The organism is Pseudomonas sp. CAM1A (assembly GCF_047501685.1).
Taxonomy (GTDB): Bacteria; Pseudomonadota; Gammaproteobacteria; order Pseudomonadales; family Pseudomonadaceae; genus Aquipseudomonas.
Genome location: NZ_JBFNXP010000009.1, coordinates 1 through 57,671 on the forward strand (window position 1 = coordinate 1; position 57,671 = coordinate 57,671).

Sequence of the window (57,671 nt, forward strand, 5' to 3'; positions counted from 1 at the left end):
TTTGCGCTGTTTGCGCTGGTCAACAACTACGGCCCGACCGAGACCACCGTGGTGGCGACGTCGGGGCAACTGCAACCGGGCGGCGCGCTGCATATCGGCAAGCCGACCGCCAACACTCGCGTCTATGTACTGGATGAGCAATGCCAGCCGGTGCCGGTGGGCGTGACGGGCGAGCTGTACATCGGTGGCGGGCAGGTTGCTCGGGGCTACCTCAACCGCCCTGAGCTGACTGCCGAACGCTTCCTCGACGATCCGTTCAACGGCGGGCGGATGTACCGCACGGGCGACCTTGTGCGCTGGAACACCGACGGCACGCTGGACTACCAGGGCCGCAACGACGACCAGGTGAAGATCCGTGGCGTGCGGGTCGAGCTGGGCGAGATCGAAGCGGCGCTGAAGGCCCAGCCGGGTATCGCCGATGCCGTGGTGCTGGTGCGTGACGAGCGTCTGCTGGCGTGGTTCACCGAAACCGCCGTGGTCGATCTCGACGCCTTGCGCCAAGGGCTGCAAGCCAGCCTTCCAGGGCACTTGATACCGCAAGCGCTCACGCGTCTGGACGAGCTGCCGCTGACCCGTCACGGCAAGCTGGACCGCAAGGCCTTGCCGGAACCAGCCATGCTTACCGGCCAGGCCTACGTCTTGCCGCAAGGCCCGGTGGAAACCACCATCGCCGCGATCTGGGCTGAAGTGCTGGGCGTTGCTCAGGTTGGGCGCCACGACAACTTCTTCGAACTGGGCGGTCACTCGCTGCTGGCCGTGAGCCTGACCGCGCGCCTGCGCCAGGCCGGCCTGCAGACCGACGTGCGCACCCTGTTCGGCCAGCCGACGGTGGCGGCGCTGGCGGCGACCCTGGGCCATGGCCGCCAGGTCGAGGTTCCGGCCAACCGGATCCCGGCCGGCTGCACCCAGATCACCCCGGACATGCTGTCGCTGGTGGAGCTGGAGCCTGCCGCCATCGAGCGCATTGTCGCCACGGTGCCGGGCGGTGCGGCCAACGTGCAGGACATCTACCCGCTGGCGCCGTTGCAGGAGGGCATTCTCTACCACCACCTCAGCTCGCCGGAGCGCGACCCCTATGTGCTGGCCTCGCGCATGGCCTTTGCCAGCCACGAACGCCTGCAGGCCTTCATCGACGCTTTGGGCAAGGTCATCGCCCGTCACGACGTGTTGCGCACCGCTGTGCTGTGGGACGGCCTGCCGCAAGCGTTGCAGGTGGTCTGGCGCCATGCCGAGCTGGCGGTGTTCGAGGTGGCCGACGAGGCTGCGGTGCCGCATACCCTGGCCCTGGAGCAGGCGCCGCTGGTGCGCCTGTACCACTGGCCGGACGCGCAGGGCGCCGGGCGGGTGGCCGCGTTGCAGTTCCACCATATCGTCCTCGACCATACCGCGCTGGATGTGCTCGGCCGGGAACTGGTTGGCTACCTGCACGGCGCGCCGGTACCTGCCGAACAGGGCGTGCCGTACCGCAACTACGTGGCCCAGGCGCGCCTGGGTGTCAGCCAGGCCGAGCACGAGGCGTTCTTCCGCGAGCAGTTGGGCGATATCGACGAGCCGACCCTGCCGTTCGGCCTGGCCGATGTGCAGGTCGACGGCCTCGGCATCGAAGAGGCCCAGCTGTGGCTGGACGAAACCCTGGCCAGTGGTCTGCGCCAGCAGGCCCGGCAACTGGGTATCAGCGTCGCCAGCCTGTTCCACCTGGCCTATGCCCGCCTGCTGGCCGCCGCCAGTGGCCGCGACAGCGTGGTGTTCGGCACCGTGCTGCTCGGTCGCCTGGAAGGCGGCGAGGGAGCGGACCAGGCGCTGGGGATGTTCATCAATACCTTGCCGCTGCGTCTGGACTTGGCAGGTCTCGACCTGCGCGATGCGGTGCACCAGACCCAGCAGCGCCTGAGCGCCTTGCTCGCCCATGAGCATGCCTCGCTGGCCCTGGCCCAGCGTTGCAGTGGGGTGCCGGCCCCGGCGCCGCTGTTCAGCGCCATGCTCAACTACCGCCACGGCGGCCAGGCAGACGGCGACCGGGGCCTGGCCCTGCAGGGCATCGAGACCCTGGACAGCATCGAGCGCAGCAACTATCCGCTGAGCCTGAGTGTGGACGACATCGGCGAAGGCTTCCGCCTGGTCGCCCTGGCTCCGGCGGCGGTTGGCGCTGCGCGTATCTGCACGCAGATGCAGCGGGTGCTGGAAGCCATGGCTGAAGCCTTGACCCAGCAGCCGCGGCAAGGGCTGCTGCAACTGCCGGTGCTTTCGGTCGAGGAACGCCACCAGCTGGTGTACGACTTCAACTGCACGGCGCAGCCCCACGATCTGGAGCAGACCCTGCACGGGCTGATCGAGGCCCAGGCACTGTGTACCCCGGGCGCCGTGGCGGTGAGGGCCGAGGAAGGCGAGCTGACCTATCGTCAACTCGACGAGCAGGCCAACCGTCTGGCCCATCACCTGATCACGCTGGGCGTGGAGCCCGACGACCGGGTGGCGATCTGCGTCGAGCGCGGATTGTCGATGGTGGTCGGCCTGCTGGCGATCCTCAAGGCTGGTGGCGCCTATGTGCCGCTCGATCCGGACTATCCAGCCGAACGGCTGCGCCACATGCTGGTCGACAGCCAGCCACGGGCGCTGCTGGTGCAACAAAGTACCTGGGCGCTGGTTGGCGAGGCGGCGGTGCCGCTGGTCAACCTCGACCAGGCGGATTGGAGCCGTCAGCCAAGTCACAACCCGCAAGTACCGGGCCTGAGCGCCGCCAACCTGGCCTATGTGATCTACACCTCCGGTTCCACCGGCCTGCCCAAGGGGGTGATGGTCGAGCACCGCAACGTGGTCAATCTGGTGCACTGGAGCGCCGGGCTGTTCCCAAGCGAGGGCGCGGTGCTGCACAAGACCCCGGTGAGCTTCGACGCCTCGGTGTGGGAGCTGTTCTGGCCGCTGTGCAGCGGGCTGCGCCTGGTGTTGGCGCGTCCGGATGGCCAGCGTGACCCGCAGTACCTGGCCGAGCTGATCGAGCGGCAGCAAGTCGGCGTGGTGCAGTTCGTACCGGCGCTGCTGCAGCAGTTCCTCGAGCACGGCGCCAGCGCAGCCTGCGCCAGCCTCACCGATATCGTCTGCGGTGGCGGCGAACTGACCGAGGCCCTGGTACGTCAGGTGCGCGAGCGCCTGCCACGGGTAAGGCTGCATAACGTCTACGGCCCGACCGAAACTACGGTCGATTGCAGCGTCTGCACCTTGCACCCGCAGGATCCATTGACGCCTGGCGCGCTGCCGATTGGCCGGCCGATCGACAACACCCGTTTGTACGTGCTCGATGCCCACGACCAGCCCGTGCCGCTGGGCGTCGCTGGCCAACTACACATCGGTGGCGCCGGGGTAACCCGTGGCTACCTGGGGTTGCCGGAGCAGCAGGCCGAGCGCTTTATCGCCAGCCCGTTTGTCGAGGGTGAACGCCTGTATCGCAGTGGCGACCTGGTGCGCCAGCGCCCTGACGGCAGCCTCGAGTTCCTTGGCCGTACCGACCACCAGATCAAGCTGCGTGGCCTGCGTATCGAGCCGGGCGAGATCGAGGCTTGCCTCACCCGGGTTGCCGGGGTACGCGAAGCCGTGGTGCTGGTGCACGACGCCCAGCCGGCCGGCCCGCGCCTGGTGGCCTACGTCACCGGCGACGTGCCTCCCTCCGAGGCCCTGCGCGAGGCGTTGCTGGGGCAACTGCCCGAGTACATGGTGCCGGCGCTGTTCATGGCGCTTGACGCCTTGCCGCTGACCCCCAATGGCAAGCTCGACCGCAAGGCGCTGCCGCAGCCGGACCTGCCGGCGCGCCAATACGAGGCGCCCGAAGGCGACACCGAACAGCTGCTGGCGCGCATCTGGGGCGAGCTGCTGGGCGTGGAGCAGGTAGGGCGCCACGACAACTTCTTCGAACTGGGCGGCCACTCGCTGCTGGCCGTGACCCTCACCTCGCGCCTGCGCGAGGCGGGCCTGGAGGCCGACGTGCGCAGCCTGTTCGAACATCCGACGCTGGCAGGCTATGCCGCCATCACAGACAGAATGGAGATCGTCCTGTGAGCATCAACGAACTACTGGCGACCCTGGCCGCCAATAATGTCCAGCTGGCCCTCAAGGATGGCCAACTGGTGGTCCAGGGCAATCGCCAGGCCCTGAGCGACGCCGCGCTGGTGGCCCGACTGCGCGAGCACAAGCCAGCGTTGCTGGGGATGCTCGAGCGTGGCGAGTACGTGGCGGTGCGCCACGGTAGCGTCGAGGTACCGGAAAGCCGCATCCCGGTCGACTGCGCGCGGATCACCCCGGCCATGCTCAGCCTGGTCGAGCTCGACCAGGCCAGCATCGACCAGCTGGTTGAAGGCGTGCCCGGCGGCGCGGCCAACGTGCAGGACATCTACCCGCTGGTACCGTTGCAGCAAGGCATGCTGTTCCACCATGCCAGCGCCGGCGACCACGATCCCTACATGATGCAGGCGCGCTTTGTGTTCGCCAGCAGCGCCCGGGTCGAGGCCTTTGCCCAGGCCCTGCAAGGGGTGATCGATCGCCACGACATCCTGCGCACCTCGGTGCACTGGAAAACGCTCGAAACGCCAGTGCAGATGGTCTGGCGCAAGGCCCGGCTGCGGGTTACCCAGCTTGCCGAGGGCCAGTTGCCAGACACCGGTTTCGACCTGACCCAGGCACCGTTGATACGCCTGCAATGCCAGGCGGCGCAGGCGGATGGGCGGGTGCACGCGACCTTGCAGTTCCACCATGTGGCCATGGACCACAGCGCCCTCGAGGTGGTGCGTCACGAGATGCTCGCCTTCCTGCTCGGCGAGAGCGGCCAACTGGGCCGTCCGGTGCCGTTCCGCAACCATGTGGCCCAGGCCCTGCTGGGCGTCAGCCAGGCCGAGCACGAGGCATTTTTCCGCGACATGCTTGGCGGCGTGGACGCGCCGACCCTGGCCTATGGCCTGGCCGACGTGCAGGGCGATGGCGCGGCGTTGAGCGAACACGTGCTGGAACTCGACCCGACGCTGTGCCGGGAACTGCGCGCCCAGGCGCGCAGCCAGGGGGTGAGCGTCGCCAGCCTGTTCCACCTGGCCTGGGCACGCGTGCTGGGTGGCCTCACAGGACATGACCAGGTAGTGTTCGGCACCGTGATGATGGGCCGTCTGCAAGGCGCCGAAGGCACCGACCGGGCGCTGGGCATCTTCATCAATACCTTGCCGCTGCGGGTGGATCTGGACGCCGACTGCCTGAGCACCGCGATCAAGGCCACCCACCAGCGACTGAGCACGCTGATGCGCCACGAGCACGCGCCCCTGGCCCTGGCCCAGCGTTGCAGCGGCGTGGCGGCGCCGACGCCGCTGTTCAACGCCTTGCTCAACTACCGCCACAGCGCGGTCTCCGGGTCTGAAGCGGTGCTGCGCGCCGGCTGGGCCGGGATCGAAATCCTGCATGCGGCCGAGGCCACCAACTACCCACTGGTGGTCAGCGTCGATGACCTGGGCAGCGGCTTTGCCCTGACCCTGCAGACTGTGGCGCCAGTGGACGGAGGTCTGGTCTGCCAGCTGTTCCAGGGTGTCCTTTCAGAGTTGGCCCAGGCGCTGGAGAGCGCTCCAGACACGGCTGTGCAACAGTTGTTTACGCTGCCTGCGCAGGAGCGCGAGCGCGTGGTGCGTCAGTTCAACGCCACGGCGCGGGACTACCCGCGTGACCTGGCCGTGCACCGTTTGTTCGAGGCCCGGGTCGCGAGCTCACCGGATGCGCTGGCGGCGGTCCACGGCCAGCATCAATGGACCTTCGCTCAGCTTGAGGCCCAGGCCAATCGCCTGGCTTGCTACCTGTTCGAACAGGGCGTGGGAGCCGGTGATCGCGTGGCCTTGCTGCTGCCTCGTTCGGTCGATCTGCTGGCGGCCCAGCTGGCCGTAAGCAAATGCGCGGCGATATACGTGCCGCTGGACGGCAATGCCCCGGTTGAGCGCCAGGCATTCATGGTGGCCGACAGTCAGGCGCGGATGGTGCTGACCCACAGCGACCAGCCTCACGTGGACGGCGCACACCGGGTCGAACTCGACCGGCTCGACCTGAGCGACTATGCCGAGGAGCCGCTGGGCCTGCCGGTGGATGCCGGCAGTGCGGCGTACATCATGTACACCTCCGGTTCCACCGGCACGCCAAAGGGCGTGCAGGTGCCGCACCGCGCCATCGTGCGGTTGGTGATCAACAACGGCTTTGCCGACTTCAATAGCCAGGACCGCGTGGCCTTCGCCTCCAACCCGGCGTTCGACGCCAGCACCCTGGAAGTCTGGGCGCCGCTGCTCAACGGTGGCGCGGTGGTGGTGATCGAGCAGAATCAGGTGCTGTCGCGTCAGGGCCTGCGTGAAGTGCTGCTGGAGCAAGGCGTCACGGTGCTGTGGCTGACCGCCGGGCTGTTCCACCAGTTCGCTGACGACCTGCTGCCGGCGTTCCGTGGCCTGCGTTACCTGATGGTCGGTGGCGATGTGCTGGACCCGGCGGTGATCGCCCGGGTACTGCGCGATGGCGCGCCGCAACACCTGCTCAATGGCTACGGCCCGACCGAAGCCACCACCTTCAGCACCACCCACGAAATTACCGAAGTGGGCGAGGGCAGCATCCCGATTGGCAAACCGATCGGCAACAGCCGCTGCTACGTGCTCGATGCCCGCCAGCAACTGCTGCCGGTGGGGGTGGTGGGCGAGTTGTATATCGCCGGTGACGGGGTGGCCCTGGGGTATCTGGGGCAGCCGGAACTGACCGCTGAGCGCTTCCTGCCGGATCCGTTCAACGGCGGCACCATGTACCGCAGTGGTGACCTGGTGAGCTGGCAGGCCGACGGCACCCTGCGTTACCTGGGGCGCGCCGACCAGCAGATCAAGCTGCGTGGCTTCCGTATCGAACTGGGCGAGATCGAAGCGCGTCTGGGCGAGTGCCCGGGCGTTCGCGATGCCGCCGTGATCGTGCGTGAGGACACGCCGGGCGACAAGCGTCTGGTGGCCTATTTCACGGGCCATCAGGCGATCGCCGAAATGCACCGGCAGCTGCAAGGCCAGTTGCCGGACTACATGTTGCCCTCGGCCTATGTGCAAATGGATGCGCTACCGTTGACCGCCAACGGCAAACTCGACCGTCGCGCCTTGCCGCAGCCTGGCAGCGAGGCCGTGGTCAGCCGCGCCTTCGAGGCGCCACGGGGTGAGATAGAAAACGCGCTGGCGGCGATCTGGGCTGAGCTGCTCAAGGTCGAGCGGGTCGGCCGCCACGACCACTTCTTTGAGCTGGGCGGCCATTCGCTGCTGGCCATGCGGCTGGTGTCCCAGGTGCGCCTGCGCCTGGGGGTGGAGCTGAACCTGACGGACCTGTTCGCCAATGCCGAGCTGGTTGCGTTGGCGCAGGTGCTGGCCAATGCCAGTCATACTGAGCTGCCGGCGATTGTCGCGGTTGACCGCGAGCAGCCCCTGCCGTTGTCGTTCGCCCAGCAGCGCCTGTGGTTCCTGGCCCAGCTGGAGGGCGGCAACCAGGCCTACAACGTGCCGCTGGCCCTGGGCCTGCGCGGGGCACTCGAGGGCGACGCGCTGGAGCGCGCCCTGCTGTGCATCGTTGCCCGTCATGAAGGCTTGCGCAGCCGCTTCGTGCCCACAGGCGACGGCGCCGAGGTGCACGTCACCGCCACGCCGCAACCGGGCTGGCTGCGGCGCCTGAGCCTGGCGCCCGATGACCTGGCCGCGCACCTGCAGGCCGAAGCCGCCGCGCCGTTCGACCTGGTCGAGGGACCCTTGCTGCGCGCCAGCCTGCTGCGCCTGGAGGATCAGCACCATGTGCTGCTGCTGACCCTGCACCATATCGTCGCCGACGGCTGGTCCCTGGGCGTGCTGACCCGTGAGCTGGGCGCGCTGTACCCGGCCATGTGCCAGGGCCTGGAAGACCCGTTGCCGGCCCTGGCCATCCAGTACGGCGACTATGCCGTGTGGCAGCGGCGCTGGCTTGCCGGTGAGCAGCTGCAACGCCAGGCCGATCACTGGCGCCAGGCCCTGGATGGCGCGCCGGCCCTGTTGAGCCTGCCAAGTGATCGGCCACGGCCGCCACGCCAGGACTTCAGCGGCGCCAGCCTGGCGCTGCAGCTGGATCCGCGCCTCGGTGCCGGCCTGCGTGCCTTGGCCCAGCGGCATCAGGCGACCCTGTACATGGTGTTGCTCAGTGCCTGGGCCGCGACCCTGGCGCGTCTGTCCGGGCAGGCCGAGGTGGTGGTGGGCTGCCCGGTGGCCGGGCGCGGCCATGCCGAGCTTGAGCCGCTGGTGGGATTGTTCGTCAACACCCTGGCGCTGCGCATCGACACTGCGGGCGCACCGAGCAGCGAACGCCTGCTGGCCCAGGTGAAGGCACGCCTGCTCGACGCCCAGGCGCACCAGGACCTGCCGTTCGAGCAGGTGGTGGAGATCGTCCGCCCGGCGCGCAGCCTGGGCCATACGCCGCTGTTCCAGACCACCCTCAACTGGCTGGCCACCGAGGGCGCCGCGGCGAGCCTGGCAGGTTTGCGCCTGGAGGGCGTGGCCCAGGCCAGCCAGGTGGCCAAGTTCGACCTGTCGCTGAGCATGGGCGAGCAAGGCGAGGCGCTGGTCGGCAGCCTCGAGTACGCCACGGCGCTGTTCGATGAAAGCACTGTGCGCCGTTTCGCCGGTTACTTCGAAACCCTGCTGCAGGCCATGGTCGCCGACGACCAGGCGCCGCTGGCCGAGGTCGAACTGGTAGACGCCGTCGAGCGCCGTCGCCTGCTGCATACCTTCAACAGCAGTGCCCGGACGTTCCCGGTCGACCAGACCCTGCCGACCCTGATCGAGGCCCAGGCGGCCCGTGCCCCGCAGGCGCTGGCTGCGGTGGCCGGCGCTGCGCGCCTGAGCTACGGCGAGCTGAACCAGCGCGCCAACGCCCTGGCCCATCACCTGATCGAACGGGGCGTGAGGCCCGACGACCGGGTCGCGGTGGTCGCCCGACGTGGCCTGGATACCCTGGTGGCGCTGTTGGCAGTGCTCAAGGCCGGTGGCGCCTATGTGCCGGTGGACCCGGCGCATCCGGACGAGCGCCTGCGCTACCTGCTCGAGGACAGCGCCCCCGTGGTGGTCCTGGCCCAGCAGGTGTTGCTGGCGCGTCTGGATGGGCTGACCGTGCCCGTGCTGGCGCTGGACCGGCCGGACTGGCCGGCGCGCACGGACAACCCTGAGCTGACCGGGCTGCTGGCCAGCCACCTGGCCTACGTGATCTACACCTCCGGCTCCACCGGGCAACCCAAGGGCGTGATGGTCGAGCACCGTACCCTGGCCAACCTGGTGCAGTGGCATTGCAAGGCCTTCGAGCTGGGCGCCGGCGAGCACACCGCCAGCGTCGCCGGCTTCGGCTTCGACGCCATGGCCTGGGAGGTCTGGCCGGCCCTGTGCGCCGGCGCGGTGCTGCATCTGCCGCCGGCCGAGCTGGGTAATGAACAGCTCGACGAGCTGCTGGCCTGGTGGCTGGAGCAACCGCTGAAGGTGGCCTTCCTGCCGACCCCGGTCGCCGAATATGCCTTCACCCAGGGGTTGCGCCATCCGACCCTGCGCACCCTGTTGATCGGCGGCGACCGCTTGCGCCAGTTCACCGCTGACCCGGGCTGCGTGGTGGTCAACAACTATGGCCCCACCGAGGCGACGGTGGTCGCCACCTCCGGCCTGGTGCTGCCGGGCGGGGCGCTGGACATCGGCCGGCCAATCGCCAATGCCCGGGTCTATCTGCTGGACGAGGCGCGGCAACTGGTGCCGTGCGGCGTGACCGGCGAGCTCTACGTGGGCGGTGCCGGGGTGGCGCGTGGCTACCTGAACCGTGCGCAACTGACGGCCGAGCGCTTCCTCGACGATCCGTTCAGCGAAGCGCCCGGCGCACGCATGTACCGCACGGGCGACCTGGCTCGCTGGAACGCCGACGGTACCCTGGACTACCTGGGGCGCAACGACGACCAGGTGAAGGTGCGTGGCCTGCGCATCGAGCTGGGTGAAATCGAGGCACAACTGCTGGCCTTGCCTGGCGTCGCCGAAGTGCTGGTACTGGCCCGCGAGGACCAGCCCGGCCAACCGCGCCTGGTGGCCTACTACATCGCCGCCGGCGAGGCGCAGCCGGTCGGTGCCCTGCGCGCCGCCCTGCAACAGCGCCTGCCGGCCTACATGGTGCCCGCCGCCGTGGTGCGCCTGGATGCCTGGCCATTGACCGCCAACGGCAAGGTCGACCGTCGGGCGCTGCCGTTGCCCGAGCGCGAGGCGTCGGCCAGCCAGGCCCACGAGGCCGCCGAAGGCGCCCTGGAAACGGCCCTGGCCGAGCTGTGGTGCGAGCTGCTGCAGTTGCAACGGGTAGGGCGCCAGGACCGCTTCTTCGAACTGGGCGGCCACTCGCTGCTGGCCATGCGCATGGTCGGCCAGGTGCGGGCGCGCCTCGGCCGCGAGCTGTCGCTGGGCGAGCTGTTCGCTGATGACCGCCTGCTGGCGGTGGCGGCGACCCTGGCCGAGCGCGGCGGCGAGGTGCTGCCGGCCATCGAGCCGACGCCCCGTGGCCAGTCCCTGCCACTGTCGTTCGCCCAGCAGCGCCTGTGGTTCCTGGCGCAGATGGACGATGCCAGTGCTGCCTACCATATTCCTCTGGGCCTGGCCATGCGCGGCCCGCTGGACCGTGCGGCGCTGGAGCGGGCACTGGCGCGCATCATCGAGCGTCACGAAAGCCTGCGCAGCCACTTCACCCAGGAAGGCGCCGAGGCGCGGGTGCGGGTGAGCCCAGGGCGCGGCGGCTTTGCCCTGGCCTGGCACGACCTGCGCGGCGCCGCGCAGCAACTGCCCGAACTGATGCAGGCCGAAGCGCTGCTGCCCTTTGACCTGGCGCACCAGTTGCCGGTGCGTGGTCGCCTGCTGTGCCTGGCGGCGGAGCATCATGTGCTGCTGCTGACCTTGCACCATATTGTCGCCGACGGCTGGTCGATGGGCGTGTTCACCCAGGAGCTGGCGGCGCTGTACCAGGCCTTCAGCGAAGGGCGCGACGATCCGCTGCCGGCGCTGGCGATCCAGTACGGCGACTACGCCCTGTGGCAGCGCCGCTGGCTGGCCGGCGACGCGCTGCAGCGCCAGGGCGAATACTGGCAACAGGCCCTGGCCGGTGCGCCGGTGCTGCTGACCTTGCCCACCGACCGGCCGCGGCCGGTGCGTCAGGATTACCACGGTGACCGGGTCGAGATACAGTTGGACCGGCGCCTGAGCGAAGACCTCAGGGCGCTGTGCCTGCGGCACGGGGTCACCCCGTTCATGCTGTTCGGCGCCGCCTGGGCGGTGCTGCTGGCGCGCCTGTCCGGTCAGGCCGAGGTGGTCATCGGCACCCCGGTGGCCAACCGTCGGCAGGCCGAGGTCGAAGGGCTGATCGGCTTGTTCGTCAACTCCCTGGCGCTGCGCATCGATACCGCCGGCACGCCCGATGTCGGCGCGCTGCTGGCCCGGGTCAAGGCCTGCTTCAGCCAGGCCCAGGACCATCAGGACCTGCCCTTCGAACAGGTGGTGGAGCTGCTGCACCCGCCGCGCAGCCTGGCCCATACCCCGCTGTACCAGGTGTCGCTGGCCTGGAACGGCGTGCCGGGCGAGGCCTTGCGTCTGAGTGGGCTGCAACTGCAGGCGCTGGGCAGCGCGCAGGTGTTCGCCAAGTTCGACCTCACCCTGAGCCTGGGCGAGACCGCCGACGGCTACGGCGGCGCCCTGGAGTTCGCCACGGCGTTGTTCGACCGGGCGACCATCGAGCGCCATGTCGGCTACCTGGAACAACTGCTGTGGGCGATGGCCGGCAGCGACCAGGCGCTGTTGGCGAAGGTCGAGCTGCTGGGCGCTGCCGAGCGTCGCCAGGAGCTGGTGACCTGCAATGCGAGTGAACTGGTCGGCGGTCTGCAGCAACCGCTGCAGGCGTTGTTCGAGGCGCAGGTGGCGCGTACGCCGCAGGCCATCGCAGTACAGGCCGAAGATGGCCAGCTCAGCTACCTGCAACTGAACGAGGCGGCCAACCGCCTGGCCCATCAACTGATCGCCCAGGGCGTGGTCGCCGACAGCCGTGTCGCGGTGTGCCTGGCCCGTGGGCCGCAACTGCTGGTCGGGCTGCTGGCGGTGCTCAAGGCCGGTGGTGCCTATGTGCCGCTGGATCCGGGTTACCCCGACGAGCGCCTGGCCTACATGCTCGCCGACAGCGCACCGGTGGCGCTGCTGGTGGACGCCGGCAGCCGCGGGCGCTTCGCCGGCAGCGCGGTGCCGCGCCTGGACCTCGACCAACCGACCTGGGCCGGCCTGTCGCCAGGCAATCCGCAGGTCCCGGGCCTGGGCGCCCGTCACCTGGCCTACGTCATCTACACCTCCGGCTCCACCGGCACGCCGAAAGGGGTGATGGTCGAGCACCGCAGCCTGTGCAACCTGGTGCACTGGAGTTCGCGGCTGATCGCCCCGACCGTCGAGGGCGCGCTGCTGCACAAGACCCCGGTGAGCTTCGACGCCTCGGTGTGGGAGTTGTTCTGGCCGCTGTGCGCCGGGCTGCGCCTGGTGCTGGCGCGCCCGGACGGCCAGCGCGACCCGGCCTACCTGGCGGCGCTGATCCAGCGCCAGCGGGTCAGCGTGGTGCAGTTCGTGCCGGCGTTGCTGCAGCAATTCCTTGCCCTGGAGGCGAGCGCGGCCTGCGACAGCCTCACCGATATCGTCTGTGGCGGCGGCGAGCTGACCACGGCATTGCTGCAACAGGTGCGCGAGCGCCTGCCGCAGGTGCGGCTGCACAACGTCTATGGTCCGACCGAGGCCACCGTCGATTGCAGTGTCTGGACCCTGGAACCCGGGCAACCACTGCCTGAAAGCGCGCCACCGATCGGCCGGCCGATCGCCAACACCCGGTTGTACGTGCTCGACCGCAACGGCCTGCCGGTGCCCCGTGGCGTGGTGGGCGAGTTGCACATCGGCGGCGTCGGCGTGGCCCGTGGCTACCTCGGCTTGCCGCAACTGGACGCCGAGCGCTTCGGTGACAGCCCGTTCGTGGTCGGCGAGCGCCTGTACCGCAGCGGCGACCTGGTGCGCCGTCGGGCCGACGGCGAGCTGGAATTCCTCGGCCGTGACGACTTCCAGGTCAAACTGCATGGCCTGCGTATCGAACTGGGCGAGATCGAGGCCTGCCTGGCCAGTCATCCGGCCCTACGCGAAGTGGTGGTGCTGCTGCGTGGCGAGCGCCTGGTCGCCTGGTTCACCGCCCACGACGAGGCGCCAGGGATCGAGGCGCTGCGCCGACACATCCTGGCGCAGTTGCCGGACTACATGGTGCCGTCGGCCTATGTGGCGCTGCCGGACATGCCACTGACCGCCAACGGCAAGCTCGACCGCCAGGCGCTGCCCGAGCCCGGCGCCGAGTCCGTGCTCAGCCGTGCCTACGAGGCGCCGCAAGGGGAGGCCGAAACCCATCTGGCGGCACTCTGGGCCGAGTTGCTGAACGTGCCGAGGGTAGGGCGCCAGGACCACTTCTTCGAACTGGGTGGCCACTCGCTGCTGGCGGTGACCTTGATCGCCCGTCTGCGTGCCGAGGGGCTGGAGGCGGATATCCGCGTGCTGTTCGCCGAACCGACCCTGGCCGCCCTGGCCGCGACCCTCGGTCAGCATGGCGGGCCCCAGGTACCGGCCAACCGCATCGGCGCCGACTGCCGGCGCATCACTGCGGACCTGCTGCCGTTGGTGGCGCTGGAGCAAGCGGCCATCGACCGGATCGTCGCCCAGGTGCCGGGCGGCGCCGCCAACGTGCAGGACATCTACCCGCTGGGGCCGTTGCAGGCGGGGATCCTCTATCACCACCTGGCCAGCGAGGGAGACGATCCGTACCTGTTGCAGGCGCGATTCGCCGTGGCCGACCGCACGCGGCTGGAGGCGTTGCAACGGGCCTTGGACCAGGTCATCGCCCGGCACGACATCCTGCGCTCCTCGCTGTACTGGGACGGCCTGGCCGAGCCGGTGCAGGTAGTGTGGCGCCAGGCAGCGCTGCCGGTGCAGGAGGTGGCGCCGCAGGCACCGCTGACCCTGCGCCTGGACCTGACCCGCGCACCGCTGCTGCGCCTGCTGTACAGCCAGGACCCGGCCAGCGGGCGCATTACCGCGACCTTGCTGTTCCACCACTTGGTCATGGACCATGTAGCCCAGGATGTACTGCGCGCCGAACTGCAGGCCTGCCTGCTCGGCGAGCAGTGCCAGTTGCCCGCGCCGGTGCCTTACCGCAACTACATTGCCCAGGTGCTGCAGGGCGCGGGCGAGGCCGAGCACGAGGCGTTCTTCCGCGAACAGCTGGGCGACATCGACGAGCCGACCTTGCCCTATGGCCCGCATCCGCTGGCTCATCAGAACGCCGAGGCCGAAGCCCGGCTCTGGCTGGACGATGGGCTGGCACGGCGCCTGCGCGAGCAGGCGCGTTTGCTGGGCGTCGGTGCCGCCAGCCTGATGCACCTGGCCTGGGGCCTGGTGCTCGGGCAGTTGTCGGGGCGCGACAGCGTGGTGTTCGGCACCGTGCTGCTCGGTCGCCTGCAGGGCGGCGAAGGCGTGGAACGCGCCCTGGGCGTGTTCATCAACACCTTGCCGCTACGCCTTGAGGTCGGCCGCCTGCCAGTGCGCGAGGCGCTGCTCGACACCCACCGCCGGCTCACCGGGCTGCTGGTGCACGAGCATGCGCAATTGGCCCTGGCCCAGCGCTGCAGCGCGCTGCCGCCCGGCGCGCCGCTGTTCAGCGCCTTGCTCAACTACCGCCACAGCGCCACGGCCCTGGCCGCTGACAGTGCGGCCGGGCGCGCCTGGGAGGGCATCGAGCTGTTGCATGCGCAGGAGCGCAGCAACTACCCGCTGGCCCTGAGCATCGACGACCTGGGCGAAGGTTTTGCCCTGACCGCGCAGTGTGCGCCGGGCCTGGATGCGTTACGCCTGTGCGGCTATCTGCGCCAGGCCCTGGAAAACCTGGTCGAGGCCCTGGCGCAGGATCCCGAGCGAGGCCTGGAGCGGCTGGATATCGTGCCGGCCGAGGAACGCCAGCGGCTGCTGGTGGGTTACAACGCCACGCAGCGCGACTACCCGCGCCAGCTGCCTGTGCAGCGTCTGTTCGAGCAGCAGGTGGCAAGCCATCCGCTGGCGCTGGCGGCGCGCCATGATGAACGCCAGCTCACCTACGGCGAGCTCAACGAGCAGGCCAACCGCCTGGCGCACTGGCTGATCGGCGAGGGCGTGGCGGCAGGCGACCCGGTGGCGATCCTGCTGCCGCGTTCGTTGCCCTTGCTGGTGGCGCAGCTGGCGGTGCTCAAGTGCGCGGCCATTTATGTGCCGCTGGACATCAACGCCCCGGCCGAGCGCCAGGCGTTCATGGTCCAGGATTGCCAGGCTGTGGCGCTGCTGACCCTCGGCAGCCTGGCCGCGGAGTGTGAGGTGCGGCGTATCGACCTGGATTGCCTGGCCCTGGACGACCAGCCGGCGTACAACCCGAACCTCGCGCAGGACGCCGACGCGGTGGCCTACGTGATGTACACCTCGGGCTCCACCGGCACGCCGAAGGGGGTGCGGGTAACCCATCGCGGCATCACCCGGTTGGTGCTGAACAACGGCTATGCCGACTTCGACGCCAGTGACCGTTTTGCCTTCGTCTCCAACCCGGCGTTCGACGCCGCCACCCTGGATGTCTGGGGTGGGCTGCTCATCGGCGGCCAGGTGCTGGTGATCGATCACCAGACCCTGGTCGAGCCGGCGCGGTTCGCCAGCGCGTTGCGTCAGGGCGGTGCCAGCGTGATGTTCGTCACCACGGCGCTGTTCAACCAGTACGTGCAACTGATCCCCGAGGCCCTGGCCGGGCTGCGCATCCTGCTGTGTGGTGGCGAGCGCGGCGAGCCAGCCAGCTTCCGGGCGTTGCTGGCGCGGGCGCCGAACCTGCGCCTGGTGCACTGCTACGGGCCCACCGAGACCACCACCTTCGCCACCGCCTGCACCGTGCGGGCCGTGGCCGACGGCGCCGAGCATGTGCCGATCGGCGGCCCGATCGGCAACACCACGGCCTATATCCTCGACGGGCACGGGCGCCTGCTGCCCGAAGGCGTGACCGGTGAGCTGTACATCGGCGGCGACGGCGTCGCCCTCGGCTACCTGAATCGCCCGCAACTGACGGCCGAGCGTTTCCTGGACGACCCGTTCGGCACCGGGCCCGGCGCCAGGCTGTACCGCACCGGCGACCTGGCCCGTTGGCGCGAGGATGGCCAGCTGGAGTGCCTGGGGCGCAGCGACGACCAGGTGAAGATCCGTGGTTTCCGCATTGAGCTGGGCGAGATCGAGCAGCACCTGGTCCAGTGCCCGGGTGTGGATGAAGCCGTGGTCATGGCCTTGCGCCTGGAGCACGGGCCGCTGCGCCTGGTGGCCTGGTACACCCGCATCGACGCGGCCCTCGACGGCGTGGCGCTGCGCGGCTTCCTGCGCGAACGGCTGCCGGAGTACATGCTGCCGGCGGCGTTCGTTGTGCTCGAGGCGTTGCCGTTGACCAACAATGGCAAGGTCGACCGCCGGGCGCTGCCGCTGCCGGGCGCGCAGGACCTGGCCGTGGCGGTGTTCGAGGCTGCGGCTACGCCGGTGGAGCAGGCGTTGGCCGCGCTGTGGGCGCAGGTGCTGGAGGTCGAGCGGGTGGGGCGGCATGACAGCTTCTTCGAACTGGGCGGGCATTCGCTGTCGGCGATCCGCCTGGTGGACGAGATGCGCCAGGCCGGCCTGTACACGACCCTGGCGGAGCTATTCCAGCACCCGACCATCGCCACTTTGGCTCCACGCCTGGGCGAGGGGGCGTACGAGGACGAGGACGAAGGCCTGGTCACGGTGCGCGCCACAGGCAGCCAGCCTGCACTGTTCCTGATCCACGAGTTCAGTGGCCTGGACCTGTACTTCCCGGTCCTGGGGCGGCATATCGAAGGGGATTTCCCCATCTACGGCCTGGCCGGCGTCGCCTTGGGGGAGGCGCAACTGAACACCATGGAGTGCCTGGCCGCGCGCCTGGTGCGGCAGATTCGCGCCGTGCAGCCACACGGGCCGTATCGGCTGGCGGGCTGGTCGTTCGGCGGCGTGCTGGCCTACGAGGTGGCCGCGCAGTTGCTGGGCGCGGACGAGCCGGTGGCCTTTGTCGGCCTGATCGACACCTACGTGCCACGCCTGAGCGACCAGGGCAAGGCGCGCTGGCAAGGGCCGCACCTGTTGCAAGGGCAGCTGTTGCTGCATTGCCGGGTGCACTGGCAGGCGCAGGGCGAGGCGGGGGCCGCGCAACTGGCCGAGATCGAAGCATTGCAGCCCGGGGCGCTGGCGTTCGACGCGCTGCTCGCCCACTGCCGTGAGCGGCAACTGCTGGTGCCCAGCCTGGTCCAGGCCAGCGACGAGCAATTGCGCCACTTCTTCGAGCGTCACCTGGCCCATGGGCATGCCCTGGCCCACTACCGTCTGGCACCGTTGCCGGTGCCGCTGCACCTGTTCGTGGCCGAGCAGCGTAGCACCGGTATCGTCACCGACAGCCCGACCCTGGGCTGGGCCGAGGCCTTGCTGGGACAGGCGCTGCGGTGCCTGAGCGTGCCGGGTGATCACCAGAGCATGGTGCAGGACCCGCAGGCGGCGGTGCTGGGCCAGGCCATGGCGCAGGCATTGCAGGTCGCGCCCGGCCTTGTGCCGACGCACCAGCCGCTGCTGGCCATCCAGAGCGGCACGCCGTCCCATGTCCCGGTGTTCTGCGTGCCGGGGGCCGGCGACAGCGTGACCAGCTTCATCGGCCTGGCCGAGGCGCTGGGGCCGAACTGGCCGGTGCATGGCCTGCAGGCCCGGGGCTTGGCCGCAGGCGAGGTGCCGCACAGCGCGGTGGAGGCGGCTGCCGACTGCCATGTCCAGGCCATCGAGGCGTTGTACCCCGAAGGCCCGCTGAATCTGCTCGGGCATTCGTTCGGTGGCTGGGTGGCTCATGCCATGGCGGCACGCTTGCAGGCCAAGGGGCGCGAAGTGCGCTCCCTGACCCTGATCGACAGCGAGGCGCCGGGCGCAGGGGGCAGTTGCGGCAAGCCGTACACCTTTACCCAGGCCTTGCAGCGGCTGATCGAGTCGTTGCAACTGTCCACCGGCAAGTCGTTGGGCATCGAGCCTGTGGCCTTCGCCGCAGCCGACGACCAGGAGCAACTGTGCCAGCTGCATGCGGCCATGGTACGGGTCGGCCTGATGCCGTCGCGTTCTTCGGCGCAGGCGCTCGAGGGCGTGGCGCGGACCTTCGCCACGGCCCTGCGCACGGTGTATCGCCCCGAGGGTGGATTCAACGGCCTGGCGCGCCTGGTGCTGGTCGCGGATCCGAGCCTGGACGCCGCCGGCAACCAGCGCGAGCAGCAGGCCATGGAGGAAGGCTGGCGCGAATGGCTGCCGCAGTTGGAGGTGTGGCAGGGGCCGGGCAACCACTTCAGCATCCTCAAGGTGCCGGATGTGTTCAGCCTGGCGGCGTGGTGGCATGACGGGCAGGCCCTGTATCACAGCAGGGTGAAGCAGTAACACCGTCGTGAGAGCGGGCTTGCAACGCGATGGCGTCTCCTTTGAGTGGCGCCATCGCGGGGCAAACCCGCTCCCACGGGACCTCATCAGCTTCAGGAAGAACGGGTTTTATGGAAAAGTCGAAGTTTCGCAAGATCGCCCTCGGCGTCGCCGTGGCCCTGGTCGCCGGCATCGTGCTCTACGCGGTACAGGCCCCAGCCAAGCCGCCGCAGTACATCACCGCCACGGTCGAGCGTGGCGATATCGAAAATGCGGTGCTGGCCACCGGCACCCTGGAAGGCATCCGCCAGGTGGACGTCGGCGCCCAGGTTTCAGGGCAGCTCAAGTCGCTCAAGGTCAAGCTTGGCGACAAGGTCGCCGAAGGCCAGTGGCTGGCCGAAATCGACCCGTTGGTGCCGCGCAACTCGTTGCGTCAGGCCGAGGTCGATGCCGAGAAGCTGCAGGCCGAGCGCCGCTCGGTGCAGGCCAAGCTCAAGCAGGCCAAGCGGGTCTACGAGCGCTACGACGTGCTCCAGGCCGACGAGTCGATCTCGCGCCAGGACTTCGAGAACGCAGAGTCCGAGTTCGAGGTGCAGCAGGCCAACCTGCGCTCGCTGGACGCGCAGATCAAGAGCGCCCAGGTGCAGATCGACACGGCGCGGGTCAACCTCGGTTACACCCGCATCGTCGCGCCGATCAACGGCCATGTGGTGGGTATCGTCACCCAGGAAGGGCAGACGGTGATCTCCAACCAGCTGGCGCCGGTGATCCTCAAGCTGGCCGACCTCGACACCATGACCATCAAGGCCCAGGTGTCCGAGGCCGACGTGATTCATATCAGCCCCGGCCAGCAGGTGTACTTCACCATCCTCGGTGACGACAAACGTTACTACGCCAAGCTGCGCGGCACCGAGCCCGCGCCGCAGAACTACCTGGAAAGCAGCGACAAGAGCGGCGCCGCCGCCAAGCAGGCCAGCGCGGTGTTCTACAACGCGCTGTTCGAGGTGCCCAACCCCGAGCACCGGCTGCGCATCTCGATGACCGCCCAGGTGCGTATCGTCCTCGACACCGCCCTGGGCGTGCTCACCGTGCCGGTGGCGGCGCTGGGGCCGCGCGACGCCGACGGCAGCTTCGCGGTACGGGTGCTCGACGGCAAGGGCTTCGCCCAGGTGCGCAAGGTCCAGGCGGGGATCAACAACAACGTCAAGGTGCAGGTCAAGGACGGCCTGGCCGAAGGCGACCGCGTGGTGATCGGCGAACCGGTGTCGGGCGAGGCGGGGGCGTGAGCATGAACATGAACGTGGAACTGTCGCCGGCGCGGGCGGTGTCGGCGCTCGAGGACCAGCCGCTGCTGCGCCTGCAAGGGGTCAGCCGCAGCTTCATGGCCGGCGACCGTGAGTTCCTGGCGCTCAAAGACATCGACCTGGAAATCCATGCCGGCGAGCTGGTGGCGATCATCGGCGCCTCGGGCTCTGGCAAGTCGACGCTGATGAACATCCTGGGTTGCCTGGACCATGCCAGTGCCGGCAGCTACCAGGTCAGCGGCCAGGAAACCCGCGATCTCGACGACGATGCCCTGGCCGCGCTGCGGCGGGACCACTTTGGTTTCATCTTCCAGCGTTACCACCTGTTGCCGCACCTGGACGCCCTGCGCAACGTGGAGATCCCGGCGGTTTATGCCGGCGTGCCCCAGGCCGGGCGCCATGCCCGCGCCCGCGAGCTGCTCTGCCGACTGGGGCTGGGCAGCCACCTGGCGCACCGCCCGAGCCAGCTGTCCGGGGGCCAGCAACAGCGGGTGAGTATCTGCCGGGCGCTGATGAACGGCGGCGAGGTGATTCTCGCCGACGAGCCCACCGGGGCCCTCGACACCGCCAGCGGCAAGGAGGTGATGAACATCCTGCTGGAACTGCACGGCGCCGGGCACACGGTGATCCTGGTGACCCACGACCCCAAGGTCGCCGCCCATGCCGAGCGGATCATCGAGGTCAGCGACGGGCAGATCGTCAGTGACCGGCGCACCCGCGCCGAGCCTCTCGCGCCGTCCCCCGACGCCGCACCGGCCCGCGAGCAGGCGCCACGGCGGCTGGTGGCCAGCCTCGGGCTGTTTCGCGAGGCCTTCAAGATGGCCTGGATCGCCCTGGTCTCGCACCGCATGCGCACCCTGCTGACCATGCTCGGGATCATCATCGGCATCACCTCGGTGGTGTCGATCTCGGCCATCGGCGAGGGCGCCAAGGGCTATGTGCTCAAGGACATCCAGGCGATCGGCAGCAACACCATCGACATCTACTCCGGCAGCAGTTTCGGCGACAGCCGGGCCAAGGCCATCGAGACCCTGGTGCCGGCCGACGTGACCGCGCTCAACGAACTCTATTACGTCGACAGCGCCACCCCGGTGATCGGCCAGAGTTCGCTGGTGCGCTACCGCAACATCGACGCCGACGTGCAGCTCAACGGCGTCAGCGAGCAGTATTTCCAGGTGCGCAACATTCCCCTGGCCGCGGGGATCGTGTTCAGCGCCGATGATGCCCGGCGCCAGGCCCAGGTGGTGGTGATCGACCACAATACGCGCAAGCGCCTGTTCGGCGACGGCGTCAACCCGTTGGGGCAAGTGATCCTGGTCGGCAACTTGCCGTGTACGGTGATTGGTGTGACCGCCGAGAACAAGAACCTGTTCGTCGCCGGCAACAGCCTGAACGTGTGGATGCCCTACGAGACCGCCGCCGGGCGCGTGCTTGGCCAGCGCCACCTGGACAGCATCAGCGTGCGGATCAAGGACGGCTTGCCGAGCAAGCGGGTGGAGGAGGAGGTCAACAAGCTGATGCTGCAGCGCCACGGCACCAAGGATTTCTTCACCAACAACCTCGACAGCATCATGCAGACCGTGCAGAAGACCAGCCGCTCGCTGACCCTGCTGCTGTCGCTGATCGCGGTGATATCCCTGGTGGTGGGCGGGATCGGGGTGATGAACATCATGCTGGTGTCGGTGACCGAGCGCACCCGCGAGATCGGCATCCGCATGGCGGTGGGGGCGCGGCAGTCGGATATCCGCCAGCAGTTCCTGGTGGAGGCGGTGATGGTCTGCCTGATCGGCGGGGTGATCGGGATCGGGCTGTCCTATGCGATCGGGTATCTGTTCGCGCTTTTCGTCAAGCAGTGGGAGATGGTGTTTTCACTGGGGTCGGTGGTCACGGCGTTTGTCTGCTCGACCTTGATCGGCATCGTGTTCGGCTTCGTGCCGGCGCGCAATGCGGCGCGGTTGGACCCTATCGAGGCGCTGGCGCGGGACTAGGCCTGATGGCTTGAGAGCGAGCGCCGCATGCGCGGCGCTGCAACTCGGGTGGCCCGCGTCGGCTAGTGTGGTGTTTTGCAAATACGACCAATAAAGCGCCGCGAGTTATGGTCGTTATTTGTGAAACACCACACTAGACCTCGGCATACATCCAGCGCATCAGCGAGTGGCGTCCGCTGATCCCCAGCTTGATCGCCGCCCGGCGCAGGTAACTCTCCACCGTATTGACCTTGAGCCGCAGATACTCGGCCTGCTGCGGCGCCGTGCGCCCGGCCAGCAAGCCCTCGCACACCTGCATTTCGCGCTCGGACAGGCGGATGCCAGTCTGACGCAGCCGCTCGAGAAAGCGCTGTTCGAGGCTGTCGGGGTCTGCGGGTGCCGGCGCGGCAGGCTGCAGGGCATTGATGTGTTTTTCCAGCATGGGCAGCAGCAAAGGCGATATATCCTCGAGCCGGCTGCGTTCGGTGGCGGAAAAGCCCGCACGGGTATCGGCGCGCAAGACCGTGATCTCGTAGCGGTAGCCATCCTTGCGCCGGGCCAGGTGCAGGCGCGCCGGGTCGTCGAAGCCTTCACCCGCATCGCCGGTGCTGAACACCGTCTCGCTGACCAGGGTCGCGTCGAGCCGGGTGGCGCAAGCCGGGTCGATGCGCAGTTGGCGGATGTGCGTGGCGTCGATGGTCAGGTGGGTCTGGATCAGGTCGTGCAGGTGCCGGGGGAAATGGCGGCTACCGGTACTGGCTATGACTTTGCCGATCTGCGGAAAGAGCAGGTGCGAATTCATCGTGTCATCCATGATAGGCGGTGGAACGGAGGCCCTTGCGCCAGCAACCAGCATCCTTGACTGTCGGCCGGGCCATCGGGTGCTAGCTATCCTAGTACAACGAATCAGTGACGGTTAAATGAAGCAGCAATAATGGCATAACAATATCATTGGTGACGGCAGACGTGTGTCCATGCACGACTCGGGTATGATGCGCATCCCATCCAACAACGAGACCGCCCCATGTCCCTGAGCGCTGAACAGATCGGCGAATTCCGCTCTTTCTCCGAGCAACTGGCCGATGCCGCCGCGGCGGCGATCCAGCCGTACTTTCGTGCCAGCCTGGATGTCGAGGACAAGGGGGGGCGCCTGTACGACCCGGTGACCATCGCCGACAAGGCCGCCGAAGAGGCCATGCGCGCGCTGATCCAGGCCCACTATCCCAGCCACGGCATACTGGGCGAAGAGCAGGGCGCGGCACTGGGCAGCAGCCCCTTGACCTGGGTGCTCGACCCGATCGATGGCACCCGCGCCTTCATCACCGGCCTGCCGCTGTGGGGCACGCTGATCGCTCTCAACGACGGCACCCGCCCGGTGCTCGGAGTGATGAACCAGCCGTTCACCGGCGAACGCTTCATCGGCACCCCGCACGGCGCCTGGCGCAATGGCACGCCGCTGAAGACCCGCGCCTGCGCCGACCTGGCGTCGGCCACGCTGATGTGCACCACCCCCGACATGTTCGACACCCCGGCGCGCAAGGCGGCGTTCGAGGCGGTCGCCGGCAAGGCCCGGCTGATGCGTTATGGCGGTGATTGCTATGCCTACTGCATGCTGGCGTCCGGATTCGTCGATGTGATCGTCGAGGCCAGCCTGCAGCCGTACGACGTGCAGGCGTTGATGCCGATCATTGAAGGCGCGGGTGGGGTGATCACGTCCTGGGATGGCGGCTCGGCCCAGGATGGGGGCTGCGTGGTGGCTTGTGGCGATCCGGCGTTGCATGCGCAGGTACTGGCGATGTTGCGTCACGCCATCTGATAGACCCTGCACGAGACGTTTGCCGTGGACTCAATCACCCAAGCCGTGCTCGGCGCTGCCCTGCAAGGCACCGTACTGGGCCGTATCCAGGGCCGCCGTTCGCTGATCTATGGCGCCGCCCTGGGGACATTGCCCGACCTGGATGTAGTGATCCGCTACGCCGACCCGGTGTCGCAGATGACCTTCCACCGAGGGTTTTCCCATTCGATCTTCGTCCTCACCGGCCTGGCCCTGTTGCTGGCCTGGCTGGTCGCCTGGCGCTGGCCGGACCGAGGCTATACCCCGGGCAGGCTGTTCCTGGCGTTCTGGCTGGCGCTGGTCACTCACCCGGTGCTCGATGCCTTCACCGTCTACGGCACCCAGCTGCTCTGGCCCCTGCACCTGACGCCGGAAAGCTGGGCGGCGGTGTTCATCATCGACCCGGTGTATACCGTGCCGTTGCTGCTGGCGGTGGGCTATGCGGCGATCAGCGGCTTGAAGGGCAGGGCGACCGCGATGCTGTGCCTGGCACTGGCGTTCAGCACGCTCTACCTGGGTTTTGGCCTGGCCGGGCGCATGGCCGCCGAGCAACGTTTCCACCTGGCCTTGCAGGCGCAGGGGGTCGAGGCCAGTGAGGTCCGCGCGGTGCCTATCGCCTTCAACAGCCTGATCTGGCGGGTGCTGGCGAAAACCCCGGATGGCAGCTACTACGAGGGCGTGAGCAGCGGGTTCGACCGCGAACCGCCGGAGATGCTGCGCCAGTCGCGCAATCTGGAGGCTGCCAAGGTACTGGCGGGCGCGCCGCTGTACGAGCGCCTGCGCTGGTTCACCGATGACTGGCTGCGCTACGACATCATTGGTGACGCGCTGGTGGTCACCGACCTGCGCATGGGCATGCCAGGCAACTACAGTTTCCGCTTCGAGATGGCCCGGCGTGACGCCGCAGGGCAATGGGCGGTGATCCAGCCCAGGGGCTGGGTGGGTGGCGGCGCTGCCTCGTTGTTCGATGGCGAACGGCTGAGTTTGATCTGGCGCCGTATCCTCGACCAGCAACCGCCACTGCCACTGGCCGTGTGGGCGGGGCATTTGTAGGCGGCTGCTCGGCGAGCAAAAAAAGCCCGCCGGGTGGCGGGCTACAAGGGCTTAGGGAGCAACACACAACAAATTCGGGATCAGGCGACCAGAGTCTGGTCGAGCAAGCGGTCGGCCAGGGTCTCGGCGCAGCTGCGGCTGGTCAACGGGCCACTGATGGCTTCACCGTCGCGCAGCAGGTACCAGCAGGCCAAAAGGCCCTGTTGGCGCAGGCTGCTGGGGACTGCGCTGCCGACAACGGACATGATCTGGATCGGGGCCATGGTGGATCTCCTCTCGAACATGGCCCTACCTTACCCAGGCGCCTTCAGGGTTTGAAATCAATGTCCTCGATAGTGGTCATTGCTTTTATCAACTATGCCGCTTACCAGCGCGGCGGGCCGTAGTACACCGGCGGCGGGCCGTAATAGCGGTGGTAGACCGGGGGCGGCGCGGGCACATAGCGCTCGACTACGTAGGGTTGGTAATACACCGGCGGTGGCGGCGCCTGCACGTAGACCGGTGGCGGTGGATAGTAGGCCGGCTGGCGTTCGACGTAGACAGTGCGGTCGTGGCCGCCCGATACGGCCGCCCCGACCACCGCGCCCACCACGGCCGCGCCGATCACCGGCCCCGGGCCGTACCAGCCGCCACCATGGGCCGAGGCTTGGCCGCTGATGGCCAGCGCGCCGACCAGCAGGGCGATTCCGGGGATGAAACGCTTCATGGTGACACCTCGCAAGACAACCCCACGTTCGGGGTCTGTCTACTATGACCGCAGCCTCGGTCAACTGCGCCCTGGCAAAGGGTAAAGGTTGTGTAAGGGGCGACCGGCGGCGGGGTCTGGTACGCTGGCGCAATCGATTCAGCCATGACAGAGGAACCGCGATGAGCCATTCACCGAGCAGGGACACCGTGTTGTGCATTTCCCTGGCGGGGCGCCCCGGTACGTTCGGCGTGCGCTTTCACAACCATCTGTACCAGCAGTTGGGCCTGGACTATTACTACAAGGCCATGACCACTCAGGACCTGCCGGCCGCCGTGGCCGGCATCCGCGCCCTGGGTATTCGCGGTTGTGGCGTGTCGATGCCGTACAAGGAAGCCTGCCTGGCGCTGGTGGACGAGGTCGACCCCTCGGCTGCGGCCATCGACTCGGTGAACACCCTGGTCAATAGCGCAGGCCATCTGAAGGCCTACAACACCGACTACCTGGCGGTACGGCAGTTGTTGGCCGAACGGCGGATCGACCCGGCGACCGGCTTCGCCCTGCGCGGCAGCGGTGGCATGGCCAAGGCAGTGGCCAGCGCGCTGCGCGACGCGGGCTTTGGCGACGGTATCATCGTCGCCCGCAACGAGCAGGCCGGGCGGCAACTGGCCGATGTCTGCGGCTATCGCTGGCTGCGTGAACTGGCAGACCGTTGCCCGCCGATGTTGATCAACGTCACGCCGATCGGCATGGCCGGTGGCCCGGAAGCCGACCAGCTGGCCTTCAGCGAAACCGCCATCGCGGCGGCCGAGCGGGTATTCGATGTGGTTGCCCTGCCAGCACGCACACCGCTGATCCGCGCCGCCGAGGCGCTGGGCAAGCCGGTGATCACCGGTCTCGACGTCATCGCGCTACAGGCGCTGGAGCAGTTCGTGTTGTACACCGGGGTGCGGCCGACAGCCGAGCAGGTGGCGGCGGCCGTGGCGTATGCCCGTGAAGGTTGATTGGATTTAGAAGGGCGCCGCTGCGCGTCGCATCGCCGGCAAGCCGGCTCCCACACTGATCGCGTCGCCTTCGAGGCAAGCGCAATCTCTGTGGGAGCTGGCTGCTGGCGGAGCTTTCAGAACACCCGCTGATCCTTCTTATCCAACTGCTGGTCAACCAGCGCCCGGCCATGGGCCAGGGATACGTGCTGGGCGTTTTCCAGGTCGGCGAAGAATTTCATCGGCATCGATAGTCGCCTGCTGCTGTGGCCGGCACGGTCGGTGATCACGCAGCCTGCTGCATAGGGCAGGGGAGAGTCGGGGTGGGGCATCACGCTGGCGGTGATGATGTGGTCGCGGTATTCACAGTGAAGGGTTTGCATCGTCCTTACCTCGCTGTGGCTTGGAAGAGGGTTACTTCCATATACCACAGCGAAGGGCCGGGAGTTCCCGGCCCGACGAGCGCGACCGGTGGGTATCAGCCTTCGAGTGCGGTCGGCTGGATGACTTCGACCCAGTAGCCGTCCGGGTCCTTGACGAAGGCCAGGTGGTTCATGCGGCCATCCTGCAGGCGCTTCTGGAACGGCACGTCCAGCGCCTCGAAGCGGGCGCAGGCAACACGTACGTCCGGTACCGAAATACAGATGTGGCCGAAACCGCGCGGGTCGGTGTTGCCATTGTGGTAGGCGAACTCGGGGTCGTTCTCGGTGCCGTGGTTGTGGGTCAGCTCGAGTACGCCGGGGATCGATTTCATCCACTGGTGGCGCTCGGCGTCATCGGCAGGAATCTGCGCCGGGTCGACCAGGGCCAGGAAATACAGGCTGAAAGCCGCTTCCGGGAAGTCACGCTTGTCCACCAGGCGGAAGCCCAGGACGCGGGTGTAGAAGTCCAGGGATTTCTCGATGTCCTTGACCCGCAGCATGGTGTGGTTGAACACGAATTGAGCGGTGGCGGTGTCCGGTTGGGCGGTCACGCCGGGGAGGGTTTGCAGATCGTGCAGGCTCATGGGTACTCCGGAATCAGGGCCTTGAATAGGTGTGCCATGATACGGAAGTCAACCAGCAGCGCAAATGAAAGCGCCCCGCACGAGTGCGGGGCGCCGGAATTAGAGGCCCGCATGTGCGGGCGCGTGATGGGGTCGCTAGTCCTTTAGCTGGTTCGATACTGAGCCTGCGGGTGTGAAAAAAGTGTGAAGCGGGTGTCGAGGTTTCATCAGCGCACCCAACTTTCCACCGTCTGCGCCCCGTACTGTTCCTTCCAGGCTTTCAGCCCGCGGTGGTTGCCGCCCTTGGTCTCGATCCGCTCGCCGGTATGCGGGTTCTGGTAGACCTTCACCACCCGTGGCCGACGTTGCTGCTTGACCGCGGCCGGTGCGCGGGTCACGGCTTTCGGGTCGAGAATGGCGATGATATCGCGCAGGCTCTTGTCATAGCTTTTCATCAGGCCGACTAGTTTCTGCTCGAATTCGATTTCGCGTTTAAGGCCGGCATCCTTTTTTAGCGCTTCCAGTTGTGCCATCTGTTCCTTGAGCGCTTTTTCGGCAGCACGAAACTCTGCAAGTCTGGACACTGTCATCACTCCTGTAAGTCTGCCGTGGCGGGACGTGACGAACATGAAACCAGACTGAACGCCGGCCACGTGGATGGGTAAAGCTGTTCGCTAAGCGAGAGTGTAGTAGTCGCTTGCGAGTGGGTAAACAGCAAACTTTCTATCAATTAGCCGGGAACTTTGCCGATTTTTTACGCGTTATTCGAAACGACCCCGCCAACCCCCTTAGACCATGGTCCCATGGCTCAGGCTAGAGCCCTTGGCGGAAAATTATGGATGATGGTCGAAGTGTATTCGTTCATCGCGTAGTGCCGGTGCAGATGACTGCCCGGATGGTTTTTCGCCTTTCTTCTGGATGTTCCTTCGCATGTTTGCCCCTTTCCCCCTCGCCCCCGGGCGCCGAGTTGCCGGCTTGTTCTTCCTGTGTGCCGGTGTCAACGCCCAGGCCGCCGGTTTTCTTGAAGACAGCAGTGCCAAGGTCGAAGCACGCAATGTCTATTTCAACCGGGACTTCCGTGACGGCCACACCAGTTCCAAGCAAGGCGCGTCGAAGCGCGAAGAGTGGGCGCAGGGCTTTATTCTCAATGTTCAGTCCGGTTATACCCAGGGACCGGTCGGGTTCGGCGTGGATGCGCTGGGCATGGTTGGTTTCAAGCTCGACTCCAGCCCCGCCGACAGCAATAGCGGCCTGTTGCCGTCCTCCGGGCACGACCCGCGCCACTCCGCCGACCAGTACGCCAAGATGGGTATCGCCGGCAAGGTGAAAGTGTCCGAGACGGTATTCAAGTACGGTTCGCTGATGCCGGACGTGCCGCTGCTCAAGTACAACGACGGGCGCCTGCTGCCGACCATGTTCCACGGTGCCTGGCTGACCTCCGAGGAAGTGCGCGACCTCAAGTTCACCCTGGCGCGCCTGAACCAGTACACCGCGCGGGATTCCACCGACCGCCAGGACATCCGCGTGCACTGCAAGAACAAGCGTTATGCCTGCGATATCGAGGCCGATCATTTCGACCTGGCCGGTGTCGACTACCGCTTCAACGACCGCGTCAGCGCGCAGTACCAGGTGTCCAAGCTTGAGAACATCTACCGCCAGCACTTCCTCGGACTGGTCGCCAGCCAGCCACTGGAAGTCGGCACGCTGTCGGCGGACCTTCGGGTGATCAAGAGCGACGACATCGGCAATGCCCGTGCCGGGCGTATCGACCACCGCGCCTTCAGCGGCATGCTCGGCTACAGCCTGGGTGGGCACAAGCTCAGCGCCGGCTGGCAGCGCATGTACGGCGACAGCGCCATGCCGTACCTCGACGGCACCAACCCCTACCTGGTCAACTATGCCCAGGTCAACGACTTCGCCGCCGCCCAGGAGCGCTCCTGGCAGGTGCGCTACGACTACGATTTCAAGGCACTGGGCGTGCCCGGCCTGACCTTCTTCACCCGCTACATCAATGGCGACAATGTGAAGGTCCCTGGCAGCAACGCCGAAGGCAAGGAATGGGAACGCGACAGCGAGCTGAAGTACCAGGTGCAGAGCGGCACCTTCAAGGACGTCAGCGTGCGCCTGCGCAACTCCACCTACCGCAGCAACTACGAGAAGTGGGCGCGGGACATGGACGAAACCCGGGTCATTGTCAGCTACAACTTCTCGATCTTCTGACCCGCTTTGCCAAACGGCCAGTGGTCGGTCGACAATGACCACCGGCAACCAGGCAGGGCAGGTGATGAAACAGCTTCTACTGATCGGCATCGGACCGGGCGATCCTCGCCAGGTCACCTACGAAGCGGTGGATGCGCTGCGGCGCGCCACGGTGTTCTTCGTGCTCGACAAGGGCAGCGACAAGGACGAACTGGTGCGCCTGCGCCGGGCCATCCTCGAGCGCTACCTGCCCGAGGGCGGTTACCGCCTGGTGCAGGTCGAGGACCCGCGCCGGGACGGCCAGGCGCCGGATTATGTTGGCGCCGTGCAGGACTGGCACGCCCAGCGCGCCGCGTTGTACGCCCGGCTGATCGAGGATGAGCTGGGCAGCGATGATGTCGGCGCGTTCCTGCTCTGGGGCGAGCCGGCGTTGTACGACAGCACCCTGCGTATTCTCGACCTGGTTCGCGAACGCGGCCTGGCGCTGGCCTTGCAGGTGATTCCCGGCATCAGCAGCATCCAGGCGCTGGCCGCCCGTCACCAGATCCCGCTCAACCGTATCGGCGAGCCGCTGACCGTGCTGCCGGGCCGACGCCTGGGCGAACAGACGCGGATCGACAATGTGCTGGTGATGCTCGACGGCCAGTGCGCATTCGCCACCCTGGATGATCCGCAACTGGTGATCTACTGGGGCGCCTACCTGGGCACGCCGGACGAGCTGCTGGTGAGCGGGCCGTTGCAGGCGGTGAAGGCGCGCATCCTTCAGTTGCGCGATGAGGCGCGGCGGCGCAAGGGGTGGATCATGGATACCTATCTGCTGCGCAGGGAGGGTTAGCGGTTGGTGTTGGGCGGGAGAGGTGCAGCGCTCGATCTCAAGAGCGGTGTAGATCCATCGTCAGGCACTTCAAGGCCGCTGCGGCACCACCGAACTGCCAAAACTGCTGCCCATGCGCGTCGAGGTCGCTGCCGGTGTCGCCAAGCCCATCTGGTTGGGTGCCCTGCGCTGCATCTGCCTGACCGGGTCGAGCTGATCGCGCAGACCCTTGGCTGCGCGTGGATCGGCCCCTTGCAACTGCTGGGTCAGACAGTCGTAGGCCAGCGCCCGTGACTGCCCGACCTGCACGTCGATGCAACCCTGGCGGTCCTTGACCGGTTCGGCGAACGCCGGCAGGGCGCAGGCCAGCAGCAGTGGCAAAGTGATCAGCGACAGTCGAATCATGGTGCTTCTCCGTGCAGTCATTCCTAGGGTCTGCATGAAAAGCCTTGATACTCGGTGATGCTGCGTTGAAAACAGCCTCGGAATGCTCATTTACAACCCGTAAACTGCGCTTCCTCGGCTGTTTTCGCCTTGCCTGACCTTCGTCTCAAGACTTTTCATACAGACCCTGCGCCAGTCTATTCGCTGCCTGCATGAGACGGGGTGAAGCTTTGATTGCCGAGGCCTGTCACCACAGCGTCATACACAGGCCCCAGGATGACGTTTCCCCGGCGACGGCGGCCAGCAAGGAGGCCTGATCTCCCGTGCGTGCATTGCTTGTGGCCGGCGCGCTGCTACTGGCCTGGTTGGCGGCGGCGCCAGGGGCGCATGGACAGCCGTTACTGACCTTCGACATACCGGCGCAGGCGCTGGACCGGGGGCTGGACAGCTTCGGCCGGCAGAGTGGCCTGGCGGTGCTGGTCGACCAGGGGTTGCTCGCGGGCCAGCGCTCCAGCCCGCTGCGCGGCCGCTACACGGCGCGCGAGGGTTTGCAGCGCTTGTTGCAAGGGACCGGCCTGCAGGCGCGCCACGGCAGTGGTGGATTCACCCTGCAACCGTTGCGCCTGCGAACAACGCCCGGGCGTGGACGGAATGAAGGCTCGGCCTCGGGCAGTTATGCGGTGGCATTGCAACACGCGGTGGAGCGCGCCCTTTGCGCTTGGCCGTCGACCCGCCCGGGCAGCTACCGGGCGGCCGTGCAGGTCTGGATCGATGCCAGCGGGCAGTTGGTGCAGAGCCGGCTGCTGGCCTCCACGGGCGACTTTGCCCGCGATGCCGCGCTGGTCGAGCGCTTGCGGTCGGTACGCCTGGAGCAGGCGCCGCCGACTTCACTGGCACAGCCACTGACCCTGTTGCTGCGCCCGGAACCTATGGATTGCCCTTTTGCGCAAGGAGCTGCGGCGGCATGAACAAACCTCGGGACAGTGCGCTGGTCAAGCTGTTTCTGACCTCCTACGACACCTTCAGGGTCCGCCTGAGGCGCCGGCTCGGCTCGGATGACCTGGCCAACGACGTGCTGCAGGAAACCTACCTGCGGGTGGATCGCTTAGACGCAGCGCACGACCTGCACAAACCCGGTGCCTACCTGTACCGCATGGCCTTGAACGTTGCCGCCGACCGCCGCGAGGCCGATGCCCGGTTGCTCACTGGCGCCGAGATCGAAACGCTGCTGCAGGTGGCCGAGGACCAGGACCCGGCTCGCATCGTTGGCGGCCAGCGCGAGATCCAGAACCTGCTGGGCGCGCTCTACGAGCTGCCGGCCCGGCGCCGGCGGATCTTCATCGCCGCGCGGCTGGAGGAGGCCTCGCACCAGGAAATCTCCCAGCGTTTCGGCATATCCACACGCACCGTGGAAAAGGAACTCAAGGCGGCACTGGGGCATTGCGCGATGCGTCTGGACAGAAAAGTGTTTCAGCGCTTCGGTCCCGGCGCGGGAAAACCGTCTTGAACGATAGTCGACCTCTTCATGTGAGCACCATGCCCCAGATTCCGCCCGATCCCGACTTGCAGCGCCAGGCCCAGGGCTGGCTGTTGCGGCTGACCTCAGGCCAGGCCACCCAGGCCGATGCCCGGGCCCTGCGCCAGTGGTGCGCGCGCAGCCCCGCGCACGCCGAGGCGTTCGCCCAGGCGCGCCAGCTCTGGTGTTTGCTCGGGCCGGCGGCGCAGCAGGCCAGCCAGGCGCCATCGGCGCCGCTGCTCGGGCGCCGGGCGCTGCTGGGCGGGGCGCTGGCCGCGTCGCTGGCGGCGGTTGCCTGGCGTGGCGGCTGGCTGGACGAGGCCATGGCGCCGCCTGCGGCGTTCGCCACCCAGGTGGATGAGCAGCAACGGGTGGAACTGGCGCCAGGGATCAAGCTGGAGCTGAACGTGCGCACGCGCGTCAGCCGCGAGGCACGGGGTATCGCCCTGCTGGCGGGCGAGATCGAAGTGCAGGCCCACCAGCCCATGCAGGTGCGGGCGCAGGAAGGGGTGATCAGTACCGAGCAGGCCCGCTTCAATGTGCGTGAGGACGACGACGGCGTCTGCGTCACCTGCCTGAGTGGCGAGCTGCGCGTACTTGCCCAGGGCCGGCTCGAGGCGCTGCCGGCCGGCCGTCAGTTGCGTTACGGCGCGCAAGGCGTCGGCGTGCCCGAGGCCTTCGACATTGGCCAGGTGACGGCCTGGCGCGAGCGCATGCTGGTGTTCCGTGATGCGCCATTGGCCCAGGTAATCGACGAGATCAACCGCTACCGCCCCGGGCGCCTGGTATTGCTCAACCCGTCACTGGGGCGTCGCCGGGTGCAGGCGCGGTTCAGTTTCGATCAGTTGCGCCAGGCCGCCGAACTGATCCGCGTCGCCTATGGCGCGCGCTGTCTGGAACTGCCCGGCGGGGTGGTGCTGGTCAGTTGAAGGGCCCCAGCACGTGGCGGTAGTGTTCCTCGCCCTGGGGACCGCGCCGGTTCAGGCGCACCTCCAGCCCGACGGGGTTGTCGTCGGCCTCGCTGGCTGGGGAGCGCCAGCCGCCCTTGGCCTGCCAGCTGCGCAGGCTGAACGCGCTGACGTTGTCGAGCACCGCTACTGCGGCTTTCGGTGCGGGTAATGGAAAGCCTTCGCGCGGTGGCGCGGCGGCGCGGTACAAGGTGCTGCCGCGTACATACCAGCGCACCCGCTGCAGGCCGCTGCCAGACACGGCGCCGGCGCGTACCAGCTCCAGGCGGTCGGCGCGGGCACGCATGGCGGGCAGCAAGGGCTTGCCTGGCGGCTCGTGGCCGGGCAAGGCCGGCTCGGCCAGTTCCACCGTGGCCCGCAAGGCCAGATCGCGCTCCAGCTGCTGCAGCACACGCATCACCGCCTGATGGTCATCGCTGGCCTGGCGCAGGTGCTGGTCGGCGCGGCTGACGCTGTCCAGGCCGCGCCAAGCGATCAGGCTGACCACCGCCATCAGCAGGATGGCGATCATCACTTCGATCAAGGTAAAACCGCGTTGGCGGGTCATGGCTGGATCACCCGCACCTGCCCGGCGGCGTTGCGCGCCAGTTCCAGCCGCAGCGTGCCGCTGTGCAGGCGCAGGGTCAGGGGGGCGCCGATCCACTCGCCATCGAGCCACACCGCGCCACGGGGCTCGGCCTGCACCTTCACCGTCTCGGCCTGCCAGCGCCGCGGCTTGAGCGGTCCCTGCGCCAGCACCTGGCCATCGGCGCGCACGAAGCGGTAGCCGTCGCGGTCGCTCTGCCAGCGCAGCGGCTGACCGTCGGCCTGGGCTTCGCTTTGCGCCAGCTCCAGCAAGCGCGCCAGGCGCTCGCCGTCTGCGCGCAACTGCTTGCCCGGATCGGGGCGGATGTTCAGGCTGATGGCGGCGCTGGCGATGCCGACGATCACCAGCACCACCATCAGTTCGATCAGGGTGAAACCACGTTGTCCGTTCACGGGGCGCTCCTTGTCCTGGCAAGGCAGCTTGCCCGAGCAAGATGATCGGCATGTGAAACAAAACCGTGAGAATCACCCGGTATGCTCGGGCGCAGGCACACAAGGAGCGCGTGACCATGCGTATCGTTCGTCCCAACTTGTCACTTGGGCTGTTGTTGCAGGCGCTGGGGCTGCTGGTCGCCATGGCCGGGCTGGCGACCTGGGCCCTGTTGTTGTGGCCGCCATCGTCTGATCAGCCTGCGGCCCAACCTGTCGACACTCCGGCAATGGCCGCGACGCCGGCTGGACGATGGTTTGCCGATATTCCCCAGCAGGTGCAGATCCAGGTCAGCGGGGTGATGGCCGGCAGCCAAGGCGCCGTGGCCATCGTCAGTCTCGACGGCGGCCCGGCACGCGCCGTGCGCAGTGGCGAGGAACTGGCTCGCGGGGTACGCCTGGTGGCTATCGAGGGGCGCGGCCTGGTGATCGAGCGCGGCGGCCAGCGCAGCCGCGTCGAGGTGCCGGTACTGGCCCAGACGGCGTTTCCGGGCGAGGCGCCTCAGCCCTCGGCGAACTGACGCAGGCGCTCGCCGTCGAGGCGATAGCGGATCCACTCGTCCTGTGGCTCGGCGCCCAGCGACTGGTAGAAACCGATGGCCGGCTCGTTCCAGTCCAGCACGCTCCACTCCAGGCGCCCACAGCCGTTTTCCACCGCCTCGCGGGCGATATGCCGCAGCAGCTTGCGTCCCGCGCCGTCACCGCGTTGCTGCGGGGTGACGTAGAGGTCCTCGAGGTAGATGCCGTTGCGCCCCAGCCAGGTGGAGTAGCTGTAGAAATACACGGCGAAGCCGATGGCCTGGCCGTCGCGCTCGCAAATCAGGCTGCGCACCGTGCTGCCCGCGTCGAACAGGCTGTGCTCGATGTCGGCGAGGGTCGCCACCACTTCGTGGCGGGCGCGCTCGTAGTCGGCCAGCTCGGTGATGAAGGCCAGGATCTGGGCGGCGTCGGCCAGGGCTGCGGGGCGGATGGTCACGGGCATGATGGGGCTTCCTTGTACGGGATAGTATGCGAAGGCTTCAGTAGTGTCAGGTAGGACGAGGGGAGGCCGCCAGGTGTCTGGCGGAAGATTTTTTGCAGCTGCTTTGCTGCGACAATGGCGTGGAGGCATGCAATTGAGTGAAACAGAAATGTGTATTCATTCAATTTTGCGTAACTGTACCGGTCATTTCTCACAAGCCTCCGCTACCGTGGCATTTCGATAATCAGAAAAGTCGGAAATCGCCGCCATGCTTGCCTCGCTCGATCTGCTCAGCGCGTTCGTCCTGTTCGCCTTCGTCTCTTCCATTACCCCCGGTCCGAACAACACCATGCTGCTGGCCTCGGGGGTCAACTTCGGCGTGCGCCGCACGATTCCCCACGCGCTGGGCATCAGTGTCGGCTTCATGGTGATGGTGCTGGCGGTTGGCCTTGGGCTTGGCGAGGTGTTCAAGGCCTGGCCGCCGTTGTACAGCATCCTGCGCTATGCGGGCGCGGCCTACCTGTTGTACCTGGCCTGGAAGATCGCCACCTCCGGGCCGATGTCCGGCGACACCAATGGCAGCCGCAAACCGCTCGGGTTCTGGGGTGCCGCGGCGTTTCAGTGGGTCAACCCGAAGGCCTGGGTGATGGCGATCGGGGCGATCACCACCTACACCCCGGCCCAGGGTTACGTGTTCAACGTGATCGTCATCGCCACGGTGTTCGCCCTGGTGAACCTGCCCAGCGTCGGCATCTGGGTGATGTTCGGCAGTGCTTTGCGCAACCTGCTGCGCAATCCGCGCGCGGTGGTGCTGTTCAATGTCCTGATGGCCTTGCTGCTGGTGATTTCACTGTATCCGCTGCTGTTTGTAGAATCGGCGTTTTCCTAGAGCCGATGAGTGCAGTCGATGGAGTTGATTCCCTGGTCCCATGAATGCGCCGAAGGCTTCACCCTGCGCGGATGGCGAACCCCCGCCAGCGGCAGGCCGCTGCTGCATTTTCTGCATGGCAACGGCTTCTGTAGCCTGGTCTACCAGCCCATGCTGATGCGCCTGGGTGAACATTTCGACCTGTGGCTGAGCGATGTCCAGGGCCATGGCGACAGCGACCATGGTGGCGTGTTCCTTGGCTGGAACCGCACCGCAGCACTGGCGGTGGAGGCCTTCGAGGCCGGGCGTGGCGAATACGGTGACGTGCCGCGCTTTGCCTTGGGCCACAGTTTCGGCGGTGTGCTCACCGGCTTGATCTTGGCCGCCGAACCGCAGCTGTTCCAGCGTGCGGTGTTGCTGGATCCGGTCCTGTTCAGCCGGCGCATGATCGGGGTGATGGGCGCCGCCGCCATGGTCGGCCTGCACCGCCGTCATGCCCTGGCGCGCAAGGCGGCCACCCGCCGCAGTCATTGGCCCGACCGTGAGGCGGCCCAGGCCTCGCTGCAGGGGCGCGGTATCTTCAAGGGTTGGACCGATGCGGCCTTGCAGGCCTATATAGAGCATGCCATCGGCGATTGCGGGGAAGGGGTGGTGCTCAAGTGCCGGCCCAGCCGCGAGGTGGAGATCTTCAGCTCGTTCCCCGAACGCATGTGGCAGCAACTGAGCCGTATCCACACGCCGACGCGGATCCTGTACGGCGAGCACACCTATCCGTTCGTACCGCACTCGGTGCAGCGCCTGGCGGCGCTCAACGGCCAGGTGAGCGCGCAGCAGGTAGCGGGGGGCCACTGTTTCATGCAGGAAGATCCGATAACGGCCACAGAGCAGGTGGTAGCTTTCCTGCAGCATTGAAAGTGGTCCGCTCGCAAGGCTGATCTGCTGTCCATTTCGCGACGATTGAAGGCCTGTTCGCGAGCGAACGACAATCTCAGATTCCGTACTCTGGCGCTCCCCCCACCGGATGGAGCCCAGCATGAACCAGGCGGTCAGCCCAGATCCCCAGCACACCCTCGAGCAAATTCGCGCCCGGCGCCGCCAGCGCCTGCTGCGCCTGGGCCTGGCAGGGGGCCTGGGTTTGCTGACGGCGGCCTATGGCGCCTACTGGTGGCTCGACGGGCGTTTCCTGGAACAGACCGACGACGCCTACGTGCGCGCCGACTGGGCGCCGATCAGTGCCCGGGTCAGTGGCTACGTGGCCGAGGTGGCAGTGGCGGACAACGCCGCGGTCAAGGCCGGCGACCTGCTGGTACGCCTGGACGCGCGCGATTTCCGCGACCGCCTGCGCAAGGCCGAGGCGCACCTGGCGGTCAGCGAGGCGGCGTTGCAGGTGCAGCGTATGCGCCTGCGTGCTTTTGTCGCCGAGCAGGATGAACAGACTCACGCCATCGCCCGCGCCGATGCCGAACGTGGCGGCAGCCGGGGAGAGGCGCAGCGGGCCGAGGCCGACTGGCAGCGTTACCAGCACCTGGCGCAATGGCAGGCGGTCAGTGTGCAGCGGATGGAGCAGGCCCGCGCCACCCGTATCCAGTCTCAGGCCCTGCAGCGCGCCGCCGATGCCGAACTGGCCCGCCAGCACGCGCGCAAGGCGATGCTGGAGCAGCAGGGCAAGCAGCTGGAAGCCGAGTTGCTGCAGCGCCAGGCCGACCTCGACCAGGCTGCTGCCGAGGCCGACCTGGCCCGCAGCGCCCTGGCCGACACCGAAATCCGCGCGCCCTTCGATGGCGTGGTCGGCCAGCGCAAGGTGCGCCAGCAGCAGTACGTCACCCCCGGCCTGCCGCTGTTGGCGGTGGTGCCGGTGGCACAGGTGTACGTGGTCGCCAACTTCAAGGAGACCCAGCTGGCGCACATGCGCCCTGGCCAGGCGGTGACGCTGGAAGTCGACACCTTCGGCCAACACTGGCGCGGTACCGTGGACAGCGTCTCGCCAGGCTCCGGCGCTGTGTTCGCGCTGCTGCCGCCGGACAACGCCACCGGCAACTTCACCAAGATCGTCCAGCGCTTTCCGGTGCGTATCCACCTCGACCCAGAAGGTGATGACAGCCCACGGTTGCTGCCCGGCATGTCGGTGATCGCCACCGTCGACACCCGGCAGACCCGCCATGAGCGCTGAGGACAAAGTCTCCCTGCGTGCCTGGGTGGCGGTGATCGGCGGTTTGTTCGGCTGTTTCATGGCTGGCATGAACGTGCATGTCACCAGCGCTGCCTTGCCCGAGATCGAGGGCGCGCTGGGGGCCAGCTTCGAGGAAGGGTCCTGGATCTCCACCGCCTACCTGGTGGCCGAGATCAGCATGATCCCGCTGACCGCCTGGCTGGTGCAGGTGTTCTCGTTGCGCCGGGTGATGCTGGTGGGCTCGGCGGTGTTCCTGGTCAGCTCGGTGACCTGTGCCATGGCCGGCAGCCTGGAGGCGATGATTGCCTTGCGGGTGATCCAGGGCGCCTCGGGCGCGGTGCTGATCCCGTTGTCGATGCAACTGATTATCACCGAGCTGCCGGCCAGCCGCCTGGCGCTGGGGATGGCGCTGTTCAGCCTGTCCAACAGCGTGGCCCAGGCCGCCGGGCCTTCGATCGGCGGCTGGCTCACCGACATGTACTCCTGGCGCTGGATCTTCCTGCTGCAGCTGCCGCCGGGGGTGGCGCTGCTGGCGGCGGTGGCCTGGTCGATCAAGGGCCAGGCCGGTGACCGCGGCGCCCTGCGCCGGGCCGACTGGCTGGGCATCGCGGCCATGGCGCTGGGGCTGGGGGCGTTGCAGGTGGTGCTGGAGGAGGGCGGACGCAAGGATTGGTTCGAATCCCGTTTCATCGTTGCTTTCAGCATCGTTGCAGTGATCTCCCTGGCGCTGTTCATCCAGCGCCAGCTGTGGGGAGAACGGCCGTTCATCAACCTGCGGCTGCTGGGCAGCTACAACTTCGGCGTGTCGAGCCTGGCCATGGCGGTGTTCGGCGCGGCCACCTTCGGCCTGGTGTTCCTGGTGCCCAACTACCTGTCGCTGGTACAGGGCTACAGCGCCAGCGAGATCGGCAAGAGCCTGATCGCCTACGGCATGGTCCAGCTACTGCTGGCGCCACTGCTGCCTCGGCTGATGCGCTGGCTCAACGCCAAGCTGCTGGTGGCCAGCGGCTTCGCCATCATGGCCCTGGGCTGTTGGTTGGGATCGACGCTGACGGTGGACTCGGGCAGTAATGTGATCATCCCCTCGACCGTGGTGCGCGGCATCGGCCAGCCGCTGATCATGGTGGCGCTGTCGGTGCTGGCGGTGAAAGGCCTGGACAAGGCCCAGGCCGGATCGGCTTCGGCGTTGATCTCGATGCTGCGCAACCTCGGTGGCGCGCTGGGCACGGCGTTGCTGACGCAACTGGTGTCGCAGCGCGAGCGCTTTCATTCGGTGCGGGTTGGCGAAGGGTTGACGCTGTTCGACGGCGCGCTGCAACAGCGCCTGCCGGGCGGCATGGTCGACCCGCAGTCGCCGCAGGTCATGCAGACCCTGGCGTTGATCGACCAGAGCGTGCGCGAGCAGGCGTACCTGATGGCCTATTCGGATGCGTTCTACCTGTCGTGCGTGGCGCTGCTGGCCTGCGCCGCGGCGTCACTGCTGCTGCGCAGCCGCTGAGCTTTACGGCTGGCGTTCGGCCACGGCACGCAGGGTGCGCAGGGTGACCATCGGCGCATCCACCACGAAGCGGTTGGCCAGCCAGCCCGGCACATCACCGGCCGGATCGGCACGCAGCTGGTAGGTGACCTCGGTCTCGCGCTCGCCCAAGGGGCGCATGATCCATTCGCCGCTGAGCCGGCGCACGCGGATCAGCCCGGGCTCGGTCGGCACCCGCCCGGGCTCGGCGCTCAGGTGGCGGACCAGGGAGTCGTCGTCGAGGCGCTCGGTACGCACCTTGAGCACCATGTCCCTGGGTTTGGCCGGCCAGGGCAGGGCGGTGGTCAGGTAGACCCAGGTGGTATCGCCGTCCACTTCCAGCAGGCGCATGTCGGCGCAGGCGTACAGCCATTTGCAGGCCACGCGCAGGTTTTCCTGCAGGTCGCTCAGGGTACGGACGCTGGCCTTGATCCGGGTGACGCCGCGAAACTGCTGGTAGGCCGAACCGTCGACGCTGGCCAGGTAGACGTCGATGCCGTCTTCCTGATGCGCGAGTTGCCAATCGTCTGCCCACGGCAACGCGCCCGGCAGCAGGAGCAGCAGGACAAGCAGAAGGCGATGGAAGGTCATGGCGGGAGGCCGGGAAGGGGCTGTCCGCTCAGTATGGCTCAAGACTGCAGGAGCGGCGGGCTGCCGCTCCTGCAAGGTCATCAACGCTGCGGGTTGAGCGTGAGGTGTACGTGACGGTTGACGTCCTTGTACAGCAGGTAGCTGAACGGGCCCGGGCCGCCGGAGTAGCAAGCCTGCGGGCAGAAGGCGCGCAGCCACATGAAGTCGCCGGCCTCGACCTCGACCCAGTCCTGGTTCAGGCGGTACACCGCCTTGCCTTCCAGGACGTACAGGCCGTGTTCCATGACGTGAGTCTCGGCGAACGGGATCACGCCGCCCGGCTGGAAGGTCACGATGTTCACGTGCATGTCGTGGCGCATGTCGGCCATGTCGACGAAGCGGGTGGTCTTCCAGGCGCCTTCGGTGCCTGGCATCTCGATCACGGTGGCGTTGTCGCGGTGGGTGACGAACGACTCGGGAACCGGCAGCCCCTCGACCTTCTGGTAGTGCTTGCGCAGCCAGTGGAAGGTGACGTTGGCCTTACTGTTGTTGCGCAGGCTCCAGTCGGCGCCGGGGGCGAGGAAGGCATAGCCGCCCGGCACGAGGGTATGGTGTTTGCCTTCGACGGTGACATCGATCTCGCCTTCAACCACGAACAGCACCGCTTCGGCGTTCGGGTCCAGTTCCGGGCGCTCGCTGCCGCCTTCAGGGGCGACTTCGACGATGTACTGCGAGAAGGTCTCGGCGAAACCGGTCAGCGGGCGGGCGATGACCCACATGCGCATCTTGTCCCAGAACGGCAGGTGGCTGGTGACGATGTCACGCATCACGCCCTTGGGGATCACGGCATAGGCTTCGGTGAACATGGCACGGTCAGTCAGCAGCTCGGTCTGAGCCGGGTGCCCACCGTGGGGGGCGAAGTAGGAAGGTTTCGACATGAACGGTCTCGACTTTGTTGTTCTCTCCCCATGCCTTGGACCACACCGGCCGGTGCGTGCAGGGGATGCCGGGACAGCATAGGGGGCGGGTGCTGTCATCCACAAATTAAATGTTGAAATACCCGGTATCCATTTACTGAATGATATGTATAGGAAAACGCCTGGAAATCGTGGAGTCGACATTTTTTTCACATCACCTTGCTAGCATCGCCGGCACTTTCCAGGAGTCGACTTGATGATGCATGTGCTACGCAAACGCGGTGTCCGCCTCGCCCTGGCGGCCACCACGGGCCTGGCGGCCTGCAGCTTGGGCTTTTTCGCCTGGCAGACCTTCTACCCGGTGCAGGCCGCCGCGGGCTGGAACGTGCAGGTGCTGCACAACTCGGTGACCCGGGCCGCTTCGCTGCTGCCTCAGGCCGACGGCAGCCTGCTGGTCAGCCGCGAGCTCAACGGCGGCAAGGGCAGCATCCTGCGCATTACTGCCGAGGGGGACCGGATGGTAGTGCTCGAAGGTTTGTCCAAGCCGGACGGCATGGTCGCCGTCGACGGTGGCTGGGCGTTCAGCCAGGAGGTCGGCGGGGCACCGGTCAGCGTGTCGCGCAATGGCCAGGTCAGTCAGCTGTTCGACGGCAACAACGTGCAGGGGTTGTATAACGATGGCCGGCACCTTTACGCCATCGAGGACCGCAAGGGGGATGGCCGGTTGATGCGTTATGACTGGCAGAGCGGCGAGCTCGACGTGTTGCGCTCGGGGCTTACCGAAACCGAAGGCCTGACCCGTTGCGCCGATGGGCGCCTGCTGTATACCGAAAAGGCCAGCGGCAAGATTCGTGCGCTGAGCGACGGCGGGAATGACCCGGTGGTGATCGAAGGTCTGCGCAACCCGACCTTCCTGCTCTGCGACCAGCGCGGGCTGTGGATCAGCGAGGATTCGACCCATCGTGCGCGGCTGTTGCGTATCGATGGTGATGGTACGCGTCACACGGTTCTCAGTTACCTCAAGGCGCCGCAGGCCATCGTCCCGGATGGCAAGGGCGGGTACCTGCTCGCCGAGGGCGGCCGCGACCGGGTGCTGCGCCTGACGCCACCGGCCAAGGCCAGGACTGCGCAGAACGAAGCCCCGCCACGGGGGCCTGAAGCCTGAGTCATACCCCTTACAGCTTTTGTAATAGTTTTGCGCTATCAGAAAATTCTGCTTCGATTGTAGGATCGTCGTCCCTAAATGTTATCAAGGTCCCTATGAGCACCTTCGCGGAGCCCCCCAGTCCCTGGCCATCCCGGCCTTCCTTTCCCCGTCCTCGTGACGCATCCTCTGTGAGTACCCGCTAATGGAATGGCTAGCCGACCCCACGGCCTGGCTGGGCCTGTTGACGCTTATCGTCCTCGAGCTGGTGCTGGGTATCGACAACCTGGTGTTCATCGCCATCCTTGCCGACAAGTTGCCGCCGCACCAGCGCGATCGCGCCCGGGTGATCGGCCTGTCGCTGGCGCTGATCATGCGCCTTGGCCTGCTGGCCAGCATCTCGTGGATGGTGACCCTTACCGCGCCGCTGATCGAGGTGTTCGGCAAGACCTTCTCCGGCCGTGACCTGATCATGCTGTTCGGTGGTGTGTTCCTGTTGTTCAAGGCCACCATGGAGCTGCACGAACGCCTCGAGGGCCATGTTGCCCAGAGCGGCGGCGTGACCCGCCATGCCGCGTTCTGGCCGATCGTGGCGCAGATCGTCGTGCTCGATGCGGTGTTTTCGCTGGATGCGGTGATCACGGCCGTGGGCATGGTCGAGCATTTGTCGGTGATGATGATCGCGGTGATCTTCTCCATCGGCATCATGATCGTCGCCAGCAAGCCGTTGACCCGTTTCGTCAACGCCCACCCGACAGTGATCATGCTGTGTCTGGGCTTCCTGATGATGATCGGCTTCAGCCTCACTGCAGAAGGCCTGGGCTTCCATATCCCCAAAGGTTACCTGTATGCGGCCATCGGCTTCTCGTTGCTGATCGAGCTGTTCAACCAGCTGGCCCGTGCCCGCCGCAAGCGCAGTGTGCAGCAGCACCGGCCGCTGCGTGAGCGTACCGCTCATGCCGTGCTGCGCCTGATGGGCGGACGCCGGGTGGAGGCTGACGAGGTGGGTGAAGAAATCGCCGACCTGGTCGAGGGTGGCGAAGAGGTGGTGTTCGACCGCCGTGAGCGGGTGATGATCAGCGGTGTGCTGAACCTGGCCGAGCGGCCGATCCGCACGGTGATGACGGCGCGGGCCAAGGTTGATGCCATCGACCTGTCGCAGCCGGCCGAGGTCATCACCCAGGCGCTGGTCAATTCGCCGTACTCACGCCTGCCGCTGATCCGTGACGGTCGCATCGAAGAACCGCTGGGCTTCGTGCACAAGAAGGAGCTGCTCAAGGATCTGCTGTCCGGCAGCCAGCCCGACCTGGAAACCCTGGCCCGTGCGCCGCTGAACCTGCTGGAGAGTTTCAGCATCCTCAACGCCCTGGAGCAGATGCGCGGGCAGTCGACGCACATCGCCTTCGTGGTCAACGAGTTCGGTGACTTCACCGGTGTGTTGACCATGACCGACATTCTCGAGTCGATTGCCGGCGAACTGCCGGACGCAAGCGAGGTGGAAGGGCCAGGCGTGGTCGAGGAGGCGGACGGTTTCGTCGTCAGCGGTGCCTTGAACCTGGCCCAGGTCCAGGCGCGCACCGGCTTTGCCGCCCGTGCCACCGAGGATTACCAGACCCTGGCGGGCCTGGTGATGAGCCTGCTGGACCGTTTGCCGGTGGTGGGCGATCACCTGGCCTGGAATGGCTGGACCATGACCGTAGTGGCGGTGGAGGAGCGCCGGGTCCGCCAGGTACGCCTTACACCGAACGCCGACGCTGGCGCAGCAGGTGCTTGAAGCCTTCGAGCACCAGCACCAGCACGGCGGCCCAGATCGGCAGGTAGGTGAGCCACTGGTCGGGGCCGATGGTCTCGCCCAGTAGCAGGGCCACGCCCACCAGCAGCACCGGCTCGACGTAGCTGAGCAGGCCGAACAGGCTGAACGGCAGCAGGCGGCTGGCCAGCACGTAGGCGATCAGGGCGCAGGCGCTGATCGCCCCGAGCAGCGGGATCAGGCCGTACAGGCCTGGATGCTCGGTAAGGTCGGTTGTCGACAGCGGGCCCTGGATCACGAAGTACAGGGCCCAGGGCAGTAGCAGGCACATGTCGCACCACAAGCCACCCAGGTGGTCGGTGCGGCAACGCCGCCGCAGGACGAAGTAGATCGGGTAGCCGATCATCACCAGCAAGGTTTCCCAGGCAAAGCTGCCGTGCTGGTACAGTTCATGGCCAACCCCCAGCGCGGCAAAGCTTACCGCGACCTTCTGCAGGCGCGACAGGCGCTCGCCATAGACCACGCGCCCGGTCAGCACCATGGCCAGCGGCAACAGGAAGTAGCCCATCGATACCTCCAGGCTGCGCCCGTGCAGCGGCGCCCAGAGGAACAGCCACAACTGCACGCCCATCAACCACGAGGTGCCGACCATGCCGAGCAACAGCAGCGGCGTACGGCGCACTCGCCCGAGCAGCTCGCCGACCCGCTTCCAGTCCCTGGATGCCAGCATGAACAGCGTCAGGCAGGGCAGGGTCAGCAGGGTCCGCCAGCCGAAGATCTCCTCGCCGTCCAGGGGCTTGAGGAAGGAGGTATAGAAATACATCACGGCGAACAGACAGGACGCCATGACCGACGAAATAATGCCTTTTGACACGAATGCCTCGGAAAACGGGAAGTGAGCGGGTGGATCAGCCGCGCATGATCTCAGGGGCACCGCCTTGCGGCAACTGCGGGCTGCCCGGGCGGGCGGCCAGGGCCAGCAGCAGCTCGCTGGCGGGCATGGGGTGGGCGAACAGGTAACCCTGCTGGAAGTCCACGCCATGGCGCGCCAGATAGTCGCGCTGGACCTCGGTTTCCACGCCTTCGGCGACGATGCCCAGGGCCAGCTTGGCCGACAGTTCGATGATGGTGTCGAGAATGTGCTGTGACAGGGCATCACCGCCGATCATGGCGACGAAACTCTGGTCGATCTTGAGGTAGTCGACGTTGAACTGGCGCAGGTAATTGAGGCTGGATTGGCCGGTGCCGAAGTCGTCCAGGGCGATCATCACGCCCATGGCGTGCAATTTCTCGAACAGTTCGAGGGTGACCGGCGTGGGTTCGATCAGCTTGCGCTCGGTCAGCTCCAGGGTCAGTACCACCCGTCCGGGCGGGAAGTGCTGGAGAAAGGTCTGGCAGTCGTCGAGCAGGCCCAGGTCGCGGCAGTGGTCGGCGGTGATGTTGATGCCGATATGAAAACCGTCCTCGAGCAACGCCGCATGCGGTGCCAGGGCCTGGGCCGTGCGCAGCATCAAGCCGCGGGTCATGGCGACGATCTGGCCGCTGTGCTCGGCATAGGGGATGAAGAGGTCGGGGCGCACCAGGCCTTCGCGTGGGTGCTGCCAGCGCATCAGTACCTCGACGCCGGCCCATTGGTAATCACCCTTGCGCACCACCGGCTGGAAGTAGGGAAGGAACTCGTCGGCCTCCAGGGCCCGGTCCAGTTCGCTGCGCGATGAGCTGGCGCGGCGTATCTGCCAGCGACAGGTCGCGCCTGCCGCCACGCCCAGTAGCAGCAACAGACTCAGCAGAGCGGGGTAGCGCGAACGCATCAATGCGGCTCGCTTGCCCACGTCGTAGCCAGCGTGCACATCGAATGGATAGCGGGTGGACGCATACTGGGTGGCGGCGATGGCCGCGACCGGCGGCTTGCCGTCGTGAACCTGACCATCACTGCCAATCCAGTGATTGCCAACATGCACCTTGACCTGGTTATCCGCGCCGATCAGGTGCAGGGCGGTGAGCAGGTGCCGGCCATCGACCGTGGTGATCGCTCCCCGGTCGCCATGTTCCTGCTGGCTGGCCCGATAGACCAGCAGTGCATGCCCTGGGGTGACCGAGTTGCCGTTCATCAACCACAGCTGCCCGTTGGTGTAGTCCCTGGCATTCACCGGTTCGTCGAAATCACCGTACAGCGAGGTGCAATACAACCGGTCGTGATCGAACAGGTTGGTCGAACGCACGAAAGCGTTGCGGGTAAGCTCGATGCGCAGTTCCAGTTGCACTTGGTCGCAAGGTTGTCCGGCCTTGGGTAGAAGCCGATGTGCGGTTGTCGCCAGGCTGTCCAGGATCTCTTCTATATGGCTGGCTACTTCCTTGGCCGTGGCCAGGCTGTCGGCCTGCAGCTCTTGTTCGGTCTGCCAGCGCATCACGGCCAGCCCGCACAGTAGCGGCAATACACCCACCCCCCAGGGTAGCAGGGCGCGCCAGCTCCAGCGGGCAGGGCGTTTGGCTGTCAAGGGCATGGCGCGAGGAGGCCTTCTGCGAAGCGGTATGATGAGGCAAAGGATAGCCGTTTGTCGGAACAACCTGCGAACTAAAGCGCGACAAACAAATTTACGCACTGTAGAATCGGGTTACGAATACAACAATAAGGTTCTCCGCCTCCCGGGGAATCAAGCCCGCCGAGAATGGGTGCATATGACATACCATGGGTTCAAGCTGATCATTGGTGGCTTCCTGGCCCGCAGCGTGCGCGGGATCCCGTGTTCACCACCACGCCATCTCCACATCGAAAGCCTGTAATCAACCGTTTTTCGCTGCAGATGAGGAAAAGAACATGGCAGATATCTTCGAAAACCCGATGGGCCTGGAAGGCTTCGAATTCATCGAGCTCGCCTCGCCGACTCCCGGCGTGCTGGAGCCGGTATTCCAGATTCTCGGTTTCACCAAGGTGGCTACCCACCGCTCCAAGAATGTCCACCTGTATCGCCAGGGCGGCATCAACCTGATCCTGAACAACGAACCCAAGAGCGCAGCCTCGTACTTCGCGGCCGAGCATGGCCCTTCGGTGTGCGGCATGGCCTTCCGCGTGCGCAACGCCCATGAAGCCTATGCCCGAGCCCTGGAACTGGGTGCTCAGCCGGTGGAGATCGAGACCGGCCCGATGGAGCTGCGCCTGCCGGCGATCAAGGGTATCGGTGGCGCCCCGCTATACCTGATCGACCGTTACGAAGAAGGCAGCTCGATCTACGACATCGACTTCAAGTTCATCGAAGGCGTGGACCGCAACCCGGTCGGCGCGGGCCTGAAGATCATCGATCACCTCACCCACAACGTCTATCGCGGGCGCATGGCCTACTGGGCCGGCTTCTACGAGAAGCTGTTCAACTTCCGCGAGATCCGTTACTTCGACATCAAGGGCGAGTACACCGGCCTGACCTCCAAGGCCATGACCGCGCCAGACGGCATGATCCGCATCCCGCTCAACGAGGAGTCGTCCAAAGGGGCGGGGCAGATCGAAGAGTTCCTGATGCAGTTCAACGGTGAAGGCATCCAGCATGTGGCCTTCCTCACCGACGACCTGCTCAAGACCTGGGATGCGCTCAAGGGCTTCGGCATGCGCTTCATGACCGCGCCGCCGCAGACCTACTACGAGATGCTCGAGGAGCGCCTGCCAGGGCATGGCGAGCCGGTCGACCAGCTGCAGTCGCGCGGCATCCTGCTGGACGGTGCCTCCGAGGCTGGCGACAAGCGCCTGCTGCTGCAGATCTTCTCGGAGACCCTGCTGGGCCCGGTGTTCTTCGAGTTCATCCAGCGCAAGGGTGACGACGGCTTCGGCGAAGGCAACTTCAAGGCGCTGTTCGAGTCGATCGAGCGTGACCAGGTGCGTCGTGGCGTGTTGAGCGTCGAGTAATCGGCCGGGTACACACTCGCGGGGCAAGCCCGCTCTCGCGCCGGAAGGTGGCGGGAGCGGGCTTGCCCCGCGCTGCGTTGTGGCGAACGGTTACTGCTGCCTGTTCAGGTAGCCGATCACCGCTTCGGCTACCTCGGCGCTGGAGGCCGGATTCTGTCCGGTGATCAAGCTGCCGTCCTCCACCACATAGGCCGCCCACGGGTCATCCGCCTTGCTGTATTCGCCACCGCGAGCGCCCAGTTCGTTTTCGGTAAGGAACGGCACCACCTTGTCCAGCTCAACCAGTTTTTCCTCGGTATTGGAAAAGCCGGTAACCCTGCGCCCCTTGAGCAGCAAGCTGTTGTCGCTGAGCTTGATGTTGAGCAGGCCCACCACCCCATGGCACACCGCGGCGACCGCGCCGCCGCGCTCATGGATACGCCGTGCCAGCTCCTGCAACGGTTGGTTGTCGGGAAAGTCCCACATCACGCCGTGACCGCCGGTGTAATAGATGGCGCTGTACTGGTCGGCCTTGACCTGGCCGGGGCTCAAGGTGGTGCCAAGTCGGTTCATGAACGCCTTGTCATTGTACCATTGCCAGTCCAGGTCCGGCGCCATCTGCAGGCTGTGGGGGTCGATCGGTACATAGCCGCCCGCCGGGCTGACATAGTCGACGGTAAAACCCGCTTTTTGCACCGTGTCGACAAAGTGCACGGCCTCGCCCAGCCATAATCCTGTGGCGCGCTTGATATCGGGGTACTTGGCGGTGTTGGTCAGCACGACCAGGAGCTTCTTGTTCATGTGCGCATGCCCGTCGAATCCATGGGAAAACGTTTGGCCAGCAAGATCAAAAGCCATTTGAGCATAGCCCCCGCCACGCAATGCGCCATGGGCGCTGGCGCTGTGCTAGGCTGCTGCAACAATCGAGGTACTACCGGGAGACGCCATGGACCAGGACACTTCCAGATTTATGCAGGCCGCCATCGACGAGGCCCGCAAGGGGCTCGCGGAAGGCGGTATTCCAATCGGCTCGGTACTGGTGCATGAGGGCAGGATCATCGGCCGTGGCCACAATCGCCGCGTACAGCAGGGCAGTGCCATCCTGCATGGCGAGATGGATGCGCTGGAGAATGCTGGCCGACAGCCGGCCCGGGTTTACCAGCAGGCCACCCTCTATACCACCTTGTCGCCCTGTGCCATGTGCAGTGGCGCCATCCTGCTGTATGGCATCAAACACGTGATCATCGGCGAAAACGTCACCTTCATGGGCGAAGAACAGTTGCTCGGCGACCGTGGCGTGCGCCTTGAGGTGCATGACGATGAAACCTGCAAGGCGCTGATGCGCCAGTTCATCGAAGCCAACCCAGCGCTGTGGAACGAAGATATTGGCCACTGACCTGAACACCCAGGGCGCAGAGGTCCAGGTCATTCATCTGGCACCGCCGTCAACTTCTCTGGCCGAGGTGGGCATGCCCATTGCCGGCTTCGACTGGAGCGCGACGCCGGTGGGGGCGTTGGCCTACTGGCCGCCCACCCTGCGCATCGCCGCCGACATGGTGTTGATGTCACCATTTCCCTGTGCGTTGGTCTGGGGGTCGGCCTTGACAGTCATACACAACGACGCCTACCAGGCCCTGCTGGGCGGCGCTGTCGACCACCAGGGGCGTGCCTTCGACGCGCTCTGGGAACAGTCCTGGGAGAGCATGGGAGCAAGCGTCTTCAAGGTGTTGCAGGGGCAGGGTAGCCTGATCGAGGACGCCCCGTTGCCGGTGCATCGAGAGGGTATCGCGGCGACGGCGTGGGTCACCGGCTGCTTCTCGCCCATCCGCGACGATCAGGGTGGGGTTGCCGGGTTCCTCCACGCGCTGATTGAAACCACTGCCAGTGTCGGGGCCAGCCACGAATGGCGCGAGCTGGCGCAGTCCTTCGAAGCGCGTCTGACGCAATACCTGGCCGATCCAGACCATATCTGGCAGTTGACGCCCGATGTGATGCTGATGCTCGAGGCCGATCTACGCGTGCGCACAGCCAATCCTGCCTGGCATCGACTTCTGGGCTGGGATGAGGCAGCGCAGATGCAAGTGGCCTTGCCCGAGCTGTTCCATCCCGCAGACCGTACCGAAGCGCAGCTGGCGCTGATGGCGCTTGTACAGGGGCGCGCCGCGCCGCCCTTCGAGGGGCGGGTTCGCCATAGCGACGGCCATTACTGCTGGTTCCGCTGGGCTGGCAGCGCCAATCAGTCATTGCCGACGCTGGTGGGGAGGGACATCACCGAGGACCGCAATGCAGTCCAGCGCCTGGCCGAAGCGGCGGTGCGCGACAGTCAGCGCATGGAGGGCGTGGTAAAGGTGGCGGGCGGGCTGGCGCACGAAATGAACAATGTACTGTCCGGGGTCGGCAGCAGCCTGGAGCTGCTCGAACGACGCCTTGCCCAAGGGCGGATGGAACGCGTGGAAGAGTATGTGCGGATGGCCCGGGAATGCGCCCAGCGAGCCATCGGCCTGACCCAGAACCTGCTGGCCTTTGCCCGTAGCCAACCCTTGTCGCCGAACCCACTGAACATCAACCACCTGCTGCAGGACGCGGAGCCGATGCTGCGTCAGACCCTGGGCGCCGAAATATACCTGAACCTGCAGCTGGATGTGGCGCCCTGGCCATTGCAGGTCGACCCGGATACGTTGCGCAATGCCCTTTTGCATCTGTGCAGCAACGCCCGCGATGCCTGCCTGGGCAAGGGCAAACTGACGATCCGCACCGCCAACGAACGGTTGGCGCTGCCTAGCGCGGGTGCGGCAGCCTTGCCGCCGGGGGACTATGTCACGCTGCAGGTCGAGGACGATGGCCATGGCATGAGTCGCGAGGACCTGGCACGGGTATTCGAACCGTTCTTCACCACCAAGCCCCTGGGCCAGGGGGCGGGCTTGGGGCTTTCCATGGTGCATGGTTTCGTGCAGCAGTCGGGCGGTCAGATGTGGATCGAGTCGACGATCGACCAGGGTACCCGGGTCGTGATGATGTTCCCGCGCTACCAGGGGATGTTGCCGGAGAGTTCCGCTCAGGATGTACTGCCGCGACAGGTTCAGGGTGAACGGTTGTTGCTGGTCGATGATGAACAAAACCTGCGCGGCCTGATGAGGGAGGCGTTGGTCGATTGCGGCTTCGAGGTGATCGATGTGCCCGATGCCAACAGCGCGCTGGGGCAGTTCAGGCATGCAGGGCCGTTTGATCTGGTGATCACCGATATCGGCCTGCCGGGGGGCTTCAGCGGCCGTCAGGTGGCCAAGGCGCTGCGCATGATCGAGCCCGAGCAGAAGATCCTGTTCATCACCGGCTTCACCACCGATCCGGTGGAGCAGGCCCTGCTCGACGAGCCGGGCACGGCATTGATGTTCAAGCCGTTCTCGCTGCAGAGGCTGGTGGTGCAGATACAGCGCATGCTGCAGACCTGAGGACGGGGTTCACAACCCTTGCTGCAGGTATGGGTCGTCCGGGTTCTGCCGCTCCAGCTCGGCAAGCAGGACCTGGACATTCTGCAATTGGCCGGTTTCCTTCCAGTACTCGATCAGCAGTACCCGCACCCGGCGATTGGCCGGTTGACGGTTGAGCACGGTCTCCAACTGCTTTTGCGCGGCATCGAGCTGTTCCAGTTGGTGCAGGGTGATGGCCAGGGTGTAGCGATAATCGTTGTTTTCCGGCTCCAGCTCGACAGCCCGCGAGAGGGCGAGCAGGGCGTATTCCTGCTGCTCATGGCGGGTCAGCCACAGGCCCAGTTCGTATTGCAGGAACGCGGAGTCCGGGCGTAGCGCCAGGGCCTTGGCGAGCACCTCGCGGGAGGCGTCGTGCTGGCCCTGTTGCTCCAGCAGGCGGACCTGGGTGGCCAGGGCGTCCAGGCCTTCGGGGGCCACGGCCAAGCTGCGCTGCAGGGCCCTGGAGGCTGCCTCGTAGGCTTGCTCATGCATGTACAGCCGGGCCAGGTGCAACTGGGCGGCGGCGTCGTCAGGTTGTTGTTCCAAGGTCTGCTCGTACTGCTCCAGGGCATCCTGCAAGGGCCCGAAGTACAGGCCGATGGCGTCGGGGTCGAGGCCCAGCAGGGCGTCCACCGCGGCGAATCGCACGCTTTGCTCGTCATCTTCCAGCAAGGGGCCCAGCACCAGGCTGCGCTGGGCGGCCGGCAACAGCCGACGGATACTGGTGATGGCGGCGCGGCGTACCAATGGGTCGGCGTGCTCGAGGTCCTGGCTGGCCAGTTTCAACGCCTGTGGCGAGGGGTAATTGGGTAGTTCGGCATACAGCGCGGCGCGGCGGATGGGTGGCAGGTCGTCGCGTTGCAACTGCTGGTACAACACCCGCGCGGCGCCCGGCAGGCCATCGTGAGCCTGGCGCAAGGCCTTGGCGTAGCTGTGGGGTGGCAGGCTGGGCGGTGCGGGTTGGCGGTCACGCCACAGGTAACCGATCGCGGCGGGCAGCACCAGTAACAGCAACAGGGCGATCAGGAGAGGGCGACGTCTGGGCATCTCGCGGTCCGGGGTGGCGGTACGGCAGAGCTTGGGGCAGGCAGGTGGCAATTGCAACGATCAGGGTGCGATCCTGGGTTGGCATCGAGTTGCCGGGCGGTGGCGCGTGGCAAAATCCATGGGCTGCGGCTTCGGTCTTGCAAACCTGCAGGGTCTCCTTGCACATCGGTGATGTTCCTCGTGGCGCTCTGCGGGTATCCTCGCCTGAGCCTTTCCTGAACTGTCCTGATCTCCAAGGAGCTGCACGCTGTGTTCAAACATGTCGATGCCTATGCCGGTGACCCGATCCTCTCGTTGATGGAAACCTTCAAGGCCGACCCGCGGGCCGCCAAGGTCAACCTGAGTATCGGCCTGTACTACGACGAAGCCGGCGTGGTGCCGCAGCTGGCGGCGGTGGCCGAGGTGGAGAAGCGCCTGGCCGGCCAGCCCCATGAAGCCTCGCTGTACCTGCCGATGGAAGGCCTCGCCGCCTACCGTCAGGCGATCCAGGCGTTGCTGTTCGGCGCCGAGCACCCGGCCGTGGCTGCTGGCCGCGTGGCCACCGTGCAGACCGTCGGCGGCTCGGGTGCGCTGAAAGTCGGTGCCGACTTCCTCAAGCGTTACTTCCCAGGCTCCGAGGTATGGGTGAGCAACCCGACCTGGGACAACCACCGGGCAATCTTCGAAGGCGCGGGCTTCAAGGTGCACACCTACCCGTACTTCGACCCGGACACCCGCGGCGTCGACTTCGCCGGCATGCTGGCCAGCCTGCAGGCCTTGCCGCAGAACAGCGTGGTCCTGCTGCATCCGTGTTGCCACAACCCCACCGGCGTCGACCTGGACCAGCAGCAGTGGCAACAAGTGGTTGAAGTGGTCAAGGCGCGCCAGTTGATTCCGTTCCTCGATATCGCCTACCAGGGCTTTGGCGAAGGCTTGCTCGAAGACGCCTATGCGATCCGCGAAATGGCCCGTGCCGGTGTACCTTGCCTGGTCAGCAACTCGTTCTCGAAGATCTTCTCGCTGTACGGCGAGCGGGTAGGGGGGTTGTCGGTGGTCTGCGACGATGCCGCCACCGCTTCCAGCGTGCTCGGCCAGCTCAAGGCCACCGTGCGCCGCAACTACTCCAGCCCGCCCGCGTTCGGCGCCCAGCTGGTGGCCGGCGTGCTGGGTGACGCCGCGCTCAACACCCAATGGGCCGCAGAGGTGGAAGTAATGCGCAAGCGCATCCTCGACATGCGCCAGGGCCTGGTCGACCTGCTCGGCGAGCTGCTGCCAGGCCAGGACTTCCAGTTCTTCCTGCGCCAGCGCGGCATGTTCAGCTATACCGGCTTCAGCGTCGAACAGGTGCGTCGCCTGCGTGACGAGTTCGGCGTGTACCTGATCGACAGCGGCCGGGTGTGCATGTCCGGGCTGCGCCCGGCCAACCTGCGCCAGGTGGCCGAGGCGTTTGCCGCCGTGCAGAAGGGCTGAGTCCGGCGCTGGCCGAACTGGCTTTATCGCGGGGCAAGCCCGCTCCCACGCCCGTGGGAGCGGCTTGCTCCGCGATGCTTTCTCCCTCGCAAAACCGGGGCTCTTGTACAGACAAGTGCAACCGTCCCTCGGGCGGGGCTTCCCCAAGTGCAACCTTTGCATGCACAATCGCGCCCCTCTTCCCCGGTTGAGTTGGGCGAATCGTCTATTTCGCCATTCTCAGCCTGTTGCAGTCTTGCGAGTGGAGCGTCACCCGGAATGAATGAGCAGGCCCCAAGCGTTGAACAACGCTTTGTAGAATCGACCCCCGCCACCCTCGGCAGTTGGTCGCGTCAAGACACCACCTGGATGCTGGGCCTGTTCGGCACGGCCATCGGCGCCGGAACCCTGTTCCTGCCCATCAACGCCGGCCTTGGCGGTTTCTGGCCGCTGATCGTCCTGGCCTTGCTGGCCTTCCCCATGACCTACTTCGCCCACCGCGGGCTGACCCGTTTCGTGCTCTCGGGCAGCAAGGGCGGCGATATCACCGACGTGGTCGAGGAGCATTTCGGCATCACCGCCGGCGCGCTGATCACTGTTCTGTACTTCTTCGCCATCTTCCCGATCCTGCTGATCTACAGCGTGGCGCTGACCAACACCGTCAGCAGCTTCATGGAGCACCAGCTGCATATCGCACCGCCACCGCGGGCGATCCTGTCGTTCGTGCTGATCCTCGGCCTGCTGGCCATCGTGCGCTGCGGCGAGCAGGCCACGGTCAAGGTCATGAGCCTGCTGGTGTATCCGTTCATCGTTGCCCTGGCGCTGCTGGCCCTGTACCTGGTGCCGCACTGGACCGGCGGCATCCTCGACACCGCCACCCAGGTGCCGTCCGGCTCGGCCTTCCTGCACACCGTGTGGCTGGCCATCCCGGTGATGGTGTTCTCGTTCAACCATTCGCCGATCATCTCGGCCTTTGCCGTCGACCAGAAGCGCCGCTACGCCGAGCACGCCGACGAGCGCAGTGGCCAGATCCTGCGTCGCGCCCATCTGCTGATGGTACTGATGGTGCTGTTCTTCGTGTTCAGCTGCGTGCTGACCCTGAGCAGCGCCCAACTGGCTGAAGCCAAGGCGCAGAATCTGTCGATCCTGTCCTACCTGGCCAACCACTTCGAGCAGCCGGCCATCGCCTTCGCCGCGCCGCTGATCGCCTTCATCGCCATCGCCAAGTCGTTCCTGGGCCACTACATCGGTGCCAGCGAAGGCCTGAAGGGCATGATCGTCAAGACCGGCATGCGCCCGGGCGCCAAGGCTCTGGACCGCATCGTCGCCGCGCTGATGCTGGTGGTGTGCTGGATCGTCGCCACCCTCAACCCGAGCATCCTGGGCATGATCGAATCCCTCGGCGGCCCGATCATCGCCGTCCTGCTGTTCCTGATGCCGATGTACGCCATCCGCCGCGTGCCGTCGATGCGCAAGTACAGCGGCGCGCTGTCCAACGTGTTCGTGGTGGTGGTCGGCCTGGTGGCCCTGACCTCGGTGGTGTACGGCCTGCTGGCCTGAATGCTCGCCATGTAGGAAAAGCGCCCGGGTCGACGCCAGTCACCCGGGCGTTTGTCTACAGGAATTGCCCGAACGTAGGACAATTTCATCTTTGCCCATAGGCACTTGCGCTGCTTCATGCTTAACTCTGGGTCCTTTTCAAACCCCCGCATAAGGATTTCCGCCATGGCTCAAGTGACTCTCAAAGGCAACCCGGTTCAAGTCAAAGGCGAACTGCCGAAAGCTGGCAGCCAGGCACCTGCCTTCTCCCTGGTGGCTGGCAACCTGGCCGATACGTCGCTGAAGGATTTCGCCGGCAAGCGCAAGGTGCTGAACATCTTCCCAAGCGTCGACACTCCGACCTGCGCCACCTCCGTGCGCAAGTTCAACGCCCAGGCCAATGACCTGGCCAACACCGTGGTGCTGTGCATCTCCGCCGACCTGCCGTTCGCCCAGGCGCGCTTCTGCGGCGCCGAAGGCCTGGAGAACGTACAGAACCTGTCGACTCTGCGCGGCGCCGAGTTCCTGCAGAACTACGGTGTCGCCATCGCCGACGGCCCACTGGCCGGCCTGGCCGCCCGTGCGGTGGTGGTGCTGGACGAAAACGACAAGGTGCTGCACGCCGAGCTGGTGGGCGAGATCGCCGATGAGCCGAACTACGAGGCGGCGCTGGCTGTTCTGAAGTAACACCAAGCACCCATTGGGGGCTGCGTGGGAGCGGGCTTGACCCGCGATTGCGCCTTGAAGGCAGACGTCACAGCCTGATACGACGCCATCGCGGGGCAAGCCCGCTCCCACGGGTGCGTTACACCCTGTAACGGCCTGGACCCTGTTCCAGGCCGTTTTCATTTAAAGTTCACGCCTTTGCCAACGTCAGCCGAAGGTAAAGCACTGGTAAAGCCCCTTTGCTAAAACGATGCCAGTGCTTATCGTTCACGCTCTCCACGCCGTCATTCTCTGAACAAGGTTCGTTCGACCCATGCAAGCCTCCAATTCCCGTTCCCCTCGTCGCTGGCTGTTCGGCCTGCTGATCCTGCTGCTGGTGGCCCTGCTGGCCTGGTGGCTGTGGCCCGCAACGACCGCCCATACAGAGGGTGGCGGGCATCGCCCGGGCAAAGGCATGGGCGGTCGCCCGGGTTTCGGCGCCTCCACCGAAGCGGTGCCGGTGCGCGTGGAGCCTGCGCGGGTGGGTGACTTCCCGCTGTACTACAAGGCCCTTGGCACCGTGACCGCGACCAACACGGTCAACGTGCGCAGCCGGGTGGCCGGCGAGCTGGTCAAGATCCACTTCAAGGAAGGCCAGCAGGTCAAGGCCGGCGACCTGCTCGCCGAGATCGACCCGCGCAGCTACCGCATTGCCCTGCAGCAGGCCGAAGGCACCCTGGCGCAGAACCAGGCGCAACTGAAGAATGCCCAGGTCGATCTGGCCCGTTACAAAGGCCTGTATGCCGAAGACAGCATCGCCAAGCAGACCCTGGACACCGCCGAGGCACAGGTCGGGCAATTCCAGGGGCTGGTCAAGACCAACCAGGCGCAGGTCAACGATGCCCGCCTGAACCTGGAGTTCACCCAGATCCGTGCGCCGATCAGCGGTCGCCTGGGCCTGCGCCAGCTGGACCTGGGCAACCTGGTCGCCGCCAACGACACTACGGCGCTGGTGATCATCACCCAGACCGAGCCGATCAGCGTCGCCTTCACCTTGCCGGAAACCCAGCTCGACACCGTGCTCGCCCGCTACCGCAGCGGCGCGAGCCTGCCGGTCGAAGCCTGGGACCGTGGCGATCTGAAGCTGCAGTCCACCGGCGTACTGGGCAGCCTCGACAACCAGATCGACACCGCCACCGGCACCCTGAAGTTCAAGGGCACCTTCCAGAACACTGACCATGCGCTGTTCCCCAACCAGTTCGTCAATGTGCGCCTGCTGGCCGACACCCTGAAGCAGGTGGTACTGGCCCCGGCCGCGGCCATCCAGTTCGGCAATGACGGTACCTTCGCCTATGTGGTCAACGCCGAGAGCACGATCAACATCCGCCCCCTCAAGGTCGGCGCCAGCGATGGCGAGAACAGCGTGATCCTCGAGGGCCTGGCCGCCGGTGACCGCCTGGTGCTGGAAGGCACCGACCGCCTGCGCGAAGGCTCCAAGGTCGAGGTGGTCGAAGACAG

42 protein-coding genes (1 of these 42 running past the window's edge) are annotated in these 57,671 nt (G+C 66.5%); 26 read left to right on the top strand and 16 right to left on the bottom strand.

Translation table 11 applies throughout. The features are described from left to right. The 4 genes from ABZO33_RS19715 to ABZO33_RS19730 form a co-directional block, all read left to right on the top strand. Positions 1-4,050: amino acid adenylation domain-containing protein (locus ABZO33_RS19715; RefSeq protein WP_414537363.1), on the top strand; the 4,050-nt coding region annotated here is incomplete at its 5' end. Then, a complete protein-coding gene (locus ABZO33_RS19720) occupies positions 4,047-18,572 on the top strand; it encodes an amino acid adenylation domain-containing protein (RefSeq protein WP_414537364.1) in 14,526 nt (4,841 codons plus the stop codon). The genes ABZO33_RS19715 and ABZO33_RS19720, both read left to right, overlap by 4 nt. 110 nt (positions 18,573-18,682) lie before the next feature. Further along, entirely contained in the window at positions 18,683-19,837 is a 1,155-nt protein-coding gene (gene macA / locus ABZO33_RS19725) for a macrolide transporter subunit MacA (RefSeq protein WP_414537365.1), read from the top strand. A gap of 2 nt (positions 19,838-19,839) precedes the next feature. Then, positions 19,840-21,843 carry a MacB family efflux pump subunit gene (locus ABZO33_RS19730; protein ID WP_414537366.1) on the top strand — a complete coding sequence of 668 codons (2,004 nt, stop codon included), beginning with the start codon at positions 19,840-19,842 and terminating at the stop codon, positions 21,841-21,843. A 133-nt stretch (positions 21,844-21,976) separates the two neighbouring features. On the opposite strand, the gene ABZO33_RS19735 is transcribed toward ABZO33_RS19730, so the two are convergent. Next, entirely contained in the window at positions 21,977-22,624 is a 648-nt protein-coding gene (locus ABZO33_RS19735) for a helix-turn-helix transcriptional regulator (RefSeq protein WP_414537367.1), read from the bottom strand. 222 nt (positions 22,625-22,846) lie between these two features. Between ABZO33_RS19735 and hisN the strand changes: the two genes are divergently transcribed. Both hisN and ABZO33_RS19745 read left to right on the top strand, forming a co-directional pair. After that, positions 22,847-23,638, top strand: a complete 792-nt coding sequence (gene hisN / locus ABZO33_RS19740) for a histidinol-phosphatase (protein ID WP_414537368.1) — start codon at positions 22,847-22,849, stop codon at positions 23,636-23,638. Positions 23,639-23,662: 24 nt separating this feature from the next. Beyond that, the gene (locus ABZO33_RS19745; protein WP_414537369.1) at positions 23,663-24,709 is read left to right on the top strand and encodes a metal-dependent hydrolase; all 1,047 of its coding nucleotides are present in this window, start codon (positions 23,663-23,665) and stop codon (positions 24,707-24,709) included. A gap of 80 nt (positions 24,710-24,789) precedes the next feature. Here ABZO33_RS19745 and ABZO33_RS19750 read toward each other — a convergent pair whose 3' ends face one another. Together ABZO33_RS19750 and ABZO33_RS19755 are read right to left on the bottom strand one after the other, a co-directional pair. Then, positions 24,790-24,972: a hypothetical protein gene (locus tag ABZO33_RS19750; RefSeq protein ID WP_414537370.1), complete on the bottom strand. Its 183-nt coding sequence runs from the start codon at positions 24,970-24,972 to the stop codon at positions 24,790-24,792. Positions 24,973-25,073: 101 nt separating this feature from the next. Next, positions 25,074-25,415 carry a hypothetical protein gene (locus ABZO33_RS19755; RefSeq protein ID WP_414537371.1) on the bottom strand — a complete coding sequence of 114 codons (342 nt, stop codon included), beginning with the start codon at positions 25,413-25,415 and terminating at the stop codon, positions 25,074-25,076. A 161-nt stretch (positions 25,416-25,576) separates the two neighbouring features. On the opposite strand from ABZO33_RS19755, the gene ABZO33_RS19760 reads away from it, so the two are divergent. Beyond that, entirely contained in the window at positions 25,577-26,398 is an 822-nt protein-coding gene (locus tag ABZO33_RS19760) for a shikimate 5-dehydrogenase (RefSeq protein ID WP_414537372.1), read from the top strand. Positions 26,399-26,514: 116 nt separating this feature from the next. On the opposite strand, the gene ABZO33_RS19765 is transcribed toward ABZO33_RS19760, so the two are convergent. From ABZO33_RS19765 to ABZO33_RS19775, 3 genes are all read right to left on the bottom strand, one after another. Continuing rightward, entirely contained in the window at positions 26,515-26,760 is a 246-nt protein-coding gene (locus ABZO33_RS19765) for a hypothetical protein (protein ID WP_414537373.1), read from the bottom strand. Between the two features lie 95 nt (positions 26,761-26,855). Further along, positions 26,856-27,383, bottom strand: coding sequence for a lactoylglutathione lyase (gene gloA / locus ABZO33_RS19770; RefSeq protein ID WP_414537374.1), 528 nt, complete (start codon positions 27,381-27,383; stop codon positions 26,856-26,858). A 206-nt stretch (positions 27,384-27,589) separates the two neighbouring features. Continuing rightward, a complete protein-coding gene (locus tag ABZO33_RS19775; RefSeq protein WP_414537375.1) occupies positions 27,590-27,946 on the bottom strand; it encodes a histone-like nucleoid-structuring protein, MvaT/MvaU family in 357 nt (118 codons plus the stop codon). A gap of 346 nt (positions 27,947-28,292) precedes the next feature. Between ABZO33_RS19775 and ABZO33_RS19780 the strand changes: the two genes are divergently transcribed. Together ABZO33_RS19780 and cobF are read left to right on the top strand one after the other, a co-directional pair. Next, positions 28,293-29,582, top strand: a complete 1,290-nt coding sequence (locus ABZO33_RS19780; RefSeq protein ID WP_414537376.1) for an OprD family porin — start codon at positions 28,293-28,295, stop codon at positions 29,580-29,582. A 64-nt stretch (positions 29,583-29,646) separates the two neighbouring features. Then, complete coding sequence (cobF, locus tag ABZO33_RS19785) at positions 29,647-30,396, top strand: precorrin-6A synthase (deacetylating) (RefSeq protein WP_414537377.1); 750 nt, start codon at positions 29,647-29,649, stop codon at positions 30,394-30,396. A gap of 69 nt (positions 30,397-30,465) precedes the next feature. Here the strand turns inward: cobF and ABZO33_RS19790 are convergent, their stop codons facing one another. Further along, the gene (locus ABZO33_RS19790) at positions 30,466-30,780 is read right to left on the bottom strand and encodes a hypothetical protein (RefSeq protein WP_414537378.1); all 315 of its coding nucleotides are present in this window, start codon (positions 30,778-30,780) and stop codon (positions 30,466-30,468) included. Positions 30,781-31,082: 302 nt separating this feature from the next. Between ABZO33_RS19790 and ABZO33_RS19795 the strand changes: the two genes are divergently transcribed. The 3 genes from ABZO33_RS19795 to ABZO33_RS19805 are packed head-to-tail and all read left to right on the top strand — an operon-like array spanning position 31,083 to position 33,204. After that, positions 31,083-31,727: a secretin and TonB N-terminal domain-containing protein gene (locus ABZO33_RS19795; RefSeq protein ID WP_414537379.1), complete on the top strand. Its 645-nt coding sequence runs from the start codon at positions 31,083-31,085 to the stop codon at positions 31,725-31,727. After that, a complete protein-coding gene (locus ABZO33_RS19800; protein WP_414537380.1) occupies positions 31,724-32,266 on the top strand; it encodes an RNA polymerase sigma factor in 543 nt (180 codons plus the stop codon). Before ABZO33_RS19795 ends, ABZO33_RS19800 begins: the two co-directional genes overlap by 4 nt. A gap of 29 nt (positions 32,267-32,295) precedes the next feature. Then, on the top strand, positions 32,296-33,204 hold the full coding sequence (locus ABZO33_RS19805; protein ID WP_414537381.1) for a FecR family protein: 909 nt from the start codon (positions 32,296-32,298) through the stop codon (positions 33,202-33,204). On the opposite strand, the gene ABZO33_RS19810 is transcribed toward ABZO33_RS19805, so the two are convergent. Further along, complete coding sequence (locus tag ABZO33_RS19810; protein WP_414537382.1) at positions 33,197-33,790, bottom strand: type II secretion system protein GspJ; 594 nt, start codon at positions 33,788-33,790, stop codon at positions 33,197-33,199. The two genes, ABZO33_RS19805 and ABZO33_RS19810, sit on opposite strands and share 8 nt — an antisense overlap. Then, on the bottom strand, positions 33,787-34,221 hold the full coding sequence (locus ABZO33_RS19815; protein ID WP_414537383.1) for a GspH/FimT family pseudopilin: 435 nt from the start codon (positions 34,219-34,221) through the stop codon (positions 33,787-33,789). The genes ABZO33_RS19810 and ABZO33_RS19815 overlap by 4 nt, the downstream gene beginning before the upstream one ends. 116 nt (positions 34,222-34,337) lie before the next feature. Here ABZO33_RS19815 and ABZO33_RS19820 point away from each other — a divergent pair, with 116 nt between their 5' ends. Then, positions 34,338-34,778 carry a type II secretion system protein N gene (locus tag ABZO33_RS19820; RefSeq protein ID WP_414537384.1) on the top strand — a complete coding sequence of 147 codons (441 nt, stop codon included), beginning with the start codon at positions 34,338-34,340 and terminating at the stop codon, positions 34,776-34,778. Here the strand turns inward: ABZO33_RS19820 and ABZO33_RS19825 are convergent. Continuing rightward, positions 34,760-35,239: an N-acetyltransferase family protein gene (locus ABZO33_RS19825; RefSeq protein ID WP_414537385.1), complete on the bottom strand. Its 480-nt coding sequence runs from the start codon at positions 35,237-35,239 to the stop codon at positions 34,760-34,762. The genes ABZO33_RS19820 and ABZO33_RS19825 overlap by 19 nt on opposite strands. A gap of 247 nt (positions 35,240-35,486) precedes the next feature. Here ABZO33_RS19825 and ABZO33_RS19830 point away from each other — a divergent pair, with 247 nt between their 5' ends. The 4 genes from ABZO33_RS19830 to ABZO33_RS19845 all read left to right on the top strand — a co-directional run bounded on the left by ABZO33_RS19830 (position 35,487) and on the right by ABZO33_RS19845 (position 39,754). Next, positions 35,487-36,107 carry a LysE family translocator gene (locus ABZO33_RS19830; protein WP_110701376.1) on the top strand — a complete coding sequence of 207 codons (621 nt, stop codon included), beginning with the start codon at positions 35,487-35,489 and terminating at the stop codon, positions 36,105-36,107. 18 nt (positions 36,108-36,125) lie between these two features. Further along, positions 36,126-36,998, top strand: a complete 873-nt coding sequence (locus ABZO33_RS19835; RefSeq protein WP_414537386.1) for an alpha/beta fold hydrolase — start codon at positions 36,126-36,128, stop codon at positions 36,996-36,998. Between the two features lie 121 nt (positions 36,999-37,119). Then, positions 37,120-38,256, top strand: coding sequence for an HlyD family efflux transporter periplasmic adaptor subunit (locus ABZO33_RS19840; protein WP_414537387.1), 1,137 nt, complete (start codon positions 37,120-37,122; stop codon positions 38,254-38,256). Further along, a complete protein-coding gene (locus tag ABZO33_RS19845) occupies positions 38,246-39,754 on the top strand; it encodes an MDR family MFS transporter (protein ID WP_414537388.1) in 1,509 nt (502 codons plus the stop codon). Before ABZO33_RS19840 ends, ABZO33_RS19845 begins: the two co-directional genes overlap by 11 nt. Before the next feature lie 3 nt (positions 39,755-39,757). Here the strand turns inward: ABZO33_RS19845 and ABZO33_RS19850 are convergent, their stop codons facing one another. Both ABZO33_RS19850 and ABZO33_RS19855 read right to left on the bottom strand, forming a co-directional pair. Beyond that, complete coding sequence (locus ABZO33_RS19850) at positions 39,758-40,363, bottom strand: START domain-containing protein (protein ID WP_414537389.1); 606 nt, start codon at positions 40,361-40,363, stop codon at positions 39,758-39,760. Positions 40,364-40,443: 80 nt separating this feature from the next. Then, positions 40,444-41,280, bottom strand: coding sequence for a bifunctional allantoicase/(S)-ureidoglycine aminohydrolase (locus tag ABZO33_RS19855; protein WP_023630973.1), 837 nt, complete (start codon positions 41,278-41,280; stop codon positions 40,444-40,446). 235 nt (positions 41,281-41,515) lie between these two features. On the opposite strand from ABZO33_RS19855, the gene ABZO33_RS19860 reads away from it, so the two are divergent. Both ABZO33_RS19860 and ABZO33_RS19865 read left to right on the top strand, forming a co-directional pair. Then, positions 41,516-42,424 (top strand): hypothetical protein, encoded by a 909-nt coding sequence (locus ABZO33_RS19860; RefSeq protein ID WP_414537390.1) that lies wholly within the window; start codon positions 41,516-41,518, stop codon positions 42,422-42,424. 184 nt (positions 42,425-42,608) lie between these two features. Next, positions 42,609-44,177, top strand: a complete 1,569-nt coding sequence (locus ABZO33_RS19865) for a TerC family protein (RefSeq protein ID WP_414537391.1) — start codon at positions 42,609-42,611, stop codon at positions 44,175-44,177. Here ABZO33_RS19865 and rarD read toward each other — a convergent pair. Beyond that, complete coding sequence (rarD, locus tag ABZO33_RS19870; protein WP_414537392.1) at positions 44,140-45,027, bottom strand: EamA family transporter RarD; 888 nt, start codon at positions 45,025-45,027, stop codon at positions 44,140-44,142. The two genes, ABZO33_RS19865 and rarD, sit on opposite strands and share 38 nt — an antisense overlap. A gap of 34 nt (positions 45,028-45,061) precedes the next feature. Beyond that, on the bottom strand, positions 45,062-46,657 hold the full coding sequence (locus tag ABZO33_RS19875; RefSeq protein ID WP_414537393.1) for an EAL domain-containing protein: 1,596 nt from the start codon (positions 46,655-46,657) through the stop codon (positions 45,062-45,064). A gap of 314 nt (positions 46,658-46,971) precedes the next feature. Between ABZO33_RS19875 and hppD the strand changes: the two genes are divergently transcribed. Continuing rightward, positions 46,972-48,048 (top strand): 4-hydroxyphenylpyruvate dioxygenase, encoded by a 1,077-nt coding sequence (hppD, locus tag ABZO33_RS19880; RefSeq protein ID WP_414537394.1) that lies wholly within the window; start codon positions 46,972-46,974, stop codon positions 48,046-48,048. A 90-nt stretch (positions 48,049-48,138) separates the two neighbouring features. Here the strand turns inward: hppD and ABZO33_RS19885 are convergent, their stop codons facing one another. Continuing rightward, complete coding sequence (locus tag ABZO33_RS19885; protein WP_414537395.1) at positions 48,139-48,828, bottom strand: type 1 glutamine amidotransferase domain-containing protein; 690 nt, start codon at positions 48,826-48,828, stop codon at positions 48,139-48,141. 145 nt (positions 48,829-48,973) lie between these two features. Between ABZO33_RS19885 and ABZO33_RS19890 the strand changes: the two genes are divergently transcribed. Both ABZO33_RS19890 and ABZO33_RS19895 read left to right on the top strand, forming a co-directional pair. Beyond that, positions 48,974-49,423, top strand: a complete 450-nt coding sequence (locus ABZO33_RS19890; RefSeq protein WP_414537396.1) for a nucleoside deaminase — start codon at positions 48,974-48,976, stop codon at positions 49,421-49,423. Positions 49,424-49,496: 73 nt separating this feature from the next. Beyond that, positions 49,497-51,476, top strand: coding sequence for an ATP-binding protein (locus ABZO33_RS19895; RefSeq protein ID WP_414537598.1), 1,980 nt, complete (start codon positions 49,497-49,499; stop codon positions 51,474-51,476). A 9-nt stretch (positions 51,477-51,485) separates the two neighbouring features. On the opposite strand, the gene ABZO33_RS19900 is transcribed toward ABZO33_RS19895, so the two are convergent. Next, positions 51,486-52,541, bottom strand: coding sequence for a tetratricopeptide repeat protein (locus ABZO33_RS19900; protein ID WP_414537397.1), 1,056 nt, complete (start codon positions 52,539-52,541; stop codon positions 51,486-51,488). A gap of 249 nt (positions 52,542-52,790) precedes the next feature. Here ABZO33_RS19900 and ABZO33_RS19905 point away from each other — a divergent pair, with 249 nt between their 5' ends. The 4 genes from ABZO33_RS19905 to ABZO33_RS19920 all read left to right on the top strand — a co-directional run. Next, positions 52,791-53,990 carry an aromatic amino acid transaminase gene (locus ABZO33_RS19905; RefSeq protein ID WP_414537398.1) on the top strand — a complete coding sequence of 400 codons (1,200 nt, stop codon included), beginning with the start codon at positions 52,791-52,793 and terminating at the stop codon, positions 53,988-53,990. A 258-nt stretch (positions 53,991-54,248) separates the two neighbouring features. Continuing rightward, a complete protein-coding gene (locus tag ABZO33_RS19910) occupies positions 54,249-55,529 on the top strand; it encodes a serine/threonine transporter (protein WP_414537399.1) in 1,281 nt (426 codons plus the stop codon). A gap of 165 nt (positions 55,530-55,694) precedes the next feature. Continuing rightward, positions 55,695-56,195, top strand: a complete 501-nt coding sequence (gene tpx, locus ABZO33_RS19915) for a thiol peroxidase (protein WP_414537400.1) — start codon at positions 55,695-55,697, stop codon at positions 56,193-56,195. 292 nt (positions 56,196-56,487) lie between these two features. Beyond that, positions 56,488-57,671, top strand: the 5' portion of a protein-coding gene (locus ABZO33_RS19920; RefSeq protein ID WP_414537401.1) for an MdtA/MuxA family multidrug efflux RND transporter periplasmic adaptor subunit. The gene runs 97 nt beyond the window's last position; the window shows 1,184 of its 1,281 coding nt (coding positions 1-1,184); its start codon is at positions 56,488-56,490; its stop codon lies off the right edge, out of view.

Excerpts from the sequence above, each read along its gene's own strand:
- ABZO33_RS19760 (WP_414537372.1), top strand. The coding sequence starts at position 25,577 with ATGAGCCATTCACCGAGCAGGGACACCGTGTTGTGCATTTCCCTGGCG.
- hisN (WP_414537368.1), top strand. The coding sequence starts at position 22,847 with ATGTCCCTGAGCGCTGAACAGATCGGCGAATTCCGCTCTTTCTCCGAG.
- ABZO33_RS19735 (WP_414537367.1), bottom strand. The coding sequence starts at position 22,624 with ATGAATTCGCACCTGCTCTTTCCGCAGATCGGCAAAGTCATAGCCAGT.
- ABZO33_RS19855 (WP_023630973.1), bottom strand. The coding sequence starts at position 41,280 with ATGTCGAAACCTTCCTACTTCGCCCCCCACGGTGGGCACCCGGCTCAG.
- ABZO33_RS19865 (WP_414537391.1), top strand. The coding sequence starts at position 42,609 with ATGGAATGGCTAGCCGACCCCACGGCCTGGCTGGGCCTGTTGACGCTT.
- ABZO33_RS19755 (WP_414537371.1), bottom strand. The coding sequence starts at position 25,415 with ATGAAGCGTTTCATCCCCGGAATCGCCCTGCTGGTCGGCGCGCTGGCC.
- hppD (WP_414537394.1), top strand. The coding sequence starts at position 46,972 with ATGGCAGATATCTTCGAAAACCCGATGGGCCTGGAAGGCTTCGAATTC.
- ABZO33_RS19835 (WP_414537386.1), top strand. The coding sequence starts at position 36,126 with ATGGAGTTGATTCCCTGGTCCCATGAATGCGCCGAAGGCTTCACCCTG.
- cobF (WP_414537377.1), top strand. The coding sequence starts at position 29,647 with ATGAAACAGCTTCTACTGATCGGCATCGGACCGGGCGATCCTCGCCAG.
- ABZO33_RS19790 (WP_414537378.1), bottom strand. The coding sequence starts at position 30,780 with ATGATTCGACTGTCGCTGATCACTTTGCCACTGCTGCTGGCCTGCGCC.
- ABZO33_RS19895 (WP_414537598.1), top strand. The coding sequence starts at position 49,497 with ATGCCCATTGCCGGCTTCGACTGGAGCGCGACGCCGGTGGGGGCGTTG.
- ABZO33_RS19900 (WP_414537397.1), bottom strand. The coding sequence starts at position 52,541 with ATGCCCAGACGTCGCCCTCTCCTGATCGCCCTGTTGCTGTTACTGGTG.
- ABZO33_RS19885 (WP_414537395.1), bottom strand. The coding sequence starts at position 48,828 with ATGAACAAGAAGCTCCTGGTCGTGCTGACCAACACCGCCAAGTACCCC.
- ABZO33_RS19890 (WP_414537396.1), top strand. The coding sequence starts at position 48,974 with ATGGACCAGGACACTTCCAGATTTATGCAGGCCGCCATCGACGAGGCC.
- gloA (WP_414537374.1), bottom strand. The coding sequence starts at position 27,383 with ATGAGCCTGCACGATCTGCAAACCCTCCCCGGCGTGACCGCCCAACCG.
- ABZO33_RS19850 (WP_414537389.1), bottom strand. The coding sequence starts at position 40,363 with ATGACCTTCCATCGCCTTCTGCTTGTCCTGCTGCTCCTGCTGCCGGGC.
- ABZO33_RS19845 (WP_414537388.1), top strand. The coding sequence starts at position 38,246 with ATGAGCGCTGAGGACAAAGTCTCCCTGCGTGCCTGGGTGGCGGTGATC.
- ABZO33_RS19805 (WP_414537381.1), top strand. The coding sequence starts at position 32,296 with ATGCCCCAGATTCCGCCCGATCCCGACTTGCAGCGCCAGGCCCAGGGC.
- ABZO33_RS19750 (WP_414537370.1), bottom strand. The coding sequence starts at position 24,972 with ATGGCCCCGATCCAGATCATGTCCGTTGTCGGCAGCGCAGTCCCCAGC.
- ABZO33_RS19840 (WP_414537387.1), top strand. The coding sequence starts at position 37,120 with ATGAACCAGGCGGTCAGCCCAGATCCCCAGCACACCCTCGAGCAAATT.
- ABZO33_RS19810 (WP_414537382.1), bottom strand. The coding sequence starts at position 33,790 with ATGACCCGCCAACGCGGTTTTACCTTGATCGAAGTGATGATCGCCATC.
- ABZO33_RS19875 (WP_414537393.1), bottom strand. The coding sequence starts at position 46,657 with ATGCCCTTGACAGCCAAACGCCCTGCCCGCTGGAGCTGGCGCGCCCTG.
- ABZO33_RS19860 (WP_414537390.1), top strand. The coding sequence starts at position 41,516 with ATGATGCATGTGCTACGCAAACGCGGTGTCCGCCTCGCCCTGGCGGCC.
- macA (WP_414537365.1), top strand. The coding sequence starts at position 18,683 with ATGGAAAAGTCGAAGTTTCGCAAGATCGCCCTCGGCGTCGCCGTGGCC.
- ABZO33_RS19765 (WP_414537373.1), bottom strand. The coding sequence starts at position 26,760 with ATGCAAACCCTTCACTGTGAATACCGCGACCACATCATCACCGCCAGC.
- ABZO33_RS19800 (WP_414537380.1), top strand. The coding sequence starts at position 31,724 with ATGAACAAACCTCGGGACAGTGCGCTGGTCAAGCTGTTTCTGACCTCC.
- ABZO33_RS19910 (WP_414537399.1), top strand. The coding sequence starts at position 54,249 with ATGAATGAGCAGGCCCCAAGCGTTGAACAACGCTTTGTAGAATCGACC.
- ABZO33_RS19730 (WP_414537366.1), top strand. The coding sequence starts at position 19,840 with ATGAACATGAACGTGGAACTGTCGCCGGCGCGGGCGGTGTCGGCGCTC.
- ABZO33_RS19820 (WP_414537384.1), top strand. The coding sequence starts at position 34,338 with ATGCGTATCGTTCGTCCCAACTTGTCACTTGGGCTGTTGTTGCAGGCG.
- tpx (WP_414537400.1), top strand. The coding sequence starts at position 55,695 with ATGGCTCAAGTGACTCTCAAAGGCAACCCGGTTCAAGTCAAAGGCGAA.
- ABZO33_RS19825 (WP_414537385.1), bottom strand. The coding sequence starts at position 35,239 with ATGCCCGTGACCATCCGCCCCGCAGCCCTGGCCGACGCCGCCCAGATC.
- ABZO33_RS19780 (WP_414537376.1), top strand. The coding sequence starts at position 28,293 with ATGTTTGCCCCTTTCCCCCTCGCCCCCGGGCGCCGAGTTGCCGGCTTG.
- ABZO33_RS19830 (WP_110701376.1), top strand. The coding sequence starts at position 35,487 with ATGCTTGCCTCGCTCGATCTGCTCAGCGCGTTCGTCCTGTTCGCCTTC.